At 60.5% G+C, this 53,427-nt stretch carries 43 protein-coding genes (1 of these 43 only partly in view); 28 read left to right on the plus strand and 15 right to left on the minus strand.

The window, feature by feature from the left end; genetic code table 11:
* The 6 genes from HX855_RS22775 to gcl form a co-directional block, all read right to left on the minus strand.
* Window positions 1–683: the 5' portion of an urea transporter gene (locus HX855_RS22775; protein ID WP_177087577.1), read on the minus strand. The gene continues 193 nt to the left of window position 1, outside the view; only the first 683 of its 876 coding nucleotides appear in the window; it begins with the start codon at window positions 681–683; its stop codon lies beyond the left edge, outside the window.
* A 121-nt stretch (window positions 684–804) separates the two neighbouring features.
* A complete protein-coding gene (pyk, locus tag HX855_RS22780) occupies window positions 805–2,220 on the minus strand; it encodes a pyruvate kinase (RefSeq protein WP_177087576.1) in 1,416 nt (471 codons plus the stop codon).
* On the minus strand, window positions 2,210–3,505 hold the full coding sequence (locus HX855_RS22785; protein ID WP_177087575.1) for a glycerate kinase: 1,296 nt from the start codon (window positions 3,503–3,505) through the stop codon (window positions 2,210–2,212). The genes pyk and HX855_RS22785 overlap by 11 nt, the downstream gene beginning before the upstream one ends.
* A 188-nt stretch (window positions 3,506–3,693) precedes the next feature.
* Window positions 3,694–4,584, minus strand: coding sequence for a 2-hydroxy-3-oxopropionate reductase (locus HX855_RS22790; RefSeq protein ID WP_177087574.1), 891 nt, complete (start codon window positions 4,582–4,584; stop codon window positions 3,694–3,696).
* 129 nt (window positions 4,585–4,713) lie between these two features.
* Window positions 4,714–5,496, minus strand: a complete 783-nt coding sequence (gene hyi / locus HX855_RS22795; protein ID WP_177087573.1) for a hydroxypyruvate isomerase — start codon at window positions 5,494–5,496, stop codon at window positions 4,714–4,716.
* Between the two features lie 10 nt (window positions 5,497–5,506).
* Window positions 5,507–7,282: a glyoxylate carboligase gene (gene gcl, locus HX855_RS22800; protein WP_177087572.1), complete on the minus strand. Its 1,776-nt coding sequence runs from the start codon at window positions 7,280–7,282 to the stop codon at window positions 5,507–5,509.
* A gap of 267 nt (window positions 7,283–7,549) precedes the next feature.
* Between gcl and HX855_RS22805 the strand changes: the two genes are divergently transcribed.
* On the plus strand, window positions 7,550–7,990 hold the full coding sequence (locus HX855_RS22805; protein WP_177087571.1) for a heme-binding protein: 441 nt from the start codon (window positions 7,550–7,552) through the stop codon (window positions 7,988–7,990).
* A gap of 115 nt (window positions 7,991–8,105) precedes the next feature.
* On the opposite strand, the gene HX855_RS22810 is transcribed toward HX855_RS22805, so the two are convergent.
* Both HX855_RS22810 and HX855_RS22815 read right to left on the minus strand, forming a co-directional pair.
* The gene (locus HX855_RS22810; protein ID WP_177087570.1) at window positions 8,106–8,564 is read right to left on the minus strand and encodes a transposase; all 459 of its coding nucleotides are present in this window, start codon (window positions 8,562–8,564) and stop codon (window positions 8,106–8,108) included.
* 194 nt (window positions 8,565–8,758) lie between these two features.
* Window positions 8,759–9,364: a TetR/AcrR family transcriptional regulator gene (locus HX855_RS22815; protein ID WP_177087569.1), complete on the minus strand. Its 606-nt coding sequence runs from the start codon at window positions 9,362–9,364 to the stop codon at window positions 8,759–8,761.
* A 240-nt stretch (window positions 9,365–9,604) separates the two neighbouring features.
* Here HX855_RS22815 and HX855_RS22820 point away from each other — a divergent pair, with 240 nt between their 5' ends.
* The 6 genes from HX855_RS22820 (at window position 9,605) to HX855_RS22845 (ending at window position 21,518) form a co-directional block, all read left to right on the plus strand.
* Complete coding sequence (locus HX855_RS22820; protein WP_177087568.1) at window positions 9,605–10,732, plus strand: efflux RND transporter periplasmic adaptor subunit; 1,128 nt, start codon at window positions 9,605–9,607, stop codon at window positions 10,730–10,732.
* Between the two features lie 13 nt (window positions 10,733–10,745).
* On the plus strand, window positions 10,746–13,808 hold the full coding sequence (locus HX855_RS22825; protein WP_177087567.1) for an efflux RND transporter permease subunit: 3,063 nt from the start codon (window positions 10,746–10,748) through the stop codon (window positions 13,806–13,808).
* A gap of 5 nt (window positions 13,809–13,813) precedes the next feature.
* Window positions 13,814–16,939, plus strand: coding sequence for an efflux RND transporter permease subunit (locus HX855_RS22830; RefSeq protein WP_177087670.1), 3,126 nt, complete (start codon window positions 13,814–13,816; stop codon window positions 16,937–16,939).
* Window positions 16,936–18,357, plus strand: coding sequence for an efflux transporter outer membrane subunit (locus HX855_RS22835; protein WP_177087566.1), 1,422 nt, complete (start codon window positions 16,936–16,938; stop codon window positions 18,355–18,357). The genes HX855_RS22830 and HX855_RS22835 overlap by 4 nt, the downstream gene beginning before the upstream one ends.
* A 95-nt stretch (window positions 18,358–18,452) precedes the next feature.
* Window positions 18,453–19,436, plus strand: a complete 984-nt coding sequence (locus HX855_RS22840; RefSeq protein WP_177087565.1) for a GlxA family transcriptional regulator — start codon at window positions 18,453–18,455, stop codon at window positions 19,434–19,436.
* A 72-nt stretch (window positions 19,437–19,508) separates the two neighbouring features.
* On the plus strand, window positions 19,509–21,518 hold the full coding sequence (locus HX855_RS22845; RefSeq protein WP_177087564.1) for an FUSC family protein: 2,010 nt from the start codon (window positions 19,509–19,511) through the stop codon (window positions 21,516–21,518).
* Between the two features lie 30 nt (window positions 21,519–21,548).
* Here HX855_RS22845 and HX855_RS22850 read toward each other — a convergent pair whose 3' ends face one another.
* Both HX855_RS22850 and HX855_RS22855 read right to left on the minus strand, forming a co-directional pair.
* Window positions 21,549–22,337, minus strand: a complete 789-nt coding sequence (locus HX855_RS22850; protein ID WP_003210582.1) for a VacJ family lipoprotein — start codon at window positions 22,335–22,337, stop codon at window positions 21,549–21,551.
* Window positions 22,330–23,628: a serine/threonine protein kinase gene (locus HX855_RS22855; protein ID WP_177087563.1), complete on the minus strand. Its 1,299-nt coding sequence runs from the start codon at window positions 23,626–23,628 to the stop codon at window positions 22,330–22,332. Before HX855_RS22855 ends, HX855_RS22850 begins: the two co-directional genes overlap by 8 nt.
* On the opposite strand from HX855_RS22855, the gene HX855_RS33450 reads away from it, so the two are divergent.
* Together HX855_RS33450 and HX855_RS22860 are read left to right on the plus strand one after the other, a co-directional pair.
* On the plus strand, window positions 23,627–23,749 hold the full coding sequence (locus HX855_RS33450) for a hypothetical protein (RefSeq protein ID WP_256353041.1): 123 nt from the start codon (window positions 23,627–23,629) through the stop codon (window positions 23,747–23,749). The genes HX855_RS22855 and HX855_RS33450 overlap by 2 nt on opposite strands.
* A 116-nt stretch (window positions 23,750–23,865) precedes the next feature.
* Window positions 23,866–24,234 carry a hypothetical protein gene (locus HX855_RS22860; RefSeq protein WP_177087561.1) on the plus strand — a complete coding sequence of 123 codons (369 nt, stop codon included), beginning with the start codon at window positions 23,866–23,868 and terminating at the stop codon, window positions 24,232–24,234.
* A gap of 98 nt (window positions 24,235–24,332) precedes the next feature.
* Here the strand turns inward: HX855_RS22860 and HX855_RS22865 are convergent, their stop codons facing one another.
* Window positions 24,333–25,886, minus strand: a complete 1,554-nt coding sequence (locus HX855_RS22865) for a glycosyl hydrolase family 17 protein (protein WP_177087559.1) — start codon at window positions 25,884–25,886, stop codon at window positions 24,333–24,335.
* Between the two features lie 330 nt (window positions 25,887–26,216).
* Here HX855_RS22865 and HX855_RS22870 point away from each other — a divergent pair, with 330 nt between their 5' ends.
* The 3 genes from HX855_RS22870 to HX855_RS22880 all read left to right on the plus strand — a co-directional run bounded on the left by HX855_RS22870 (window position 26,217) and on the right by HX855_RS22880 (window position 29,275).
* The gene (locus HX855_RS22870; RefSeq protein ID WP_088426805.1) at window positions 26,217–27,068 is read left to right on the plus strand and encodes a glycine betaine ABC transporter substrate-binding protein; all 852 of its coding nucleotides are present in this window, start codon (window positions 26,217–26,219) and stop codon (window positions 27,066–27,068) included.
* A gap of 240 nt (window positions 27,069–27,308) precedes the next feature.
* Window positions 27,309–27,620: a DUF485 domain-containing protein gene (locus HX855_RS22875; RefSeq protein ID WP_088426806.1), complete on the plus strand. Its 312-nt coding sequence runs from the start codon at window positions 27,309–27,311 to the stop codon at window positions 27,618–27,620.
* A complete protein-coding gene (locus HX855_RS22880; protein ID WP_177087557.1) occupies window positions 27,617–29,275 on the plus strand; it encodes a cation acetate symporter in 1,659 nt (552 codons plus the stop codon). Before HX855_RS22875 ends, HX855_RS22880 begins: the two co-directional genes overlap by 4 nt.
* 361 nt (window positions 29,276–29,636) lie before the next feature.
* On the opposite strand, the gene gltA is transcribed toward HX855_RS22880, so the two are convergent.
* Complete coding sequence (gene gltA / locus HX855_RS22885; protein ID WP_003210575.1) at window positions 29,637–30,926, minus strand: citrate synthase; 1,290 nt, start codon at window positions 30,924–30,926, stop codon at window positions 29,637–29,639.
* Window positions 30,927–31,289: 363 nt separating this feature from the next.
* On the opposite strand from gltA, the gene sdhC reads away from it, so the two are divergent.
* The 10 genes from sdhC (at window position 31,290) to brnQ (ending at window position 44,445) form a co-directional block, all read left to right on the plus strand.
* A complete protein-coding gene (gene sdhC, locus HX855_RS22890) occupies window positions 31,290–31,664 on the plus strand; it encodes a succinate dehydrogenase, cytochrome b556 subunit (protein ID WP_008433998.1) in 375 nt (124 codons plus the stop codon).
* The gene (gene sdhD / locus HX855_RS22895) at window positions 31,658–32,026 is read left to right on the plus strand and encodes a succinate dehydrogenase, hydrophobic membrane anchor protein (protein ID WP_003210573.1); all 369 of its coding nucleotides are present in this window, start codon (window positions 31,658–31,660) and stop codon (window positions 32,024–32,026) included. The genes sdhC and sdhD overlap by 7 nt, the downstream gene beginning before the upstream one ends.
* A 3-nt stretch (window positions 32,027–32,029) precedes the next feature.
* Window positions 32,030–33,805 (plus strand): succinate dehydrogenase flavoprotein subunit, encoded by a 1,776-nt coding sequence (gene sdhA / locus HX855_RS22900; RefSeq protein ID WP_076015223.1) that lies wholly within the window; start codon window positions 32,030–32,032, stop codon window positions 33,803–33,805.
* A gap of 11 nt (window positions 33,806–33,816) precedes the next feature.
* Window positions 33,817–34,521, plus strand: coding sequence for a succinate dehydrogenase iron-sulfur subunit (locus tag HX855_RS22905; protein ID WP_088426819.1), 705 nt, complete (start codon window positions 33,817–33,819; stop codon window positions 34,519–34,521).
* A gap of 262 nt (window positions 34,522–34,783) precedes the next feature.
* Window positions 34,784–37,615 carry a 2-oxoglutarate dehydrogenase E1 component gene (locus tag HX855_RS22910; RefSeq protein WP_177087555.1) on the plus strand — a complete coding sequence of 944 codons (2,832 nt, stop codon included), beginning with the start codon at window positions 34,784–34,786 and terminating at the stop codon, window positions 37,613–37,615.
* 44 nt (window positions 37,616–37,659) lie between these two features.
* Entirely contained in the window at window positions 37,660–38,886 is a 1,227-nt protein-coding gene (odhB, locus tag HX855_RS22915; RefSeq protein WP_177087553.1) for a 2-oxoglutarate dehydrogenase complex dihydrolipoyllysine-residue succinyltransferase, read from the plus strand.
* 95 nt (window positions 38,887–38,981) lie between these two features.
* Entirely contained in the window at window positions 38,982–40,418 is a 1,437-nt protein-coding gene (lpdA, locus tag HX855_RS22920; RefSeq protein WP_177087551.1) for a dihydrolipoyl dehydrogenase, read from the plus strand.
* Window positions 40,419–40,632: 214 nt separating this feature from the next.
* Window positions 40,633–41,799 carry an ADP-forming succinate--CoA ligase subunit beta gene (gene sucC / locus HX855_RS22925; RefSeq protein ID WP_003210567.1) on the plus strand — a complete coding sequence of 389 codons (1,167 nt, stop codon included), beginning with the start codon at window positions 40,633–40,635 and terminating at the stop codon, window positions 41,797–41,799.
* On the plus strand, window positions 41,799–42,680 hold the full coding sequence (sucD, locus tag HX855_RS22930) for a succinate--CoA ligase subunit alpha (RefSeq protein ID WP_010166265.1): 882 nt from the start codon (window positions 41,799–41,801) through the stop codon (window positions 42,678–42,680). Before sucC ends, sucD begins: the two co-directional genes overlap by 1 nt.
* Window positions 42,681–43,131: 451 nt before the next feature.
* Window positions 43,132–44,445: a branched-chain amino acid transport system II carrier protein gene (gene brnQ, locus HX855_RS22935; RefSeq protein WP_177087549.1), complete on the plus strand. Its 1,314-nt coding sequence runs from the start codon at window positions 43,132–43,134 to the stop codon at window positions 44,443–44,445.
* A 248-nt stretch (window positions 44,446–44,693) separates the two neighbouring features.
* On the opposite strand, the gene HX855_RS22940 is transcribed toward brnQ, so the two are convergent.
* Window positions 44,694–44,936, minus strand: coding sequence for a hypothetical protein (locus HX855_RS22940; RefSeq protein WP_010166269.1), 243 nt, complete (start codon window positions 44,934–44,936; stop codon window positions 44,694–44,696).
* A gap of 159 nt (window positions 44,937–45,095) precedes the next feature.
* On the opposite strand from HX855_RS22940, the gene HX855_RS22945 reads away from it, so the two are divergent.
* The 4 genes from HX855_RS22945 to HX855_RS22960 all read left to right on the plus strand — a co-directional run bounded on the left by HX855_RS22945 (window position 45,096) and on the right by HX855_RS22960 (window position 48,900).
* The gene (locus HX855_RS22945) at window positions 45,096–45,572 is read left to right on the plus strand and encodes a PaaI family thioesterase (RefSeq protein WP_177087548.1); all 477 of its coding nucleotides are present in this window, start codon (window positions 45,096–45,098) and stop codon (window positions 45,570–45,572) included.
* Window positions 45,569–46,021 (plus strand): PaaI family thioesterase, encoded by a 453-nt coding sequence (locus tag HX855_RS22950; protein WP_177087546.1) that lies wholly within the window; start codon window positions 45,569–45,571, stop codon window positions 46,019–46,021. The genes HX855_RS22945 and HX855_RS22950 overlap by 4 nt, the downstream gene beginning before the upstream one ends.
* An 89-nt stretch (window positions 46,022–46,110) precedes the next feature.
* Window positions 46,111–48,015, plus strand: coding sequence for a molecular chaperone HtpG (gene htpG / locus HX855_RS22955; protein WP_177087544.1), 1,905 nt, complete (start codon window positions 46,111–46,113; stop codon window positions 48,013–48,015).
* A gap of 156 nt (window positions 48,016–48,171) precedes the next feature.
* Window positions 48,172–48,900 (plus strand): dienelactone hydrolase family protein, encoded by a 729-nt coding sequence (locus HX855_RS22960; RefSeq protein ID WP_177087542.1) that lies wholly within the window; start codon window positions 48,172–48,174, stop codon window positions 48,898–48,900.
* A 133-nt stretch (window positions 48,901–49,033) separates the two neighbouring features.
* Here HX855_RS22960 and HX855_RS22965 read toward each other — a convergent pair whose 3' ends face one another.
* Window positions 49,034–49,906: a pirin family protein gene (locus HX855_RS22965; protein WP_177087540.1), complete on the minus strand. Its 873-nt coding sequence runs from the start codon at window positions 49,904–49,906 to the stop codon at window positions 49,034–49,036.
* 65 nt (window positions 49,907–49,971) lie between these two features.
* A complete protein-coding gene (locus tag HX855_RS22970; protein WP_177087538.1) occupies window positions 49,972–50,388 on the minus strand; it encodes an OsmC family protein in 417 nt (138 codons plus the stop codon).
* Between the two features lie 140 nt (window positions 50,389–50,528).
* Here HX855_RS22970 and HX855_RS22975 point away from each other — a divergent pair, with 140 nt between their 5' ends.
* Window positions 50,529–51,533: an amidohydrolase family protein gene (locus tag HX855_RS22975; RefSeq protein WP_177087536.1), complete on the plus strand. Its 1,005-nt coding sequence runs from the start codon at window positions 50,529–50,531 to the stop codon at window positions 51,531–51,533.
* A 148-nt stretch (window positions 51,534–51,681) separates the two neighbouring features.
* Window positions 51,682–53,307: a methyl-accepting chemotaxis protein gene (locus HX855_RS22980; protein ID WP_177087534.1), complete on the plus strand. Its 1,626-nt coding sequence runs from the start codon at window positions 51,682–51,684 to the stop codon at window positions 53,305–53,307.
* The last annotated feature ends 120 nt before the right edge of the window (window positions 53,308–53,427 follow it).

Below are 53,427 nucleotides of genomic sequence, written 5' to 3' on the forward strand. Positions count from 1 at the left end.
GCCAGGGCGGCCAGTGCCGGGTTATAGCTGTGCAGGCCGAGCAGGGCGCGGGTGGGTTCGTCCATCAACAGGGCGATCAGCACGCCGAGGCTCGCGCCGGTCAACGCCCACCACGCGGCGCGGGGGCTGGCGAGCAGCAGGCCGAAGGCGATCAACAGGCCGGCCAGGGCGTGGTCCAGCAGGATGACTTGGGCCAGGCCTTTAAACGGCGCGCAGAGGAGGGCCCAGGCCCCGGGTTCGCTGGCGGCCACTGCGGCGGGCGCGGTGGTGCCGAGCAGCAGCCAGCCGAACGCCACAAAGGGGGCGGTGTAGGCGGGCAGGTCGTCGGGGTTGGCGGCGCGTTTGAGCCACTGGCGGGTGAGGATTGCACTGAGGCCGCCGCAGGCGAGGATCAACGGTGGCAACAGCGCCGACCAGGTGAAATGCTGGCTGATCAGCAAACCGAGCAGCACGCCGTTGTAGCTATAGAGGCCGGCCTGGCGCTCGGCCTTGGGGTAGCCGCGGCGTTGGGCGGTCAGTAAACCGGCGACACCGCCCAGCAGTGCGCCGCCGAGCAGCGCCGGGGCGCCGACAAGGATCGCCAGCAGGCAGAGCAGGCCGCACAGCGGGTGGCGCTGGAGGAAAATCTGGCTGAAGCCGTTGAGCAGGGCTTCGGCCCAGTCGGGGCAGGGTTGGTTGGGCATGGTGGGTGAGTCTGAGGGACCGAGTTGCCCCCATCGCAGGCAAGCCAGCTCCCACATTTGAACGGGTTCACAAATCAAAATGTGGGAGCCGGGCTTGCCCGCGATGAGGCCCTTACAGGCGCTAGATCAACGTCTCTATCCGTAGTGAGTTAGTAGACCCCGGCTGCCCAAACGGCACCCCCGCGGTAATCACCAAGGTATCCCCGCGCTGCGCCATCCCTTGTGCCTGGGCAATCTCCAGCGCCGTTGAGCACACCTCATCCACCTGCCGCAGCCGGTCATTCACCACCGAGTGCACGCCCCACGCCACGCTCAAGCGCCGCGCCGTGGACAGGTTCGGCGTGAGGTTGAGGATCGGTACCGTCGGCCGTTCCCGCGCGGCCCGCAGGCTGGAGGTGCCCGACTCGCTGTAGTTCACCAGCACCGCCACCGGCAGGATGCTGCTGATACGGCGAATGGCGCAACTGATGGCGTCCGACACCGTGGCATCCGCCTTGGGCCGGCTGACGTCCAGTTGAGCCTGGTAATCCGGGCCGTTTTCCACCTGGCGAATGATCTTGCTCATCATCAGCACGGCTTCCAGCGGGTATTCGCCGGAAGCGGTTTCCGCCGACAGCATCACCGCGTCCGCACCTTCTGCCACCGCATTGGCCACATCAGTGACTTCGGCGCGGGTAGGCGCCGGGGAGAAGCGCATCGACTCAAGCATCTGCGTGGCCACCACCACCGGTTTGCCCAGCTGGCGGCACAGACCAATGATGTCCTTCTGGATTTGCGGCACGCTTTCCGCTGGCACTTCCACCCCCAGGTCCCCTCTGGCGACCATGATCGCCTCGCTCAGCTCGGCGATTTCCTGCAGGCGCTTCACCGCCGACGGCTTCTCGATCTTGGCCATCAGGAACGCTTTGTCGCCGATCAGCTCGCGGGCTTCGCGAATGTCTTCCGGGCGCTGCACAAACGACAGCGCCACCCAGTCCACACCCAGCTCCAGGCCAAAGCTCAGGTCGCGGCGGTCCTTGGCGGTCAGCGGGCTGAGTTCCAGCAGGGCCTGGGGCACGTTCACGCCTTTGCGGTCCGACAGTTCGCCGCCATTGAGCACGGTGGTGTCGATGGCGTCGGCGTGCTGGGTGATCACCCGCAGGCGCAGCTTGCCGTCGTCCAGCAACAGGTCCATGCCGGGCTTCAAGGCCGCGATGATTTCCGGGTGCGGCAGGTTGACCCGTCGCTGGTCACCGGGCGTCGGGTCCAGGTCCAGGCGCAGTGCCTGGCCACGAACCAGTTGGACCTTGCCCTCGGCAAAGCACCCGACCCGAAGCTTCGGCCCTTGCAGGTCCATGAGGATGCCGAGGGGGTAATTCAGCTGGCGCTCCACCTGACGAATCCACTGGTAGCGCTTGGCATGGTCGGCGTGATCGCCGTGGCTGAAGTTCAGGCGGAAGATGTTCACCCCGGCTTCCACCAGCTCGCGGATGTCGTCGATGCTGTCGGTGGCCGGGCCGAGCGTGGCGAGGATTTTGACCTTCTTGTCAGGCGTCATGTTCAGGGGACTCTCTTTCAGGGCTTTCAAGAATCAGAATGGCGCGAAAATCGTTGACGTTGGTGCGGGTCGGTTCGGTGATGATCAGGCCGTCGAGGGCCGCGAAGTAGCCGTAGCCATTGTTGTTGTCCAGCTCGTCGCTGGCGCTCAGGCCCAGGGCCTCGGCGCGGGCGTAGCTGGTGGGCGTCATGATCGCGCCGGCGTTGTCTTCGGAGCCGTCGATGCCGTCGGTGTCACCCGCCAGGGCGTAGACGCCGGGCAGGCCCTTGAGGCTGTCGGTGAGGCTCAGGAGGAACTCGGCATTGCGTCCGCCACGGCCATTACCGCGCACGGTCACGGTGGTTTCCCCGCCGGAGATGATCACGCAGGGCGCCGCCAGCGGCTGGCCATGCTGGATGATTTGCCGGGCAATGCCCGCGTGCACCTTGGCCACGTCCCGCGCTTCGCCTTCCAGGTCGCCGAGGATCAGCGGGCTGAAACCGGCCTGGCGGACTTTTACCGCCACCGCTTCGAGGGATTGCTGTGGGCGGGCAATAAGCTGGAAATGGCTGCGGGCGAGCACCGGGTCGCCGGGTTTGACCGTTTCCGACGCCGGGCTTTGCAGCCAGGTACGGACCGACGCCGGGATTTCAATCTGGTAGCGCTTGAGGATCGCCAGGGCCTGTTGCGACGTGCTCGGATCGCCGACGGTAGGGCCCGACGCGATGACGGTGGCCTGGTCCCCCGGCACATCGGAAATGGCGTAGGTGTAGACCGTGGCCGGCCAGCTGGCCTTGGCCAGGCGGCCACCCTTGATCGCCGAAAGGTGCTTGCGCACGCAGTTCATCTCGCCAATGGTGGCGCCGGATTTGAGCAGGGCTTTGTTGATGGTTTGCTTGTCCGCCAGGGTGATGCCGGCGGCCGGCAGGGCGAGCAGTGCAGAGCCACCGCCAGACAGCAAAAAGATCACGCGGTCGTCTTCGCCCAGGTTGCTGATCAGCTCCAGCACACGCTTGGCCACCGCTTGGCCGGCGGCATCCGGGACCGGGTGTGCGGCTTCGACCACTTCAATTTTCTTGCAGGGCGCGCCATGGCCGTAGCGGGTGACCACCAGGCCCGAGACTTCGCCTTGCCAGCAGTTTTCCACCACCAGCGCCATGGCGGCCGCGGCTTTACCGGCGCCGATCACGATGACGCGGCCGCTGCGGTCGGCAGGCAGATAGGGTTCGAGGACTTGCCGGGGGTGGGCAGCGTCGATGGCTGTGGCAAACAGCTCGCGAAGCAGGTGTTGCGGATCGACCGACATAAGCGGGCTCCCGGGGATTCTTGTTATTAGGGGTGACTCAAATTCGATGTGAAATGCGGTCAAACATGTGGGAGCTGGCTTGCCTGCGATGGCGGTGTGTCAGGCGATGAGTCGGTGTCTGAACGACCGCTATCGCAGGCAAGCCAGCTCCCACACTTGATTGCATTCCAAGGTAGGAGCGCTGTTGTTTACTTATCGCGAATCGAAAAATTCGCCATATGTTCCAGGCCCTTGATCAGCGCCGAGTGGTCCCAGTTGCCGCCACCGATGGCCGTGCAGGTGCTGAACACCTGTTGGGTGCCGGCGGTGTTCGGCAGGTTGATCCCCAGCTCCTTGGCGCCGGCCAGGGCCAGGTTCAAGTCCTTCTGGTGCAGGCTGATGCGGAAGCCCGGATCGAAGGTGCCCTTGATCATTCGCTCGCCATGCACTTCGAGGATTTTCGAGGAAGCAAAACCGCCCATCAGCGCTTCACGCACCTTGGCCGGGTCGGCACCGTTTTTCGAGGCGAAGAGCAGCGCTTCGGCCACCGCCTGAATGTTCAGGGCAACGATGATCTGGTTAGCCACCTTGGCGGTCTGGCCATCGCCATTGCCGCCCACCAGGGTGATGTTCTTGCCCATGGCCTGGAACAGCGGCAGGGCGCGTTCGAAGGTGTGCGGGTCGCCGCCGATCATGATGCTCAGGGTGCCGGCCTTGGCACCGACTTCACCACCGGACACGGGGGCGTCGAGGTAGCGCGCGCCGGTCTCGTTGATCTTCGCGGCAAAGGCCTTGGTGGCGGTGGGCGAGATCGAGCTCATGTCGATCACCACTTTGTTCGGCCCCAGGCCGGCGGCCACACCGTCGGCGCGGAACAGCACATCGTCGACCTGCGGGGTGTCGGGCACCATGACGATGATGAATTCGGCTTCCTGGGCCACCTGCTGCGGGTTGGCCAGGGCCACCGCACCTGCGTTGATCAGTTCCGCCGGGGCCTTGCCGTGGTGCTCGGACAGGAACAGTTGGTGCCCGGCCTTTTGCAGGTTGGCGGCCATGGGTTGGCCCATGATGCCGGTGCCGATAAATCCGATTTTAGCCATGACGAAAATCCTCTTATTGTTTTTGTGGGAGCCGGGCTTGCCCGCGATGGCATCACCGCGGTGCAACTGAGAAACCGAGTTGCCTGCATCGCGGGCAAGCCCGGCTCCCACAGGGTTCTGTGTTGTGGGTTAGATGGCGTTGTGGGTTTTCAACCAACCCAAACCCGCTTCGGTGGTGGTCAACGGCTTGTACTCACAGCCGACCCAACCCTGATACCCAATGCGGTCCAGATGTTCGAACAGGAAGCGGTAGTTGATCTCACCGGTGCCCGGCTCGTTGCGCCCCGGGTTGTCGGCCAGCTGGATGTGGTTGATCTCACCCAGGTGTGCAGCCATGGTGCGGGCCAGGTCGCCTTCCATGATTTGCATGTGATAGATGTCGTATTGCAGGAACAGGTTGGCACTGCCCACCTGCTCGCGGATCGACAGGGCCTGCGCCGTGTTGTTCAGGTAGAAACCCGGAATGTCACGGGTGTTGATGGCTTCCATCACCAACTTGATGCCCACCGCTTGCAGCTTGTCGGCGGCGTACTTGAGGTTGGCGACGAAGGTTTTTTCCAGGGTGGCATCGTCCACACCGGCAGGACGAATCCCCGCCAGGCAGTTGATCTGGGTATTGCCCAGCACTTGGGCGTAGGCGATGGCCAGGTTGACCCCGGCGCGGAACTCTTCGACCCGGTCCGGGTGGCACGCCAGGCCGCGTTCGCCCTTGGCCCAGTCCCCGGCCGGCAGGTTGAACAGCACTTGGGTCAGGCCGTGGGCATCGAGTTGCGCCTTGATTTCAGCCGAGCTGAATTCATAGGGGAACAGGTATTCCACACCACTGAACCCCGCGTCGGCGGCGACTTTGAAACGGGCAAGAAAGTCCTGTTCGGTAAACAGCATGGACAGGTTGGCGGCAAAACGCGGCATGGGGTTCTCCTTAATCGAGCAGTGAAATGGCAGTTGGCGCGTCGTTGCCCACCAGTGCCAGATCTTCGAATTCATTGACGGCGTTGATCTCGGTGCCCATGGAAATATTGGTCACCCGCTCCAGAATAATCTCAACGATCACCGGAACCTTGAATTCTTCGATCATCTCTTGAGCCTTGCGCAGTGCCGGCTGGATCTGACCCGGCTCGAACACCCGCAGGGCCTTGCAACCCAGGCCTTCGGCAACGGCCACGTGGTCGACGCCATACCCGTTGAGTTCCGGCGCGTTGAGGTTGTCGAAGGACAGCTGCACGCAGTAGTCCATTTCAAACCCACGCTGGGCCTGGCGAATCAGCCCCAGGTAGGAGTTGTTCACCACCACGTGGATGTACGGCAGCTTGAACTGTGCGCCCACGGCCAGCTCTTCGATCATGAACTGGAAATCATAGTCGCCGGACAACGCCACCACTTTGCGGGTCGGGTCGGCCTTGACCACACCCAGCGCTGCCGGGATGGTCCAGCCGAGCGGGCCGGCCTGGCCGCAGTTGATCCAGTGGCGCGGTTTGTAGACGTGCAGGAACTGCGCACCGGCAATCTGCGACAGGCCGATGGTGCTGACGTAGCAGGTGTCTTTGCCGAACACCTGGTTCATCTCTTCATACACCCGTTGCGGCTTGACCGGCACGTTGTCGAAGTGGGTCTTGCGGTGCAGGGTGGCCTTGCGCTGCTGGCAATCGTGGAGCCAGGCGCTGCGGTCCTTGAGCTTGCCGGCGGCTTTCCACTCGCGGGCCACTTCAATGAACAGGGTCAGGGCGGAACCGGCGTCGGACACGATGCCCAGGTCTGGCGTGAACACGCGGCCGATTTGGGTGGGCTCGATGTCCACGTGAATGAATTTGCGGCCCTCGGTGTACACCTCGACCGAACCGGTGTGGCGGTTGGCCCAGCGGTTACCGATGCCCAGCACCATGTCCGATTTGAGCATCGTCGCGTTGCCGTAGCGATGGGAGGTTTGCAGGCCGACCATGCCCACCATTTGCGGGTGATCGTCCGGGATCGTGCCCCAGCCCATCAAGGTCGGGATCACCGGGATGCCGGTCAGCTCGGCGAACTCCACCAGCAGTTCGCTGGCGTCGGCGTTGATCACGCCGCCACCGCTCACCAGCAACGGGCGTTCGGCCTGGTCCAGCAGGGCCAGGGCTTTTTCCACCTGGATGCGGGTGGCCAGTGGCTTGGCCAGAGGCAGCGGCTGGTAGGCGTCGATGTCAAATTCGATCTCGGCCATTTGTACGTCGAACGGCAGGTCGATCAACGCCGGGCCTGGGCGGCCGGAGCGCATTTCATAGAAGGCTTTCTGGAAAGCGTACGGCACCTGGCCGGGCTCCATCACCATGGTTGCCCACTTGGTCACCGGCTTGACGATGCTGGTGATGTCGACGGCCTGGAAATCTTCCTTGTGCATCCGTGCACGTGGCGCCTGGCCGGTGATGCACAGGATCGGGATCGAGTCGGCCCAGGCGCTGTACAGGCCGGTGACCATGTCGGTGCCCGCCGGGCCCGAGGTGCCGATGCACACGCCGATGTTGCCGGCCTTGGTGCGGGTATAGCCCTCGGCCATGTGCGAGGCGCCTTCAACATGGCGAGCAAGGACGTGATCGATGCCACCGACCTTCTGCAAGGCCGAATACAGCGGGTTGATCGCGGCGCCCGGGATACCGAAGGCGGTGTCGACCCCTTCACGGCGCATCACCAGGACAGCGGCTTCGATTGCTCTCATTTTGCTCATGATTTTGGTGCCTCTTGCGTTTTGTAATTGTATACAAGTGGTGTTGGTCCGAAGTGTATTCACGGCGAGCGGGGCAGGTCAATCCATTTTCTTGGCTGGCCTTTACGTTCGTCGGAAGGCTTCTGGACAGGAATATTTCGACGTGTGGTGCGTATGTTTCGAAATATTGTATACAAAAAATAAATCTATTGTGTTCTATTTGTTGGATTCGGCTTCTGATCAAACAGAGCCCCACGGCTTTCCCATAACAAGATAAGGACGGCACCCATGAGCGCTTTAACCTTGAAAGTCGCAGTCAACCTGGCCAGCCACGCCATCGCGGCAGGCCGCACGATTTCGGCAGCGCCCCTGACCATTGCGGTACTCGACAGCGGCGGGCATTTGATTACCTTGCAGCGCGAAGATGGCGCGAGCCTGCTGCGCCCGCAGATCGCCATTGGCAAAGCCTGGGGCGCGATAGCCCTGGGCAAGGGCTCGCGCTTGCTGGCGCTGGACGCGCAGCAACGGCCGGCGTTTATTGCGGCGTTGAATAGCCTGGGGCAGGGCAGCGTGGTGCCGGCACCGGGCGGCGTGTTGATTCGGAATCAGGAGGGTGTGGTGCTGGGCGCGATCGGGATCAGCGGGGATACGTCGGATATTGACGAGCAGTGCGGGATCAGTGCGATCGAGGGGTTGGGGTTGTTGGCGGATGCCGGGGTGTCTGCATGATTTAAGGTGACTGATCGATAGCTATCGCGGGCAAGCCCGCTCCCACAGTTGAATGTATTCACAAATCAAAATGTGGGAGCGGGCTTGCCCGCGATGGCGGCGACCCGGTCTACAGTCAAAGCCAGATCGCATCCCACAGAGGGTAGTCGCCATATTTCTTCACTAGACCCGCTCTCAGGGGATTGGCCACGATGTACCGGGCTATGCCCTCAAGGCTCTCTTCACGCCGCACGGCATGGTCATGGAAGCCCGGTTGCCAAAGGCGCCCTTGACGCCCGGCAACAGCATTTATGATTCGAGTACTTTTGGATTTGACCTGGCGCATCAGGTCAGCCAGAGAACCGTTTTCCAGTGAAATCAACCAGTGGAAATGATCAGGCATTACCACCCAGGCCAATGAGGTTGCCAGACGTTGGTTCTGGGCAATTCTGAACTGCTGTACCACTAGTCTTCCCAGCTTGAAGTCGCTGAAAATCGGCTCGCGATGAAGTGTGTTGCTGGTCAGAAGATAAATTTGGTTGGTTTCGTTATAACGCCCTGTGCGCAGACGACTTGATGCGGGTAGATCAGGCATTCCGTTGCCCCTTTGCAGAAGTGAGTTCTGAAAGGCTAGATGGGAATGTTTGAGGAGGTGTTCCAGCTTTTGGCAGGATGTGTCTGGGCGATAGCTATCGCGGGCAAGCCCGCTCCCACAGGGGATCTCCGTCCTTCATACATTTTGTGCCTGGCGCAAATCCAGTGTGGGAGCTGGCTTGCCTGCGATGCTCTTCAGTCCGGCTCACACCCTTTAAGCACCAACCGAATAATCGTCTGCGCCGCCGCCTCATAATCCGCTTCATCCAGCTTGGCCTTGCCGGTCACCGCGGAAATCTGCCAGTCAAAATCCGCATACGTCTGCGTCGCCGCCCAGATACTGAACATCAGGTGATGCGGGTCAATCGGCGCAATCAGCCCTCGGTCCACCCAGCTCTGGATGCAGTCGATGTTGTGCTTGGCCTGGGCATTGAGCTGTTCCACCTGCTCAGAGCTCAGGTGCGGGGCGCCGTGCATGATTTCGCTGGCGAACACCTTTGAGGCAAACGGCAAATCCCGGGAGATGCTGATTTTCGAGCGGATGTACCCGCTCAGCACAGCCGAAGGATCGCCCTCCGGATTGAACGGCGTGGAAGCCGCCAGGATCGGCTCGATAATGCTTTCGAGCACCTCGCGGTAGAGGTTGTCCTTGGACTTGAAGTAGTAGTAGACGTTGGGCTTGGGCAGCCCGGCCTTGGCGGCGATGTCGCTGGTTTTGGTCGCGGCGAAGCCCTTGTCGGCAAACTCCTCACTGGCAGCCCGCAGGATCAGTTCTTTGTTGCGCTCGCGAATGGTGCTCATAGACCAGGAGGTTCCTTGCCAAGACAGGCGGTCGGGCATGGTAGCACCGGCTTTGCGCAGGGCTCAAGAATCCCGCCGAAGCCCTTGCACAACGGGGCGCCCAGCTGACTTTGTCTGTCTTGATGCTGAACGCATTCACGGTCGTACAGGCACAGCGCGAGCGCGCTGCTAGAGTTCAGGCAGCGAGCGGCCATTTAGCCTGGCCGCCCCTTCCTGATTTCGGCGTTCGAGAGAGAAACCGTGGAGAAAAGCAGACGACGTACGTTCGCCTGGGCAGTTGGCACGTTGTTACTGGTAGCGTTGTTGATTGCCCTGGGTTTGCACTTCTTTGCAGGTGGGCACAAAGGCAGGCCACCCGCTACCGGCGAACCGGTGGCCGTGGTGCCGGTGGTGTTGCAGGACGTGCCGGTGTATATCGATGCCCTTGGCACTGTCACCCCGACCCGCAGTGTGACCGTGGTCAGCCAGGTCGATGGCATCCTCAGCAGCGTGGCGTTCAAGGAAGGCCAGCACGTCACCCAGGGCCAGGTGATCGCCCGGATCGATGACCGTGCCCTCAAAGCCCAACTGGCGGTGGCCAAGGGCACCCTGGCCCACGACCAGGCCGTGTTGAGCAATGCCCAGCGCGACTTGGTGCGCTACCGCGAACTGGTCAAGGCCGGTTCCACCAGCCAGCAAACCGTCGACACTCAGGCGTCTCTGGTCCAGCAACAGCTGGGTACCGTGGCCGCCGACCAGGGCAATGTGCAGAACCTTGAAGTGCAGGTCGGCTACTGCACCATCACCTCGCCGGTCGACGGTGTGGTGGGCCTGCGCCTGGTCGACCCGGGCAACTACGTCACCACCACCAGCACCACCGGGATCGTGGTGATCACCCAGATGAACCCGGCCACGGTGGTGTTCGCCGTGCCCGAGGATGACCTGGGCGCGATCAACCAGGCCCTGGGCCGTGGCGCGGTGACGGTGCTGGCCTACGACCGCAATAAAAAGGCCTTGCTCGCCACCGGCAGCCTGTTGGCCCTGGATAACCAGGTGGACACCACCACCGGCACCATTAAGGTCAAGGCGCAGTTCGATGATTCGGGCAATGCGCTGTTTCCCAACCAGTTCGTCAATGCGCGCCTGAAAGCCGACACCCTGGCCCAGGTCGCCGTGGTGCCCACCCGGGCGATCCAGCATGGCAGCAAGGGGGATTTCGTGTTTGTGGTCAATGGCAGCAAGGCCAGCCTGCGCAACATCAAGACTGGCCCGTCCATGGGCGATGTGTCGGCGGTGCTCGAAAACGGCGTCAAGCCGGGCGAGCAAGTGATCACCGAGGGCGCCGACAAACTGGATGACGGTTCGGCCGTGAAGGTCGTCGCCCAGTGAGGAGCTGCCGAGCATGAACATTTCGCGGCCCTTTATCGAACGTCCCGTCGCTACCACCTTGATCATGGTGGCGGTGCTGTTGCTCGGCCTGCTGGGTTATCACTTGTTGTCGGTGTCGGCACTGCCCGAGGTGGATTACCCGACCATCCAGGTCTTTACCCAATACCCCGGCGCCAGCCCGGACGTGGTCAGCTCATCCATCACTGCGCCCCTGGAGCGCCAGCTCGGCGAGATGCCAGGGCTTAAATCCATGAACTCCACCAGCTCTGACGGCGCCTCGGTGGTGACCCTGCAATTTGACCTGTCGCTGTCCCTGGACGTCGCCGAGCAGGAAGTGCAGGCCGCGATCAACGCCGCCGGCACCTTTCTGCCGGCCAACCTGCCGTACCCGCCGGTGTACAGCAAGGTCAACCCGGCGGATGCGCCGGTGCTGACCCTGTCCCTGACCTCCGACGTGCTGCCGCTGACCAAGGTCGAAGACCTGGCCGACACGCGGCTGGCGCAGAAGATTTCGCAGATCACCGGCGTCGGCCTGGTGACCATCAGCGGCGGCCAGCGCCCGGCGGTACGGGTCGAGGCGAACACCTCGGCGCTCAATAGCCTGGGCCTGTCCATCGATGACCTGCGCACCTCCCTCGGCACGGCCAACGTCAACCAGGCCAAGGGCAATATCGACGGCAAGTTCCAGGCGTATTCCATCGGCGCCAACGACCAACTGCAATCGGCCGAGGAATACCGCGACCTGGTGATCGCCTATAAAAACGGCGCACCGATTCGCCTGTCGCAAATCGCCACTTCCACCCAAGGCCCGGAGAACCCGCGCCAGGCCGCGTGGACCAACAGCACGCCGTCGATTGTGCTGAACATCCAGCGCCAGCCCGGCGCCAACGTAATTCAAGTGGTCGACCGCGTGCAGCAATTGCTGCCCAAGCTGCGGGCCAGTTTGCCGGGCACCTTGAAGGTCGATGTGCTGACCGACCGCACCCAAACCATCCGCGCCTCGGTCACCGATGTGCAGTACGAACTGGCCATGGCCATCGGGCTGGTGGTGATCGTGATTTTCGCGTTCCTGCGCAACGTGCCGGCCACGATCATTCCCGCCGTCACCATTCCCCTGACGCTGGTGGGCACCTTGGCGGTGGCCTATGCGCTGGGCTTCTCCCTGAACAACCTGACGCTGATGGCGCTGACCATCGCCATCGGGTTTGTGGTGGATGACGCCATCGTGATGATCGAAAACATCACGCGCTACATCGAGGCGGGCGACTCGCCGCTGGAGGCGGCGCTCAAGGGTTCGGAGCAGATTGGATTCACGATTATTTCCCTGTCGATCGCGCTGATCGCAGTGATGATCCCGCTGCTGTTCATGGGCGATGTGGTGGGGCGGCTGTTCCGCGAGTTCGCTATGACCGTGGCCGTGACCATCGTGATCTCGGCGTTCATCTCCCTGACCCTGACGCCAATGATGTGCGCGCGGATGCTCAAGAATAAGCACGAAGAACGCCGTGCGGACTTCTTCGACCGCATCAACACCCATTACGTGCGCGGCCTGGACTGGGTGTTGGCGCACCGCACGCTCACGCTGATTTCGGTGGTGCTCACCGCCGCGCTGACCCTGGTGACCCTGGTGATCATGCCCAAGGGCTTTTTCCCGGACCAGGACACCGGCCTGATCCAGGGCATTTCCCAGGCGGCGCCGACGGTTTCCTTCCAGCAGATGCAGACCGAACAACAGCGCCTCGCCGCCCGGATCCTCAAGGACCCGGCGGTGCAAAGCCTGTCGTCCTTCGTCGGCATCGACCAGACCAACCCGACCATCAACCAGGGCAACCTGCTGATCAACCTCAAGCCGCGGGGCGAGCGGGACAGCGCCACCGAGGTGATCCGCCGGCTTTCCGACGCCAACGCCGACGACGCGGGCATCCGTCTGTACCTGCACTCGGTGCAGGACCTGACCCTCGACGCCACGGTGTCCACCACCAGTTACCGTTTGGGGCTGCAAGCTACCGACCCGGACGAGCTGGAGCAGTGGACCACCAAGTTGCTGGCGGCGATCAAGCAAGACCCGATGTTCACCGACGTGCAAAGCCAGGCGATGCAGTTCGGCAACCAGATCCAGCTGACCTTTGACCGCGCCACCGCCTCGCGCCTGGGCATCACGCCCCAGGCCATCGACGACGTGCTGTACGACGCCTTCGGCCAGCGCCAGGTCTCGACGATTTACACCCAGCTCAACCAGTACCACGTGGTGATCGCCACCGATCATCCGCCGCGCAACTTGCCGGATTTGCTCACGGGGTTGTACGTGGACATCCCCGGTGGCGGGGTGGCGCCGCTGTCGAGCATGGCAACGATGCAGGTGGTGCGTACGCCCGTGACCATCAACCGTTTGGGCCAGTTTCCATATGCCGACGTGTCGTTCAACCTCGCCCCCGGCCAGACCCTTGGCGCGGCGGTGACGCGGCTCAAGGACATCGAGGCCAAGGTCGGTTTGCCGTTGTCGGTGCAGGCCAACCTCGAAGGCGCGGCGGCCACGTTCGAGCAGTCGCTGTCCAACCAGGTGTTTCTGGTGGTGGCGGCGATTGTGGTGGTGTACCTGATGCTGGGGATTCTGTACGAGAGCTTCGTGCACCCGGTGACGATCCTTTCGACCCTGCTGTCGGCGGCCCTCGGGGCGTTGCTGGCGCTGCTGGTGACCGGTACGCAGTTCGACATTATCGGTTTGATCGGCATTGTGCTGCTGATTGGGATCGTGATGAAAAACGGCATCATGATGGTCGACTTTGCCCTGGAGCTATTACGCGAGGGCGGCCTGAGCCCGGTGGCTGCAATCCGCCAGGCGGCGGAGTTGCGGTTCCGGCCGATCCTGATGACCAGCATGGCGTCGCTGTTCGGCGCGGTGCCGCTGGCGCTGGGCACGGGCATCGGTTCGGAGCTGCGTCATCCGCTGGGCATCGCGATCATCGGCGGGCTGTTGCTCAGCCAACTGCTGACGCTGTTTTCCACACCGGTGATCTTCCTGGCCATGCACGGCCTGGGGCAGCGTTTCAGCCGGCGCCCGGCTGAAGTGGTCTGATGGCGATGAACCTCAGCGCGCCGTTTGTTCGCCGCCCGATTGCAACCACCTTGATGGCGGCCGGCCTCGCGCTGTTTGGCGCGCTGGCCTTTATGCTGCTGCCGGTGGCGCCACTGCCGGAGGTGGATTTCCCGACCATCAGCGTCAGTGCCTCGTTGCCCGGCGCTGATCCCACCACGGTCGCCAGTTCGGTGGCCACGCCCCTGGAGCGGCAGTTCGGGCAGATCGCCGGGGTCACGCAGATGACCTCCTCCAGCAGCCTCGGCTCGGCGCGGATCATCCTGCAGTTCGACCTGAACCGCGACATCGACGGCGCCGCCCGGGACGTGCAAGCGGCGATCAACGCGGCCCGCAGCAACCTGCCCAGCGACCTGTCCGGCAACCCGACGTACCGCAAGGTCAACCCGGCGGATTCGCCGATCCTGATCATCAGCCTGACCTCCGACAGCGCCACGCCGGGGCAGATGTATGACGTGGCCTCGACCCTGCTGGAGCAGAAGTTGTTGCAGACCACCGGCGTCGGTGACGTGACCGTGGGCGGCGGCGCGTTGCCGGCGGTGCGGGTGGAATTGAACCCCGACCGGCTCAACCAGTACGGCGTCAGCCTGGAGCAGGTGCGCCAGGTCATTAATGCGTCCAACGTGAATTTGCCCAAGGGCAACGTGGCCATCGGTGACCGCAACTACGGCATCGCCGCCAACGACCAGTTGCTCGATGAAAAAGACTACGGGCCGCTGGTGGTCAAGGCCCACAACGGCGACCTGATCCATATCTCCGACCTCGGCTACGTGCGCGAAGACGTGCAGGACCTGCGCAACTTCGGCTTGTCCAACGGCAAGCCGGCGGTGTTGCTGGTGGTGTTCAAGCAGCCGGGCGCCAACGTGATCGAAACGGTGGACGCGGTGAAAGCCTCGCTGCCGTTCCTGCAAAGCTCGATTCCGGCGACGATCAAACTCAACCTGCTAATGGACCGCACCACCACCATTCGTGCCTCGTTGCACGATGTGGAGATCACGTTGCTGGTGTCGATCCTGTTGGTGACCCTGGTGACGTTCGGCTTCTTCCGCGACTGGCGCAGCACCCTGGTGCCGGCGATCGTGGTGCCGCTGTCGTTGCTGGGCACCTTTGGTGCGATGTACTTCCTCGGCTACAGCCTGAACAACCTGTCACTGATGGCGCTGACCATTTCCACCGGCTTTGTGGTGGACGACGCGATCGTGGTGGTGGAAAACATCATGCGTCACCTGGAGCGCGGCAAGACCCGGGTGGAGGCCGCGCTGGAAGGCGCCCGTGAAGTCGGCTTTACCGTGCTGACCATCAGCGTGTCGCTGGTGGCGGTGTTTATTCCGCTGCTGCTGATGGGCGGGATTGTCGGGCGGCTGTTCCGCGAGTTTTCGGTGTCGTTGTCGGTGGCCATCGTGATCTCGATGCTGATCTCGCTCACCGTCACGCCGATGCTTGCCAGCGTGCTGCTGCGCGCGCCCAAGGACATCCACGAGGGCAACGAACACCCCGATTCACGCTTTCACCGCTTCTACGATCGCACCCTCGGTTGGGTCATCGACCACACGGTGCTGATGGGTTTTGTCACGGTGTTGGTGATCGTGCTCGCCGGTGTGCTGTATGTGCTGGTGCCCAAGGGCTTCTTTCCCCAGGAAGACACCGGGCGCTTGCAGGGCAGCATCCTGGCGAACCAGAGCATTTCCTACGGGGCGATGCAGAAGGACTTCACCGAGATCAACCGCAAGGTGATGAAAAACCCCAACATCGAAACCGTCGCCGGGTTTGTCGGCGGTGGCGGAGGCGGCGGCGGGGCGGTCAACAGTGCGCAGATGTTTGTACTGCTCAAGCCCCTGGGCGAGCGCAAGGACAACGCCACTGACATCATCGGGCAAATCCGTCGCAGCCTTGGCGACTTGCCGGGCACCAAACTGTATTTGCAGTCGGCCCAGGACATCACCGTGGGTGGCCGGCAAAGTGGCGCGCAGTACCAATTCACCCTGACCGCCGATGACCAGGAGTCCCTGGACGAATGGGTGCCCAAGGTGGTGGCGGTGCTGCGCAAACTGCCGCAACTCACTGACCTCAATACCGACCAGCAGGACAACAGCCTGCTGGCCAATGTGCAGATCAACCGGGACACGGCGGCGCGCCTCGGGGTGAGTCTCTCGGCGGTGGACCAGACCCTGTACGACGCCTTTGGCCAGCGCCAGGTCGCCACCCTGTATCGCGCGGCCAACCAGTACCACGTGGTGATGGAAATCGCCCCGGAATACTGGACCGACCCTTCGGCGCTCAAAGGCATTTATGTGCCGGCGGGCACCCAGGCCGCGACCACCAAAGGCACCACGGCGGCACCCAAGCTGACCACCGAACAAACCCTGGTGCCGCTGTCGGCGCTGGCGGATAACACGGTGGCGCGCACGGCGATTTCCATCAGCCATCAAGGCACCTTCCCGGCGGTCACGGTCTCGTTCAACCTGGCGCCCGGCACGTCCATTGGCCAGGCGACGGCGATGGTGGATGACGCGGTGAAGCAGCTGCGCATGCCCGCCAGTGTGGTCGGCCAGTTCGCCGGTACGGCCCAGGTGTTTCAGTCGTCGGTGGCCAGCGAGCCCCTGCTGATCGTCGCCGCGCTGCTGTGTGTGTATATCGTGCTGGGGATCCTCTACGAAAACCTGACGCACCCGCTGACCATCCTCTCCACCTTGCCCTCGGCCGGTGTCGGCGCGTTGATTGCCTTGCTGCTGACCGGCACCGAGCTGTCGATCATTGCGCTGGTGGGGGTGATTCTGTTGATTGGTATCGTGAAGAAAAACGCGATCATGATGATCGACTTCGCAATCACCGAACGGCGGGAGTTCGGCCTCACGGCCAAGGAAGCGATTCGCCGGGCGTGCCTGATCCGCTTCCGGCCGATCATGATGACTACTCTGGCGGCGATCCTTGGCGCGCTGCCGCTGGTGCTGGGCACCGGCTACGGCTCGGAACTGCGCCGGCCGTTGGGGATTTCGATTATTGGTGGCCTGCTGTTCAGCCAGGTGCTGACGCTGTACACCACCCCGGTGATCTACCTGTGGCTCGACCGGGCGTCACAGCGCCTGGGTCGGCGTAAGGAAGCAAGGTTATGAACGTGAAATACAGCGTGCTTTGCATCAGCCTGCTGCTCGGCGGCTGCATGGTCGGGCCGGATTACCAGAAGCCCGCCATGGAGCTGCCGCAGACCTTCAAGGAAGGCGCCCAGTGGCAGCGCGCGGCGGCCAACCCCCAAGGGGCGATGGACAGCCAGTGGTGGCTGGCCTATCAGGACCCGGTGCTGAACGACCTGGTGGCGCGCTCGGCCAAGGCCAACCAGTCGATCATCGCGGCAGAGGCGGCTTACCGTTTGGCCCAGGCGCAGGTGGCGTCGAGCCGAGCGGGGTTGTGGCCGACGGTGGGCGTGGGATTGTCCGGTTCGCGGGGCGTGGGCGGCAGCGGCAGCGGCAGCAGTACGTCCAGTTCTACTTCGGGCGGTGTTGAAAACAGCGTCAGCGCGACCTTGACCGCCAGTTGGGAGCCGGACCTGTGGGGCCTGGTGCGGCGCGGAATAGAGTCCAGCCAGGCCACGGCCCAGCAATCCGATGCGTTGCTGGCCGGGGTGCGCTTGTCCATCAGCTCCAGCGTGGCGAGTAACTACCTTGCGCTGCGGCAGATGGACATCGACGTGCGCCTGTTGCAACAACAGCAGAAGATCAACCAGCAACTGCTGGACATGATCCAGGTGCAGTTCACCCAGGGCGTTGCCACCAACGACCAGTTGCTGGTGGCCCAGGACCAGTTGACCACCTCGATTGCCGACCTGCAGACCTCACTGCGGGACCGCGAGCAGTACGAACACGCGCTGGCGGTGCTGGTGGGGGTGGCGCCGAGCGAGTTTGCCGTGGCCGCGCGGGATGACTACACCTTTGTGCTGCCGCGTCCCCCGCTGACCTTGCCTTCGACCCTGTTGCAGCGGCGTCCCGACGTGGTGGCGGCGGAGCGCTCGGCAGCGGCGGCCAACGCGAAAATCGGCGTGGCCGAGGCCGCGTTCTTCCCGACCCTGGACCTCACCGCCGAAGCCGGCTATCGCGGCAGCGCGTTGGGCGGTTTGTTCTCGTTGCCCAACCGCATCTGGACGTTAGGCCCGGCGCTGGCGGAAACCCTGTTTGACGGTGGCGCCCGTGAAGCAGCGGTCAAGCAGGCCGAAGCCAGCTACGACCAGATTGCCGCGACCTACCGTGGCACCGTGCTCAGTGCCTTGCAGAACGTTGAAGACAACCTGTCGGCGATCAACCACCTGCAAACCCAGGCTGATGCCTTCCAGCAGGTGTACCAGCGCAACCGGCAACTGTTCGGCAGCCAGGAAGCGCAACTGCGCGCCGGCACCGTCAGCCAGCAGAATGTGCTGACCCAGCAACTGGTGTTGCTGCAAGCCGAGCAGAACCTGCGCGACACCCAGGGCCAACTCAGCCAGGGCAGTGTGGCGTTGATCCAGAGTCTTGGCGGTGGCTGGCACGTCGACGGCCGCTGACTGGCTCGCCTACCCGGTGCGCCCCGCGTTATTCTCGGTGCACTTTGAATCTGGGGAAGCGGGTATTGATCGAGCGACGGCAATTCAGCGGGGGCATGAAAGGCAAGAACCTCCGTTACCTGAATGAAAATCCCGGCGAGGCCGGTCAAACGGTGCGGGTGGGATTTGTGTTGCTCGAACATTTCTCATTGCCGGCGTTTACCCAGGCGCTGGATACGCTGATCACCGCCAACCTGCTGCGGCCGGCGTCGTTTTCCACGTCGACCTTCGGTTTGCAGGAGGGCGAGGTGATCAGCGACCTGGGGCTGGTGATCCGGCCCGATGCGCGGCTTGAGCCTTCAGCGCTTAAAGCGCTGGACCTGCTGGTGATTTGCGGTGGCTACCGCACTGAGCTGAAGGCCACCGACGAATTCATCCACCTGCTGAACAGTGCCTCGGAGCAGGGCGTAAGCCTGGCCGGGTTGTGGAACGGTGCGTGGTTCCTGGGGCGTGCCGGTTTGCTCGGCGGCTACCGGTGCGCCGTGCACCCGGAACATCGCCCGGCCCTGGCCGAGTTCTGCAAGGCGACCCAGGTCAGCAGCGAGCCGTATGTGATTGATCGCGACCGGCTGACGGCGTCCAGCCCGTCCGGGGCGTTTCATATGGCGCTGGACTGGATCAAGGGGTTGTACGGCAAGGCGGTGGTGGAGGGCATCGAGGACATCCTGGCGTTTGAGGAGTCGCGCTACCGGCGAGTAAAACCGACGGAAAACATCTGCTTGAGTGCGCCGTTGCGCGAGGTGGTCAACCTGATGGACGCCAACCTCGAAGAGCCGCTGGAGATGGAGCAACTGGCCGTCTATGCCGGCCGCTCCCGGCGCCAACTGGAGCGCTTGTTCAAGGAGCAACTGGGTACCACGCCCCAGCGTTATTACCTGGAACTGCGCATCACCGAGGCCCGCCGGCTGCTGCAACACACCGAGCTGTCCCAGGTGGACGTGCTGGTGGCCTGCGGGTTTGTCTCGCCGAGCCATTTCAGCAAGTGCTACAGCGCGTACTTTGGGTACAGGCCGTCCAAAGAGAAGCGTCTGGTCAAGTAAACAGGACATTGGCATTTTTGGCGGATATAGATACGATGCTAATCATTAGCTTGCTATCTATATGCGGTTTTCATGAAATCCTTCACCTTTCAGCTCCCTGATTTCTGGCAAGCGACGTTGACCCCGTCGCGCAGCGATCTGCTGTTTGCGTTGCGCAATATGATCGCCGGTGGAGTGGCGCTGTACATGGCCTTCTGTTTCGACTTGCAGCAGCCGCAATGGGCCTTGACCACGGTGTTTATTGTTGGCCAGTCCACCAGCGGGATGGTCCTGGCCAAAGGCGCGTATCGGCTGGTGGGCACGTTTGTCGGTGCCATGGTCTCCATTGCGATGATCGGTGTGTTGGGCCAGGCACCACTGTTGTTCCTGCTGTGCATGGCGCTATGGCTGGCGTTCTGTACCACGGGCGCGTCCTTGCTGCGTAATCACGCGTCCTACGGTTTTGTGCTGGCGGGCTACACCACGGCGATTATTGCGTTGCCCGCCACGGCGGCGCCGCTGGGGGTGTTCGATGAGGCGGTGGCGCGTTGTCAGGAGATCAGCCTGGGCATCGTCTGTGCCTCCATCGCCAGCACGATTTTATGGCCGCGCCGGGTCGAGCAGGTGCTGGCGGTTCAAGCGCGCGCCGCCTGGCAGGCCGGGATGCGCGCCACGGGTTCGGAGCTATTGGGCAGCGATCAGCGTAAAGGCTTGCTTGACGCGTTGAGCCGCCTGGTGGCGGTGGACAGCCAGCGCGACCACGCCTGGTTTGAAGGGCCCAAGGGCCGGCGCCGCTCCCAGGCCTTGCGGGTGCTCAGCCGTGACCTGCTTAGCCTGCTGCGGGCGGCACGGAGCGTGGCGCGCCAGCGGCTGATGCTCGATGAGACGGCCGCGGTGGTGCCATTGATTGAAGCGGTGGCTGGCGCACTGCAGCAAGAGCGCCTCGATGATCTGCCCGGGCTCTCGCAACGGCTTGGCCTGGCGTTGCAGGACCCACGCCTTGGCCAGGAGGCGCACTTTTGCCTGATGCAACTGGCGCAGGTGCTGCGCTTGATTGAGCAGGGGGCATTGACGCTGGTCGCGGTCGAAGAGGGCAGGGTGCCGCCTGGCGCACCGGGGGCGATGTCCTGGCACCGGGATATTGAACAGGGCGTGCTCGGCGGGTTGCGCAGTGCGCTGGCGTTTCTGGCGGTTGCGGCCTTCTGGATCTTTACGGCGTGGCCTTCGGGCTTGGGTGCAGTGTCCATTTGTGGCGTGGTGTTGAGCTTGTTTGCGGCGCGGGAAAACCCGTCGGCGTCCAGTTTGAATTTCCTCAAGGGCATCGCACTGTCTATCCCGGTGGCGGGGGTTGTGCGCTTTGCGTTGCTGCCGGGGTTTGAGGGGTTTCCCCTGTTATGCCTGGCGCTGGGTGTGCCGCTGTTTCTGGCTTCGTTGTGCATGAGCCGCCTCAAACTCGCGGCTACGGCCTCGGCGTTCTGCATTTTTTTCGTCAACAACGTCGGGCCCAGCAATGTGATGACCTATGACTTTGCCGCGTTCCTCAACAAGGCGATCGCCACGTTGGTGGGGGTGGGCATTGCCGTGGTGGTGTTTCGGCTGATCCAGCTCAATCCGGGTGAGCATCACTATCGGCGGATGCTCAAGGCTTCCTTGTTCGACCTGGCACAGCTGACCTCGCGCCCCCTGGAGCAGGCTGAAAGCTGGTTTGGCGGGCGGATGGCGGACCGCCTGATACGGCTGTCGCGCTACAGCGAAACCTTGCCTCCCGATCGCCGGGCCCACTGGGACAATGGCTTGCTGGGGCTGGACCTGGGGGATGAGTTGCTGGAGTTGCGCGCGTGCCTGGCGGGCAGCCGGGGGGCGTTGGCGATTGAACGCGATCGTTATTTGCGGGCGTTGGAGGCGGCACTGGAGGAGGGTGGGCCGAGCGTGGCGAATGAGTCGCTGATGGACGCGGCCAGCGTTGCGATGCTTGAAGCGCTTGAGCAGCACTCGGGGTTGGCGGAGCAGGATCGGGAGATGGCCAGGGCGGCGGTGTTGCAGTTGCGGTTTACGTGGCACAAGTGGTGCCAGCGCGGACGTGATGTGACGGCCGGCTCGTAGGCGCTGGCAAGCCAGCGCCTACGAGGAGGGTTACTCGGCGATCTGCAACTTGCGCGCTTCGGTATACACGTAGCGCACTTTTTCATACTCGAACGGCGAGTTCATCTGACCGTAGCGGAAGCTGGTCTGGTAGCGCTTGTCGACAGCGCGCAGGGCCCAGATTTCCGGGTGGTTTTCGCTGACCTTGGACACGTTCAGGAAGTTGATCTCGGTCTCGGCGCCGTAGTCCACCAACAGGCCGGTGGTGTCCCGCAGGTTCGATGGACCAAACAGCGGCAGCACCAGGTAGGCACCCCCCGGTACACCGTAGAAGCCCAGGGTCTGGCCGAAGTCTTCGCTCTGGCGCGGCAGGCCCATGGCGGTGGCCGGGTCCCACAGGCCGGCGATGCCGATGGTGGTGTTGAGCAACAGGCGCCCGGTGGTTTCCAGGGAGCGGTGGCCCTTGAGCTGCAGCAGGCTGTTCAACAGGTTGGGCACATCCCCCAGGTTGTTGAAGAAGTTGCTGACACCGGTGCGCAGGAAGCTGGGGGTGACGTAGCGGTAACCGTCCACCACCGGCAGGAACACCCACTGGTCGAAGCGATAGTTGAAGTGGTAGACCCGGCGGTTCCACGACTCCAGCGGGTCGTAGACGTTCAGGGCATTGACCGACGAGCGTTCGAACTCACGCTGGTCCAGGCCGGGGTTGAACTTGAGATGGCTCAGGGGCTCCTTGAAGCCGTCGGAGTCCACCACGGTCGGCGTGTGGGCCTTGCTGTTGTCGGCATTGGCCACGCCCGCGCACATCAGGGCGGCGAGCAGCAGAAGATATTTAGCCACGGAAGAACTCCAGCATGGCGTCGGCGTTGACGCGGTAGTTGAGGTTGCCGCAATGGCCGCCCAGGGGGTAGACGGTCAAGCGATCGCCGAAGGTTTTACGCAGGAAGCCAAGGTCGCCCGGGCCCAGGATCACATCGTCGGCATTGTGCATGACGGCGATTTTCGGGCTGTCGTGCAGGTAGTCCTTGAGGGCGTACAGGCTGACCTGATCCACCAGTTGCAACAGGCTGCCGCCGTCGGAGCGGGCGCGCCACATCGGGATCACCTGCTCGGTGAGGTAGCAGTCAAAGTCGCATTGCAGCGCACGCTTGAGGAACGGCGTGAGGCTGGTGCCTTCGCTGATCGGGTACTTGGGTGGCGTGATCAGGCCACGGCGGTTGATCAGGTCCGAGGTGAAGGCAATATCGGCTGCGGAAAAGCGGAACGAGGTGCCGATCAGCATCGCCATCTGTTCGTTGGTCAGGTGTTCCTTGGAGTTCTGGAAATCGTAGAGCAGGGCGTCGTTAAGGTCGATGTAGCCCTTTTGCTGGAAGTAGCGGGTCAGTTTGTTCAACACCAGCTCATAGAAGGTGGTGCTGTTGTTGATGCCCTTGACCTCGGTTTGCACCAGCTTGTCGAGGTTGGTGATCGAGGTGTAGAGGTTGACCGGCGGGTTCAGCAGCAGGACTTTCTTGAAGTTGAAGCTGCGACGGGTTTCATCCAGCTTGCTGACAAAGGCGGCGTCGAGGGCGCCCAGGCTGTAGCCGGTGAGGTAGTAGTCGGTCACGGGCAGCGTCGGGTTTTGCGCGCGTACGGCCTGCATCACGCGGTACATGTCCTCGGCGTCTTCCTGGCTGATGCCGGGGGTGGCGAAGCGCGAGGCGGCGGTGATGAAGTCGAAGCTGGTCGGGGACGACAGCTGGACGACGTGGTAACCGGCCTTGTAGTACAGTTTTTTCAGGTATTCGTTGATGGTGCTGTCAAAGCGTGCGCCGGTGCCGGCGATCAGGAAGATCAGCGGTGCGGCGCGGTCTTGCTTGGCGATGCGGTAGGTGAGTTTCTTCACGGCCCAGAAGTTGTCGGGCAGGCTGAACTGGCGTTCCGGGCGCATCGTCAGGGTGTAGTCGGACTGATTGATCTCATCGTCCGATGGCAGTTCCGGCCGCAGGTTGGGCGGCGTGGTCGCGATGGTCGCTTCAAACGGGTTGGTCAAAGGGTAGCCATAGCTGGCCTGGTCAATATCGACCGCCAGTGCTGACGCACTCAGAAAAAGGCTGCCCAACAGGGCCGCACAGCGCAAGGAACGGAGCATGACTAAATCCCTAAGAGGAAAACGTGCTGAAGTGGAGTTCGCAGGCTATGACCACCGCGTTGCTGCCGAAGTGCCAGCCATCGGCACGAAAAGTCGGAAAAAAACGTGGGAATCGGGGTAATAGTAGCCAGACGATACACTTTGGCACGCCTTGACGAACACTTATCTGTTTCCAAGCCTTGCCAACGGCCGCCGGGAGATTAAGCTGGGCGCCGTTTTCGCCTATCGGAGTGCCCCATGTCCCGCCGTTTTCCGCTGATTCTGTTGCTTATTGCCCTGCCGCTTTGGCTGGCCGCCAGTTATGGCGCGCGTTACGGATTCATGGAGGACGGTCGCTGGGTTGGCATTTGTGCTGATGAAGCCAGCCGTTGGGAATGCCAGGTGCGTTCCAACCTGGGGCTGATGATTCACTTCAAGGTGATGGGCTGGGCGGCGTTGGTGACGGCGGTGCTGGGGTTTTTCGTGCCGGGCCGTGCAGGGTGGGCGTTGGCGGTGTTGGCGCTGGTGTTCGGGTTTCCGGCATTGGCGTTGTACAACACGACCTTTGCGGTGTTTGCGGTGGTGATTGCGGGGTTGCGGTTGGTCCGTAAGCCTCGCGTCGCCTGACAGGGCCTCTTCGCGAGCAAGCCCGCTCCCACATTTGACCGAGTACATCCCTTGGAATGCGGTCGAATGTGGGAGCGGGCTTGCTCGCGAAAGCGGTCTTAAGCCTTGCGCACCCGCAAGCAACGCCACAAGGCTACAACCATGAGCAGGCTCACCACCGCCCAACCCCACGCCTGCTGGTTCATCAATCCCTCACGGTACAGCTGTGGCGCAATACCGGCACCGATGATGAACGCCAGCAATGCAATCTCCCGACGCAGCCCGCCAACCGGACGCACCAGGTACACCAGCGCCGGCAGCACCAGCGCGGCACTCGGGAAGCTGCGATAACGCGGGTCAAACACCAGCGCCAGCATCATCACCGCACCGGCAAACCCGGCGATTGCCACCAGCCAGCTGGCGCGTTGCTCGATCCAGTTGAATGCTCGTTCGCGCCAGCCTTCCCGTGCACTCAGGGCCAGGGCGGCGTGGGTCAGTACGGCGAGGTTCAAGGCCACCAGCAGTCCCGCCCATACCCACTCATCCGTAAAGCGCGCCGTTACCCGGTTCAATTCACCCCAGGTGCCAATCGAGCAGGCAGCCACTGCGCCCAGCAACGGCAACAACAACGCGGCACGGGTGGTGCGCACGCGGCCGCCCAGCAGCAGCGTCCCCAGCAGGATAACTGCGCCAACCCCCAGCCACAGCGGCCAGTACGGCACATTGGTCACCGGGCCGGCCAGCACGTCCTTGTCCTGGCGGTCTGCATCAAACAAACCCCAGTAACCGCCTACAGCACCTTCGCTGGCGCGTTTCCACGGCTGGTCAAAGGCTTCGATCAGGTTGTAGTGCCAGCCATTGGCTTCGGCCATGGCCACGAACCCGCGCATGAACTTGGCTTCGTTGACCCGGCTCGGCACCGCCGTTTCCCGCTGGCGGCCTTCGCTCGGCCAACCGGTTTCACCGATCATCACATCCTTGGGGGCGAACTTTTTGCCGAACGTCTGGCGAACATCGCCCACATGCTTGAGCGCCTGGTCGATGCCCGACGGGTCATCTTCCCAGTAAGGCAGCAAGTGGATGGTCAGGAAATCCACCGCCGGAGCGATTTCCGGGTGTTGCAGCCAGAACTCCCACACATCGGCATAGGTGACCGGCTGCTTGATATGGTCTTTGACGTGATGGATCAACTTGACCAACTGCGCAGCGGTGACTTCCTTGCGCAGCAGGGTTTCGTTACCCACGATCACCGACGTGATGACGTCGGGGTTGGCGTTGGCCGAGGCGATCAGTGCCTCGACTTCCTTGGCCGTGGCCACCGGATCGCTGCTGACCCACGCGCCGCTCATCAGCTTCAGGCCGTGTTTGCGCGCCAATTCCGGCAAGGCTTCAAGGCCGGTCTGGGAGTAGGTGCGGATGCACTCGAAACGGGTGGACAGCAACGCCAGGTCGGCGTCCATGCGCTCGGGGCGCAGGGTGAACGGCTGGTCGAATGGGGATTGGTCTTTGTCGAAGGGCGTGTAGGACGCGCATTGCAGTTTGTGGCTGGCACTGGCCACGTCTGGCAGCACCACCGGCTGGCCGAGACCATACCAATAGCCGCCGAGGGCCAACACGCCGAGGAACAGGGCAAATAAATAAGGCAGGAGCGGGAAGCGGGCAGTCGCGGGCATGGTCAGGCCGTCTGGGGGCAAAGGCGCGCATCTTACCCGGATTTGTGCCGTCCCAGTGGGGCAGCATAATTTTGACATGCAAAGTTCGGGCGGGATTGTCGGTGAATGTCCTACAAATCGTCCTGCTGGCGATGTGATGTCGTTTCTTGCTTACCTGAGGTCGCAGTCAGAGCAGGTCGCTTATGGCAGCAGGTTGATTATCGAAGTGTCAGCCCTCCACTGATGAGGCACCCAGGTGATCGATGCGCGTGAAGGGGGCGCGGTGCACCACATAACAACAGGTTGACGTCGCTCGGCATCCGCCGGGCGCAGCACTTTCGGGGAAGCACTATGAAGATGCGACGACTCTTGGGCGCAGCTGCCACTTTGGTAGTTGCGATGAGCTCCACACTGGCCAGCGCCGACAGCAAAACCCTGAGCATCGGCTATGTGGATGGCTGGTCGGACAGTGTTGCCACCACCTTTGTTGCGGCAGAAGTGATCAAGCAAAAGCTCGGTTATGACGTGAAACTGCAAGCGGTCGCGACCGGGATCATGTGGCAAGGCGTGGCCACCGGCAAACTCGACGCCATGCTCTCCGCCTGGCTGCCGGTGACCCACGGTGAATACTGGACCAAGAACAAGGACAAGGTGGTCGACTACGGCCCCAACTTCAAGGACGCCAAGATCGGCCTGATCGTGCCTGAGTACGTGAAAGCCAAATCCATCGAAGACCTCAAGACCGACACCACCTTCAAGAACAAGATCGTCGGCATCGACGCCGGTTCAGGCGTGATGCTCAAGACCGACGAAGCGATCAAGGCCTATGGCCTGGACTACAAGCTGCAAGCCAGTTCCGGCGCGGCAATGATCGCCGAACTGACCCGTGCTGAAGACAAACAGGAATCCATTGCGGTCACCGGTTGGGTGCCACACTGGATGTTCGCCAAGTGGAAACTGCGTTTCCTGGACGACCCAAAAGGAATTTATGGTGCTGCTGAAACCGTCAACAGCATCGGCAGCAAAGGCCTGGAAAAGAAAGCCCCGGAAGTCGTGGCGTTCCTGAAGAAATTCCAGTGGGCCTCCAAGGATGAAATCGGCGAAGTCATGCTGGCGATTCAAGAGGGCGCCAAGCCTGAAGCCGCCGCCAAGGATTGGGTGGCCAAGCACCCTGAGCGTGTCGCGGAGTGGACCGCTAAGTAATACCCAAAAACTGTAGGAGCGAGCTTGCTCGCGAAGAAGGCAAGGGCACCGCGATCATCCAGAATGAACGCGTTATCGTTGACTCTTTTCGCGAGCAAGCTCGCTCCTACAATTGTTTCTGCACCCTCGCAATCCCTCGCTACACTCCTTCTACTACTAAGGTCGTCTGGAACCTGTTCCTCAGCCGCATACAGTGGATATGTTCCAATAATAAAAAGCTGTGCTGCGAGGATAAAAACAATGAACGACAGCATTTACCTCTCGATTCAAAACAGCCCGCGTTTCAAGGAGCTGGTCAGTAAACGAGAAAAGTTCGCCTGGATTCTCTCGGCGATCATGCTTGGGCTTTACTCCGCTTTCATTCTTCTGATTGCCTATGGGCCGCAAATACTGGGGGCCAAGATCAGCCCCGGTTCGTCCATCACCTGGGGGATCCCGATTGGGGTCGGGCTGATTGTTTCGGCCTTTGTCCTAACCGCAATCTATGTACGACGCGCCAACGGCGAATTTGACGACCTGAACAATGCGATTCTCAAGGAGGCTGCGCAATGATCCGTCGTCTATTGGCTGTACTCGGTGCCTCGGTCTTTGCACCTGCCGTTTGGGCGGCGGAAGCATTGACCGGTGAAGTGCATAAACAACCGCTGAATATCGCAGCGATCCTGATGTTCGTCGTCTTCGTCGGCGCGACATTGTGCATCACCTACTGGGCGTCCAAGCGCAACAAGTCGGCGGCCGACTACTACGCAGCCGGCGGCAAGATCACCGGGTTCCAGAACGGCTTGGCGATTGCCGGTGACTACATGTCGGCCGCCTCCTTCCTGGGGATTTCCGCGCTGGTGTTCACCTCCGGCTACGATGGCCTGATCTACTCGATCGGCTTCCTGGTGGGCTGGCCGATCATTCTGTTCCTGATCGCCGAGCGCCTGCGTAACCTGGGTAAATATACGTTTGCCGACGTGGCGTCTTACCGCCTCGGGCAAACCCAGATCCGCAGTCTGTCAGCGTGTGGCTCTTTGGTGGTGGTGGCGTTCTACCTGATCGCGCAGATGGTAGGCGCGGGCAAGTTGATCCAGCTGCTGTTCGGCCTTGATTACCATGTTGCGGTGATCCTGGTGGGCATCCTGATGTGCCTCTATGTGTTGTTTGGCGGCATGCTGGCGACCACGTGGGTACAGATCATCAAGGCAGTGCTGCTGCTGTCCGGTGCCTCGTTCATGGCGCTGATGGTGATGAAGCACGTCAACTTCGACTTCAACATGCTGTTTGCCGAGGCGATCAAGGTTCACCCTAAAGGTGAGGCGATCATGAGCCCGGGCGGCCTGGTGAAAGACCCGATTTCGGCGTTCTCCCTCGGCCTGGCACTGATGTTCGGTACCGCTGGCCTGCCGCACATCCTGATGCGCTTCTTTACGGTGAGTGACGCCAAGGAAGCTCGCAAGAGCGTGCTGTATGCCACTGGCTTCATCGGCTACTTCTATATCCTGACGTTCATTATCGGCTTCGGCGCGATCCTGTTGGTCAGCACCAACCCGGCGTTCAAGGATGCGGCAGGTGCCTTGCTCGGCGGTAACAACATGGCAGCGGTGCATTTGGCCGATGCGGTGGGTGGCAGTATCTTCCTGGGCTTCATCTCGGCCGTGGCGTTTGCCACCATCCTGGCAGTGGTTGCCGGTTTGACCCTGGCGGGTGCTTCGGCGGTGTCCCATGACCTGTACGCCAGCGTGATCAAGAAAGGCAAGGCCAACGAGAAGGATGAGATTCGCGTATCGAAGATCACCACCATCGCGCTGGGCGTGCTGGCCATTGGTCTGGGGATCCTGTTTGAAAGCCAGAACATTGCGTTCATGGTGGGCCTGGCGTTCTCCATTGCGGCGAGCTGTAACTTCCCGGTGCTGTTGCTTTCCATGTACTGGAAAAACCTCACCACCCGCGGCGCAATGATTGGTGGCTGGTTGGGCCTGGTCAGTGCCGTTGGCCTGATGATCCTCGGCCCGACCATCTGGGTGTCGATCCTGCACCATGAGAAGGCTATCTTCCCTTACGAATACCCGGCGCTGTTCTCGATGATCATTGCGTTCGTCGGCATCTGGTTCTTCTCCATCACCGACAAGTCGGCGGCGGCAGAGAAGGAGCGTGCGCTGTACTTCCCGCAGTTTGTGCGTTCGCAGACTGGCCTGGGGGCGAGTGGGGCAGTTAACCACTAAGGTTGTAACCGTTACAAAAAAAGCCCCGATCGTGAGATCGGGGCTTTTTTTTGCCTTTATTGGGTATGGATACGACAAAACTGTTTCTCAAATCCTGCACAAATAAAAACGGCCTCCCTATCAAAGGAGGCCGTTTTGGGTGTAGCCAAGTAGCGGATGATCGTTCCCGCGCTCTGCGTGGGAATGCCGCCTTGGACGCTCCGCGTCCTGCTCGCAGCGCATGGCTCAGGTGCGCAATGGTGGCGCAGAGCGTCACAGGGTGCATTTCCATGCGGCGCGCAGGAACGATCAGCACAAACAAATACGGCCTCCAGAAGGAGGCCGTATTCGGTGCAGCTAAGCGGTTATCACAACACAACGCTTATTTGCGGTCTTCCAGCTTGGTAATGTCACGCGACTCGTAGCCGGTGTACAGCTGGCGCGGGCGGCCAATCTTGTACGGGCTGGAGAGCATTTCTTTCCAGTGGGAGATCCAGCCCACGGTCCGCGCCAGGGCGAAGATCACGGTAAACATGCTGGTTGGAATGCCGATCGCCTTGAGGATGATCCCCGAGTAGAAGTCGACGTTCGGGTACAGCGAGCGTTCGATGAAGTACGGGTCGGTCAGGGCGATCTCTTCCAGGCGCATGGCCAGTTCGAGTTGCGGATCGTTCTTGATGCCCAGTTCCTTCAACACTTCGTCGCAGGTCTTCTTCATCACGGTGGCGCGCGGGTCGCGGTTCTTGTAGACCCGGTGACCGAAGCCCATCAACTTGAACGGATCGTTCTTGTCCTTGGCCTTGGCGATGAACTTGTCGATGTTCGAGACATCGCCGATTTCATCGAGCATGGTCAATACGGCTTCGTTCGCACCGCCGTGGGCAGGGCCCCACAGTGCGGCGATACCGGCGGCGATACAGGCGAACGGGTTGGCACCCGAAGAGCCCGCCAGGCGCACGGTAGACGTCGAGGCGTTCTGTTCGTGGTCGGCGTGAAGGATAAAGATCTTGTCCATCGCGGCGGCCAGCACCGGGCTGATCGGTTTGATCTCGCACGGGGTGTTGAACATCATGTGCAGGAAGTTTTCCGCGTACGTCAGGTCGTTGCGCGGGTACATCATGGGCTGGCCCATGGAGTACTTGTAAACCATTGCGGCCAGGGTCGGCATCTTGGCAACCAGGCGGATCGCGGAAATTTCGCGATGCTGCGGGTTATTGATGTCCAGGGAGTCGTGATAGAAGGCCGACAGGGCGCCGACTACGCCGCACATGACGGCCATCGGGTGGGCGTCGCGACGGAAGCCGTTGAAGAAGGTCTTCAACTGCTCGTGAACCATGGTGTGGTTCTTCACGGTGCTGACAAACTGGGCCTTTTGCTCAGCTGTTGGCAATTCGCCATTAAGCAGCAGGTAGCAGGTTTCCAGGTAGTCCGACTGTTCAGCAAGCTGTTCGATCGGGTAGCCGCGGTGCAGCAAGATACCGTTATCACCGTCGATATAGGTGATCTTCGACTCGCATGAGGCGGTCGACATGAAGCCTGGGTCGAATGTAAAACGGCCCGTGGCCGTCAGGCCCCGTACGTCGATAACATCGGGACCAACGGTGCCGGTTAAAATGGGCAGCTCGACGGGGGCTGCGCCCTCGATGATCAACTGCGCTTTTTTGTCAGCCATGTGGCCTCCTATTTATGCTTCAAATCATCAGACAGACCCCCCACGCAGGGCCCGCACCACTATATTGATATAAATCCAGATGTCAATTTGCCTAAAGTCTTGCGCCAGAAGGCTTTAACCGTACTTTTTCCTCGAAATTACCTGCCATTTACGCCTTTTATGCCGCCAGCGCAATGCGCTATTAGGGTGAGGAGTGCGCGTTGTCATTAGTTGCCTAACTGTCTATACTCGGCCTCCGACCGCCAGGGGCTTTTGGGCCCGTTTTGATGGGGGTCGCACTCCCTGGGTGGTGGTTACCTGACCAGTGCACTCCCCAACAACTTTGCCCTGATTGTTAGGGGCTCTTCAGTGTGAAAAAAAGCCGTGAATAGCCAACGACCTGTAAACCTAGACCTAAGGACCATCAAACTCCCCATCACCGGCGTAACGTCATTCCTGCACCGTGTATCCGGCATCATCCTGTTTCTTGGCCTGGGCATCATGCTTTATGCATTGAGCAAATCCCTGGGTTCGGAAGAAGGGTACGCCGAGGTGAAGGCATGCTTGACCAGTCCGCTGGCCAAATTCGTCGCCTGGGGCCTCCTGTCCGCTCTGCTTTATCACCTTGTGGCCGGTATTCGCCACTTGATCATGGACATGGGTATCGGTGAGACGCTGGAAGGCGGCAAGCTGGGCTCGAAAATCGTCATCGCCATTTCCGTGGTGCTGATCGTTCTGGCGGGAGTTTGGATATGGTAACCAGCGTTACGAACCTGTCGCGTTCGGGCCTCTATGACTGGATGGCGCAACGTGTGTCTGCGGTTGTTCTCGCGGCTTATTTCATTTTCCTGATCGGGTACCTCGCTGCGAACCCTGGCATTGGCTACGCCCAATGGCACGGCCTGTTCGCTCACAACGGGATGCGCATTTTCAGTCTGCTGGCCCTTGTAGCCCTGGGCGCTCACGCCTGGGTTGGCATGTGGACCATCGCGACCGACTACCTGACGCCAATGGCGCTGGGCAAGTCCGCGACAGCAGTACGGTTTCTCTTCCAGGCAGTATGCGGCGTCGCGATGTTCGCTTACTTCGTCTGGGGTGTGCAGATTCTTTGGGGTATCTGATTCATGGCTAACACAGTTAATACGCTTTCATTCGACGCCATTATCATTGGCGGCGGCGGTGCCGGCATGCGCGCTGCGCTGCAACTGGCCCAGGGCGGTCACAAGACTGCCGTGATCACCAAGGTGTTCCCGACCCGTTCCCACACCGTTTCGGCCCAGGGTGGCATTACCTGCGCCATCGCCTCTGCCGATCCAAACGATGACTGGCGCTGGCACATGTACGATACCGTCAAGGGTTCCGACTATATCGGTGACCAGGACGCTATCGAATACATGTGCTCCGTAGGCCCGGAAGCGGTCTTCGAGCTGGAACACATGGGTCTGCCGTTCTCCCGTACCGAACAGGGCCGCATTTACCAGCGTCCGTTCGGCGGTCAGTCGAAAGATTTCGGTAAGGGTGGCCAGGCCGCCCGTACCTGCGCCGCAGCCGACCGTACCGGTCACGCGCTGTTGCACACCCTGTACCAAGCCAACCTGAAGGCCGGCACCGTATTCCTCAACGAATACTACGGTGTTGACCTGGTGAAGAACGAAGACGGTGCCTTTGTAGGCATGATCGTTATCTGCATCGAAACCGGCGAAACCTCTTACGTGCGGGCTAACGCCACCGTATTGGCGACCGGCGGTGCGGGCCGTATCTACTCTTCTACTACCAACGCCCTGATCAACACCGGTGACGGTATCGGCATGGCCCTGCGTGCAGGCGTCCCGGTACAGGACATCGAAATGTGGCAGTTCCACCCGACCGGCATCGCCGGCGCCGGTGTACTGGTTACAGAAGGTTGCCGTGGTGAAGGTGGTTACCTGATCAACAAGAACGGCGAGCGTTTCATGGAGCGTTATGCTCCGAACGCCAAAGACCTTGCCGGTCGTGACGTTGTAGCCCGCTCCATGGTTAAAGAGATCATTGCCGGTAACGGCTGTGGTCCTGATGGCGACCACGTGATGCTGAAGCTCGATCACCTCGGTGAAGAAGTGCTGCACAGCCGTCTGCCCGGCATCATGGAACTGTCCAAGACCTTTGCTCACGTTGACCCGGCTGTTGCGCCGATCCCGGTTGTTCCGACTTGCCACTATATGATGGGCGGCGTTGCCACCAACATTCATGGCCAGGCGATCACCCAGGACGCCGACGGCGTCGACCAGATCATTCCTGGCCTGTTCGCGGTAGGTGAAGTGGCGTGCGTATCGGTTCACGGTGCCAACCGTCTGGGCGGCAACTCGCTGCTCGACCTGGTGGTATTCGGTCGTGCCGCCGGCCTGTTCCTGGAGCAGACCTTGAAGGAAGGCGTTGATTACGCCCGTCCTCGCCAGTCCGACATCGACGCTGCCTTGGCACGTCTGGATGGTCTGAACTCGCGTACCGACGGCGAAGACGTCGCTTCCCTGCGTAAAGAACTGCAAAGCTGCATGCAGAACTACTTCGGTGTGTTCCGTACCGGCGAATACATGCAGAAAGGTATCGCCCAGCTGGCTGACCTGCGCAAGCGCATTGCCAACGTCAAGATCAACGATAAGAGCCAGGCGTTCAACACCGCTCGTATCGAAGCCCTTGAGCTGCAAAACCTGCTGGAAGTGGCTGAAGCAACTGCCATCGCCGCAGAAGTTCGCAAAGAGTCTCGCGGCGCTCACGCCCGTGAAGACTTCGAAGAGCGCGACGACGTTAACTGGCTGTGCCACACCCTGTACTTCCCGGGTGACAAGCGCGTCGCCAAGCGTGCGGTGAACTTCTCGCCAAAAACAGTCCCTACGTTTGAACCCATGATTCGGACTTATTAAGGGTGGCCGATATGTTGAAAGTCAGTGTTTATCGCTACAACCCTGATCAGGACGCCGCGCCGTTCATGCAGGAATTCCAGGTCAATACCGGTGGCAAAGACCTGATGGTGCTGGACGTACTGGCCCTGGTTAAAGAGCAGGACGAAGGTTTCTCCTATCGTCGCTCTTGCCGTGAAGGTGTCTGCGGTTCCGACGGCATGAACATCAACGGCAAAAACGGCCTGGCGTGCATCACGCCGCTGTCTGCTGTGGTTAAAGGCAACAAGCTGATCGTTCGTCCATTGCCAGGTTTGCCGGTTATCCGTGACCTGGTCGTCGATATGAGCATCTTCTACAAGCAATACGAAAAGGTTAAGCCATTCCTGCTGAACGACACTCCGGCTCCGGCCATCGAGCGTCTTCAGAGCCCGGAAGAGCGCGAGAAGCTGGACGGTCTGTACGAGTGCATCCTGTGCGCTTGCTGCTCGACTTCCTGCCCGTCCTTCTGGTGGAACCCGGACAAGTTCCTGGGTCCAGCTGCACTGCTGCAAGCGTACCGCTTCCTGGCAGACAGCCGTGACACCAAGACAGCCGAGCGTCTGGCTTCGCTGGATGACCCGTTCAGCGTATTCCGCTGCCGCGGGATCATGAACTGCGTCAACGTATGCCCTAAAGGCCTGAACCCGACTAAGGCCATTGGTCACGTACGTAGCATGCTGCTGCAAAGCGGCGTGTAACTGACGTTGCAGTAAAAGCAGGACCGTTGTGCCCGTAGATGCTACGGCGCAGGCTTCAACCGGCGCCGTAGTTTTAACTTGAGCAGCGACTTACAAAGCCGCGGCTCTTATTTTGAAGAAATGAGACAAGCAGGGGCATTCGGGTTGGTACCCGAACTATCAGCGTGATCCTAAGTGGCTTGTTTTGGTCGCTGCACTTGGCCTTTTGCAAGCAAACTCGGTGTTTTCGCCGGTGGTGTCCCCAAATCGAGGGTGACCAAGCATGCAAGAAAGCGTGATGCAGCGCATGTGGAACAGCGGCTATCTTTCAGGTGGTAACGCTGCCTATGTGGAAGAGCTTTATGAGCTCTACCTGCACGACCCTAACGCTGTGCCAGAAGAATGGCGCACCAAATTTCAGACGTTGTCTTCAGACGGCAACGCTGCCACCGATGTATCGCATGCAACAATTCGCGATCAGTTCGTGCTGCTGGCAAAGAACCAGCGCCGCGCCCAGCCGGTTTCCGCCGGAAGCGTGAGCAGTGAGCACGAGAAGAAGCAAGTTGAAGTACTGCGACTGATCCAGGCCTACCGTATGCGTGGCCACCAGGCAGCCCAGCTTGACCCGCTGGGGCTGTGGCAGCGTCCTGCACCTGCAGACCTGTCGATCAATCATTACGGCTTGACCAATGCCGATCTTGATACGACCTTCCGTGCCGGCGACCTGTTCATCGGCAAAGAGGAAGCGAGCCTACGCGAAATTCACGAAGCGTTGCAGCAGACATATTGCCGCACCATCGGTGCCGAATTTACGCACATCACTGATTCCGAGCAGCGCCACTGGTTCCAGCACCGCCTTGAAGGCGTGCGTGGTCGTCCAGTGTTGTCCGCCGATGTGCGCAGCCACCTGCTGGAGCGCGTGACCGCTGCTGAAGGCCTGGAAAAATACCTGGGTACCAAATACCCGGGCACCAAGCGTTTCGGCCTGGAAGGCGGCGAAAGCCTGATTCCGATGCTCGACGAGCTGATCCAGCGTTCCGGTTCCTACGGCACCAAGGAAATCGTGATCGGCATGGCCCACCGTGGTCGTTTGAACGTGCTGGTCAACACCTTCGGCAAGAACCCGCGCGAGCTGTTCGACGAGTTCGAAGGCAAGAAGAAGGTCGAGCTGGGTTCCGGTGACGTTAAATACCACCAGGGCTTCTCGTCCAATGTGATGACCACCGGCGGTGAAGTTCACCTGGCCATGGCGTTCAACCCATCCCACCTGGAGATCGTTTCTCCAGTGGTCGAGGGGTCGGTACGTGCGCGCCAGGATCGTCGTAACGATTCCACCGGTGAGAAGGTCCTGCCGATTTCCATCCACGGTGACGCGGCATTCGCAGGTCAAGGCGTGGTCCTGGAAACGTTCCAGATGTCGCAGACTCGCGGCTTCAAGACCGGCGGTACGGTTCACATCGTCATCAACAACCAGGTGGGCTTCACCATCAGCAACCCGCTGGACGCACGCTCTACCGAGTACGCGACCGACGTTGCCAAGATGATCCAGGCACCGATCCTCCATGTGAATGGTGATGATCCGGAAGCCGTGTTGTTCGTGACCCAGCTGGCCATTGATTACCGCATGCAGTTCAAGCGTGACGTGGTCATCGACCTGGTCTGCTACCGTCGTCGCGGTCACAACGAAGCGGATGAGCCTAGCGGCACCCAACCGTTGATGTACCAGCAAATCACCAAGCAGCGCACCACCCGTGAGCTGTACGCCGAAAGCCTGACCAAGGCCGGTGTGGTGGACGATGCACGTGTTCAGGCAAAGATCGATGAATACCGCAACGCGCTGGATAACGGCCTGCACGTCGTAAAAAGCCTGGTTAAAGAGCCGAACAAAGAGCTGTTCGTTGACTGGCGTCCGTACCTGGGCCATGCCTGGACGGCGCGTCACGACACCTCGTTCGATCTGAAAACCCTGCAGGAACTGTCTGCCAAACTGCTGGAAATTCCGGACGGTTTTGTCGTACAGCGCCAGGTTGCGAAGATCTACGAAGACCGTCAGAAGATGCAAGCCGGCGGCCTGCCGATCAACTGGGGTTACGCTGAAACCATGGCGTACGCGACCCTGGCGTTCGAAGGTCACCCGATTCGCATGACCGGCCAGGACATCGGCCGCGGTACGTTCTCGCACCGTCACGCGGTGTTGCACAACCAGAAAGACGCGGGCACCTACATCCCGTTGCAGAACCTGTACGAAGGCCAGCCACGTTTCGACCTGTACGATTCGTTCCTGTCCGAAGAGGCCGTGCTGGCGTTCGAATACGGTTACTCGACCACCACGCCTCAGGCGCTGGTGATCTGGGAAGCCCAGTTCGGCGACTTTGCCAACGGTGCCCAGGTGGTTATCGACCAGTTCATCACCAGCGGCGAGCACAAGTGGGGCCGTCTGTGCGGTCTGACCATGCTGCTGCCACACGGTTATGAAGGTCAGGGTCCGGAGCACTCCTCGGCCCGTCTGGAGCGTTACCTGCAGCTGTGCGCCGAGCACAACATCCAGGTGTGCGTGCCGACTACCCCGGCCCAGATCTACCACTTGCTGCGTCGCCAGGTGATCCGTCCCCTGCGCAAGCCGCTGGTAGTGCTGACGCCGAAATCGCTGTTGCGTCATAAATTGGCCATCTCGACCCTGGAAGATCTGGCCGACGGTTCGTTCCAGACCGTTATTCCAGAAATCGACACGCTGGACGCAGCCAAGGTCACCCGCCTGGTGCTGTGCAGCGGCAAGGTCTACTACGACTTGCTGGAAAAACGCCGTGCCGAAGGCCGCGAAGACATCGCCATCGTGCGGATCGAGCAGCTTTACCCGTTCCCGGAAGACGACCTGATGGAGGCCATCGCGCCTTACACCAACCTCACCCACGTGGTGTGGTGTCAGGAAGAACCGATGAACCAGGGCGCGTGGTACAGCAGCCAGCATCATCTGCGTCGCAGTATCGGCAACCACAAACAGGCCCTGGGCCTGGAGTACGCCGGTCGTGATGCTTCTGCTGCACCTGCGTGTGGTTATGCGTCGATGCACGCCGAGCAGCAGGAAAAACTGCTGCAAGATGCTTTCACTGTTTAACGCCTTCGCGCTGACTGAAACCGAATTTTAAGGACCCACAGATAATGGCTATCGAAATCAAAGCCCCGTCATTCCCGGAATCGGTTGCCGATGGCACCGTTGCCACCTGGCACAAGAAACCAGGCGACGCTGTAAAGCGTGACGACCTGATCGTCGACATCGAAACCGACAAGGTCGTGCTCGAAGTGTTGGCTGAAGCGGACGGCGTGCTGGGCGCAATCGTTGCTGAAGAGGGCGCTACCGTTCTGTCGAACCAACTGCTGGGCTCGATCGAAGAGGGCGGTGCTGCTGCTCCTGCTCCTGCCGCTGCTGCTGCACCGGCGGCTGCCGCTGCTCCAGCTGCTGCACCGGCTGCGGGCGGCGAAGATCCAATCGCTGCACCGGCTGCCCGTCAGCTGGCTGACGAAAACGGCATCAACCTGGCGTCCATCAAAGGCACCGGCAAAGACGGTCGTGTGACCAAGGAAGACGTGGTTGCCGCGGTTGAAGCCAAGAAAAACGCTCCAGCGACCGCACCTGCCAAGGCTGCTGCCCCGGCTGCCGCTGCGCCTGTGTTCGCCGCTGGCGACCGCACCGAGAAGCGCGTACCGATGACCCGCGTGCGTGCCACCGTGGCCAAGCGCCTGGTTGAAGCACAGTCGAACATGGCGATGCTGACCACGTTCAACGAAGTCGACATGACTGAAGTCATGGCCCTGCGTTCGAAGTACAAGGACCTGTTCGAGAAGTCCCACAACGGCGTACGCCTGGGCTTCATGTCGTTCTTCGTGAAAGCGGCCACCGAAGCGCTGAAACGCTTCCCGGCCGTCAACGCTTCCATCGACGGCAGCGACATCGTTTACCACGGCTACGCTGACGTCGGCGTTGCCGTGTCCAGCGACCGTGGCCTGGTAGTACCGGTTCTGCGTAACGCCGAGCTGATGAGCCTGGCTGAAATCGAAGGCGGCATCGCCAACTTCGGCAAGAAGGCCCGTGACGGCAAACTGACCATCGACGAGATGACCGGTGGTACCTTCACCATCACTAACGGTGGTACTTTCGGTTCGATGATGTCGACCCCGATCGTCAACCCGCCACAAGCCGCGATCCTGGGCATGCACAACATTCTGCAGCGTCCTATGGCGATCAACGGCCAAGTGGTTATCCGCCCGATGATGTACCTGGCGCTGTCGTACGATCACCGCCTGATCGATGGTAAAGAAGCCGTGACTTTCCTGGTGACCATCAAGAACCTGCTGGAAGACCCGGCTCGTCTGCTGCTGGATATCTGATAAAGCGGCGGTGAACCGCACCACCCGGTCTGCCGCAAGGCAGGCCGAAGTGCGGCTCACGGCTTGAAGCTTTTAGCTAAAGAGGATTTTTTTTCATGTCGCAGAAATTTGACGTTGTAGTGATTGGTGCTGGCCCTGGCGGCTATGTTGCCGCCATCAAGGCCGCGCAACTGGGCCTCTCGACTGCTTGCATCGAAAAATACACCGACAAGGAAGGCAAACTGGCGTTGGGCGGTACTTGCCTGAACGTTGGCTGCATTCCTTCCAAGGCGCTGCTGGACAGCTCCTGGAAATTCCACGAAGCGCAAAGCGGTTTTGCCATCCACGGCATCAACCACGCTGGCGTGACCATGGACGTGCCAGCAATGGTCGGCCGCAAGGCCAACATCGTTAAAGGCCTGACTTCCGGCGTTGCTACCCTGTTCAAGGCCAACGGCGTTACTTCCCTGCAAGGCCACGGCAAACTGCTGGCCGGCAAGAAAATTGAAATCACCAAGCCTGACGGTTCGGTAGAAGTCATCGAAGCCGAGAACGTGATCCTGGCTCCAGGTTCGCGTCCAATCGACATTCCACCGGCTCCTGTTGACCAGAACGTGATCGTTGATTCGACCGGCGCCCTGGAATTCCAATCGGTTCCAAAACGCCTGGGCGTGATCGGCGCTGGCGTGATCGGCCTGGAACTGGGTTCGGTATGGTCCCGCCTGGGTTCTGAAGTGACCGTGCTGGAAGCCCTGGACACGTTCCTGCTGGCTGCCGACACCGCCGTGTCCAAAGAAGCGCTGAAAACCCTGACCAAACAAGGTCTGGATATCAAGCTGGGCGCTCGTGTTACCGGTTCCAAGGTCAATGGCGACGAAGTCGTCGTGACCTACACCGACAAGGATGGCGAACAGACCATCACGTTCGACAAGCTGATCGTAGCCGTTGGTCGCCGCCCAGTGACCGCTGATCTGCTGGCTTCCGACAGCGGCGTGAACATCGACGAGCGTGGTTTCATCCACGTTGACGATCACTGCGCTACCACCGTGCCAGGCGTCTACGCCATTGGCGACGTGGTTCGCGGCATGATGCTGGCGCATAAGGCTTCCGAAGAAGGCATCATGGTTGTCGAGCGCATCAAGGGTCACAAGACCCAGATGAACTACGACCTGATCCCGTCTGTTATCTACACCCACCCGGAAATTGCATGGGTCGGCAAGAACGAACAGCAGTTGAAAGCTGAAGGCGTTGAAGTTAACGTCGGCAGCTTCCCGTTTGCCGCTTCTGGCCGTGCCATGGCAGCCAACGACACCGGTGGTTTTGTCAAAGTCATCGCTGATGCCAAGACTGACCGCGTATTGGGCGTCCACGTGATTGGCCCAGGCGCTGCAGAACTGGTTCAGCAAGGCGCAATCGGTATGGAATTCGGCACCAGCGCCGAAGACATCGGCATGATGGTTTTCTCCCATCCGACCCTGTCTGAAGCGCTGCATGAAGCCGCGTTGGCAGTGAATGGCGGTGCCATCCACATCGCCAACAAGAAGAAGCGCTAAGCGAGATAATAAGAAACCACGGCGGTTGCCCGTCGTGAGCCTTGTGCGCAAGACTCACCGCGGAATATCCGCTGGACGCAGTCTTGCGCAGTTTCACCACCCAGGGTTCAGGCCTTTGGTGGTTTGACTGTGCAAGCAGCAGTCACAGGTGGCGCGGCACTCAATAAAGAGCGCAGCGCCGAATGCGCAGTACCTAACGAAGACGGTAATAAGCATGAATCTTCACGAGTATCAGGGTAAGCAGCTGTTCGCTGAATACGGCCTGCCAGTATCCAAGGGTTACGCAGTAGACACCCCGGAAGCAGCAGCAGAAGCTTGCGACAAAATCGGCGGCACCGAGTGGGTTGTCAAAGCCCAGGTTCACGCTGGTGGTCGCGGTAAAGCGGGCGGCGTTAAGCTGGTTCGCAGCAAAGAAGACGCCAAAGCCTTCGCTCAGCAGTGGCTGGGCAAGCGTCTGGTGACTTACCAGACTGATGCCAATGGCCAGCCAGTCACCAAGATCCTGGTTGAATCGTGCACTGATATCGCTAAAGAGCTGTACCTGGGCGCTGTCGTTGACCGTTCGAGCCGTCGCATCGTGTTCATGGCCTCCACCGAAGGTGGCGTGGACATTGAGAAGATCGCTGAAGAAACCCCAGAAAAAATTCTGAAGGCCACTATCGATCCACTGGTTGGCGCTCAGCCATTCCAGGGTCGCGAGCTGGCATTCCAGTTGGGTCTGGAAGGCAAGCAAGTTGCCCAGTTCGCCAAGATCTTCGTAGGTCTGGCCAAACTGTTCCAGGACCACGATCTGGCCCTGCTGGAAGTGAACCCGCTGGTGATCAAGGCTGACGGCGATCTGCATTGCCTCGATGCCAAGATCAACATCGACGCCAACGCCATGTACCGTCAGCCTAAGCTGAAGACTTTCCACGATCCGTCGCAAGACGATCCGCGCGAAGCGCACGCTGCCAAGTTCGAACTGAACTACGTAGCCCTGGAAGGTAACATCGGTTGCATGGTAAACGGTGCTGGCCTGGCCATGGGTACCATGGACATCGTCAACCTGCATGGCGGCAAACCAGCCAACTTCCTCGACGTAGGCGGCGGTGCCACCAAAGAACGCGTTACCGAAGCGTTCAAGATCATCCTGTCCGACTCCAACGTCGCTGCAGTACTGGTCAACATCTTCGGCGGCATCGTTCGTTGCGACATGATTGCCGAAGGCATCATCGGTGCAGTGAAAGAAGTCGGCGTTAAAATCCCGGTGGTTGTTCGCCTTGAAGGTAACAACGCTGAACTGGGCGCTAAAGTACTGGCAGAAAGCGGTTTGAACATCATCGCTGCTACCAGCCTGACCGACGCTGCTCAACAAGTTGTCAAAGCTGCGGAGGGCAAATAATGAGCGTCCTGATCAATAAAGACACCAAGGTTATTTGCCAGGGTATTACCGGTTCGCAAGGTAGTTTCCACACCCAGCAAGCCATCGAATACGGCACCAAGATGGTCGGTGGCGTTACTCCGGGCAAAGGCGGCACCGAGCACCTGGGCCTCCCAGTGTTCAACACCGTGAAAGATGCTGTAGCTGCCACTGGCGCCACCGCCAGCGTGATCTACGTTCCAGCTCCTTTCTGCAAGGACTCCATCCTGGAAGCAGCTTTCGGCGGCATCAAGCTGATCGTTTGCATCACCGAAGGCATTCCTACCCTGGACATGCTGGACGCTAAAGTTAAGTGCGACGAGCTGGGTGTTACCCTGATCGGCCCTAACTGCCCAGGCGTGATCACTCCAGGCGAATGCAAGATCGGCATCATGCCAGGTCACATTCACTTGCCAGGCAAAGTCGGTATCGTTTCCCGTTCCGGCACCCTGACCTACGAAGCTGTTAAGCAGACTACTGACGCCGGTTTCGGTCAGTCGACCTGCGTCGGCATCGGCGGTGACCCGATCCCGGGTTCGAACTTCATCGACATCCTGAAACTGTTCCAGGAAGACCCGAAGACCGAAGCGATCGTGATGATCGGTGAGATCGGCGGTTCGGCTGAAGAAGAAGCGGCTGCCTACATCAAGGCACACGTGACCAAGCCGGTTGTTTCCTACATCGCTGGTGTGACTGCCCCTGCTGGCAAGCGCATGGGCCATGCTGGCGCAATCATCTCTGGCGGCAAGGGTACTGCAGACGAGAAGTTTGCTGCCCTGGAAGACGCAGGCGTTAAAACCGTGCGTTCGCTGGCAGACATCGGCAAGGCTTTGTCCGAGCTGACCGGTTGGGCTGTCAAGTAAGCCTCGCGCTTAGCTTGTAACTCTGCTGGCAAAGGCCACCTTCGGGTGGCCTTTGTGCATTCTGGAGGTTGGTGGAGATCAAAATGTGGGAGCGGGCTTGCTGTGGTGAGGGGGCTTGTCCCCCGTCGGGTTCACCACCGATTGATGGGGCTGCTTCGCAGCCCAACGCGGGGCAAGCCCGCTCGCCACAGCAAGCCCGCTCCCACATTCGATTGCATTTCAAAATTTAGATATAAAAACGTGACATAAAAATGTCGCTTATCGGACAGTTCGCCCCGCAACAGTGCGTTTGACCCGCAAATTCGTTAGGCTACCCGCCTCTTTATGCGTGTGCATCCCAAAAGGAAGCCTCGCGCCAGACCGGTCGGTCCCCATCAGGACCGGCAGTATTTCCCTCATCCATAGGGAAGCCCTCTCTAAATTCCGATTCAGTAGTGTGGTATTTCCTCAAATGAAAGTGTTGAAAAGCCAGGATATCCTGGCGTTGGGCTTTATGACTTTTGCCCTGTTCGTGGGCGCCGGCAACATCATCTTCCCGCCTATCGTCGGTTTGCAGTCCGGGCCTCATGTCTGGATGGCGGCGTTGGGCTTCCTGATCACCGCGGTGGGTTTGCCGGTGATCACGGTTGTCGCGCTGGCCAAGGTCGGTGGTGGCATGGACGCGTTGAGCAGCCCGATCGGCAAGATCGCCGGTGGTGTGCTGGCAGCGGCGGCCTACCTGGCAGTCGGCCCGTTGTTCGCCACCCCGCGTACCGCGACGGTGTCCTTTGAAGTGGGCCTGGCACCGCTCACCGGTGAAAGCCCGCTGGCGCTGTTCCTTTACAGTTCGGTGTACTTCCTGTTGGTGTTCTTCATCTCCCTGTACCCAGGACGCTTGCTGGATACGGTCGGTCGCTTCCTGGCACCGTTGAAGATCATCGCCCTGGCCGTATTGGGCATCGCCGCCTTTGCCTTGCCGGCCGGTGATGTGGGTGTCGCCACCCCGGAATACGTGGCTGCACCGTTCTCCCAGGGCTTTATCAATGGTTACCTGACCATGGATACCCTTGGCGCCCTGGTGTTCGGCATTGTGATTGTCAACGCAATCCGTTCCCGTGGCGTCGAGTCGCCGAAGCTGATCACCCGCTACGCGATCATCGCCGGGCTGATTGCCGGTGTGGGCCTGGCGCTGGTTTACATCAGCCTGTTCCGCCTGGGCTCGGGCAGCCATGAGGTGGCCGCCGGTGCCGCCAACGGTGCCGCCGTGCTGCACGCCTACGTCCAGCATACCTTCGGCTCCCTGGGCAGCGGCTTCCTCGCCGTGCTGATCTCCCTGGCGTGCCTGGTGACTGCGGTAGGCCTGACGTGCGCCTGCGCCGAGTACTTCAGCCGTGTGCTGCCATTGTCCTACAAGACCCTGGTGGTGATCCTGGCAGTGTTCTCGCTGTTTGTGTCCAACCTGGGCCTGACCAAGCTGATTGCGTTCTCGATCCCGGTACTGACGGCGATCTACCCGCCGTGCATCGTGCTGGTGGCCCTGAGCTTCTGTAAGGACTTCTGGCAGGAGCAGGGCCGGATCGTTGGCCCGGTGATGCTGGTGTCGTTCATCTTCGGCTGCATTGACGCGCTGAAGGGCGCTGGCCTGGCGGACTGGATGCCATCGCAACTGGCTCACCTGCCGTTGAGCGAGCAAGGCCTGGCGTGGCTGGTGCCTTCGGTGATGACCCTGGTCGTTGCCGTGGTGGTTGACCGCCTGCTGGGCAAGCGCAGCGAAGCCATCGCTTAACGCCTCTGGCACTACGCTGTGACCAAAATGCCCCGTATCAAACGATTCGGGGCATTTTTTTGTCTGCTCATCGGGCGGCTTCGAGGTATTCGTCTTCTTTCTATTTTGCACATATAGGTAGGCGGCACTTGTTCCAACCTTTCGAACTTTGCTGCTCTGATAAAAGCAGCGGACAAAGTAAAGCCCGCACTTGGCGGGCTTTCTTTTGCAACATGGCTTTTCAAGCCACGGCGTTCAAGTCGTCAGACTCAAGAACCGGTTGCAGGTGCTGCTTCTTTTGCGGCTGCGTTGTTCGATTCCTGCTGGGCTTTGGCAGCTTCAGCGTTTTCTTTTGCAGCGTCGTTCACTTTATCCTGAGCTTCGCTCATTTTTTCTTGAGCCTGCTCAGCATGTTGGTTGGCGTCCTGAGCTTTGTCCTCGGATTTTTTATCGCAGGCAGCGAGGCCGAGGGCAGCGGCCAACATCAAGGAAATAGCTAAAGTCTTGCGCATGGGGTGTTTCTCCTTATTGAAGATATCTACTGGCCTTTCGAGCCTATGCCCAACGCTTAGTTCCTTAAATCTCACAGATATATAAGGCATTTTCCCCAGGGAACTTTCACCCCAGTTGTCTACTCCGCCGGATTCACACTAATAAGAGTCTTTAACGAAATGACCGAAAATCCTCTTTTATCCCGCGCCACGCGCTTTGTTTCAGCCTTGCGCCACTGCCAGGTGCTGGGTATCCAGGTTCACAGCGCCAGTGAAGAGGGCATGACCCTGGTGCTGCCCTACGGTCCGCATATTGTGGGTGATCCGCAAACCGGGGTGATCCACGGCGGCGCGCTGACGTCCTTGATGGACACCGCCTGCGGTATGGCCACCTTGTGTGTGCTGCCGGAGTTCGAGGTTTGCCCGACCCTGGACCTGCGTGTGGACTACATGCACCCGGCCGAGCCCCACAAGCCGGTATTCGGTTTCGCCCAGTGCTACCGGGTGACCACCGACGTGATCTTCACCCGTGGCTTTGCCTATCAGGACGACCCGCAGCAGCCGATCGCTCATGTGGTGGGCACGTTCATGCGCAAGGGCAAGCGCCTCAAGGGCAGCCAGGGCCTGGGTAATACGATCAAGGGAGAACAGGCATGACCCATCAGTTCAAGACCCGTCTGCAGCAAGCCCACGAGCGCGGTAACTATGAGGCGCTGCTGAACCTGATTCCCTACGCCAAGCTGATCGGCATCGAATGCACGCGCCTGGGGGATGAATTGCTGTTCCGCATGCCGGCCAACAAGGACAACATTGGTAACCCGATATTGCCGGCGATCCACGGCGGGGTCATTGCGGGCTTTATGGAGCTGTCTGCCGCCTTGCATCTGCTGGTATTCACCGGCGCCCCGGGCGTGCCGAAAATCATCGATTTCTCCCTGGATTACCTGCGGGCCGGGCAGTTTCGCGACACTTACGCCAAATGTCAGGTGTGGCGCCAGGGGCGACGGGTGGCCAATGTGGCGATTACCGCGTGGCAAAGCACCCAGGCCGAACCGATTGCCACCGCCCGTGCGCATTTCAAGATTGAGGAACCGGCCCGCCCTTGAAATCCTGGTCTTAGCCCCCAACTTTGATGACAACCCGCCGCCAACCCTCAAGGGCGCGGCCACTGCCATCCAATTGGAGTTTGATGACCATGAGTGTGGAAACTCAAAAGGAAACCCTGGGCTTCCAGACCGAGGTGAAGCAACTGCTGCACCTCATGATCCATTCGCTGTATTCCAACAAGGAAATTTTCCTTCGCGAATTGATCTCGAACGCCTCTGACGCTGTCGACAAATTACGCTTCGAAGCGCTGTCCAAGCCTGAGTTGCTGGAAGGCGGCGCCGAACTGAAAATCCGTGTGAGCTTCGACAAAGACGCGAAAACCGTCACCCTCGAAGACAACGGTATCGGTATGAGCCGCGACGATGCGATCACCCACCTGGGGACCATCGCCAAATCCGGCACCGCTGATTTCATGAAGAACCTGTCGGGCGACCAGAAGAAAGATTCGCACCTGATCGGCCAGTTCGGCGTGGGCTTCTACTCGGCCTTCATCGTTGCCGACCAGGTTGAAGTATTCAGCCGCCGCGCCGGCCTTGCCGCCAGCGAAGGCGTGCACTGGTCGTCCAAAGGCGAGGGCGAATTTGAAATCGCCACCGTCGACAAGGCTGACCGCGGTACGCGCATCGTCCTGCACCTGAAATCCGGTGAAGACGAATTCGCCGATGGCTGGCGCCTGCGCAATATCATCAAGAAGTACTCCGACCACATCGCCCTGCCGATCGAGTTGCCGAAAGAACAAGCGGCGGCCGAAGGCGAAGAGGCTCCTGCCCAGGAATGGGAAGTCGTCAACCGCGCCAGTGCCCTGTGGACCCGTCCTCGTACCGAAGTCAAAGACGAGGAATACCAGGAGTTCTACAAGCACATCGCCCACGACTACGAAAACCCGCTGAGCTGGAGCCACAACAAGGTCGAAGGCAAGCTGGAATACAGCTCGCTGCTCTACGTACCGGCCCGTGCTCCGTTCGACCTGTATCAGCGTGAAGCGCCGAAAGGCCTGAAGCTGTACGTGCAGCGCGTGTTCGTCATGGACCAGGCGGAATCGTTCCTGCCGTTGTACCTGCGCTTTATCAAGGGCGTGGTCGACTCCAACGACCTGTCGCTGAACGTGTCACGGGAAATCCTGCAGAAAGACCCGATCATCGACTCCATGAAGTCGGCGCTGACCAAGCGCGTCCTCGACATGCTGGAAAAGCTGGCGAAGAACGAGCCTGAGCAATACAAGGGCTTCTGGAAAAACTTCGGCCAGGTCATGAAAGAAGGCCCGGCAGAAGATTTCGCCAACAAGGAAAAAATTGCCGGTCTGCTGCGTTTCGCGTCCACCCACGGTGACGACGGCGAGCAGAACGTGTCCTTGGCCGAATACCTGGCTCGCGCCAAGGAAGGTCAGGACAAGATCTACTACCTGACCGGCGAAACCTACGCCCAGGTCAAGAACAGCCCGCACCTGGAAGTCTTCCGCAAGAAAGGCATCGAAGTGCTGCTGCTGACCGACCGCATCGACGAGTGGCTGATGAGCTACCTCAGCGACTTCGACGGCAAGAGCTTTGTTGACGTCGCTCGCGGCGACCTGGACCTGGGCAACCTGGATTCGGAAGAAGACAAGAAAGCCGCTGAAGAAGTGGCCAAGTCCAAAGAAGGCCTGGTCGAACGAATCAAGACCGCCCTGGGCGATGCTGTCAGCGAAGTGCGGGTTTCCCACCGTCTGACCGATTCCCCGGCGATTCTGGCCATCGGCGAGCAGGACCTGGGCATGCAGATGCGTCAGATCCTGCAAGCCAGCGGTCAGAAGGTTCCGGATTCCAAGCCGATCTTCGAGTTCAACCCGGCTCACCCGCTGATCGAGAAACTCGATGGCGAGCAGAGCGAGGAGCGCTTTGGCGACCTGTCGCACATCCTGTTCGACCAGGCCGCCCTGGCGGCTGGCGACAGCCTGAAAGACCCGGCCGCGTATGTGCGCCGACTGAACAAGCTGTTGGTTGAACTGTCGGTTTAACACCGTTGTAGAAAAACCCGCTTCGGCGGGTTTTTTCGTTGTAGGAGCGAGGGGGACGCCTAGTTCTTGCTCGCGAAAAACTTGAGAGCGCCGCGTTTACTCAGGGCACCTTCAACAGCATTACCATTTCGACGTGATCCTTAATTGGAGTAAATGATGAGCCAAATCACCGTGCGTTCCGTGGTCTATCAGATTGATGGCCAGTCTTATGAAAGCCGCCTGGCATTTGATGCCAGTCATAAGGGCCCGCTGCCAGGGTTGTTGATGGCGCCGAACTGGATGGGTGTCAGTGCCGGCGCTGAAGAGATTGCCAAGAGCGTGGCCAGCAAGGGCTACGTGGTGCTGCTTGCCGATCTGTACGGGCAAACTGTTCGCCCGTCGAACGGCGATGAAGCGGGCGCGGCGATGATGCCGTTGAAGAATGACCGGCCGCTGCTGAACAAGCGCATGCAAGTCGCGCTTGATCACCTGAACACCCAGACTGAAGCCGCGGTGGATACCTCGAAGCTGGCAACCTTCGGTTTTTGCTTCGGTGGTTGCTGCTCCCTGGAGCTGGCGCGTACCGGTGCGCCGTTGAAAGCCGCCGTCTCGTTCCACGGTAGCCTCGACACTCCGAACCCGGCCGATGCGAAAAACATCAAGGGTTCAGTGCTGGTGTTGCATGGTGCTTCCGACCCGTTGGTGCCCAAAGAGCAACTGCCAGCGTTTGAAGACGAAATGAACGCGGCCGGTGTGGATTGGCAATTGCTGAGCTACGGCGGTGCGGTGCACTCGTTTACCGACCCCCACGCGAACGTGCCGGGCAAGATGATGTACGACGCGAAGACCGCTGCACGGGCCTTCCAGTCGATGCATAACTTGCTGGATGAAGTGTTCAAGGGCTGATAGCTCAGTTACCTGAGCTGGCCCCTTCGCGAGCAAGCCCGCTCCCACATTCGACTGCGTTCCTTCAATGGGAATGCGGTCGAATGTGGGAGCGGGCTTGCTCGCGAAGGCTATTTAACGGGCAATAAAGCGCTTAAACCTTGCCTCCAGGCAACTCAATCCGCTCACTTTCCCCCGGCACCGTCGGCCAATCCCCGGCTGCCCAACGCTGCCGAGCCTGCTCGATCAGCGCCGGATCACTCGCGACAAGATTCCAGTTAATCCGCCGTGGCCCATCCAGCGCCGCGCCACCGAACACCACCAGGTGGCAATCGGTCTCGGCAAACAGCGCACTACTCTCGCCTGCCGACAACACCACCAGGCTATGTGCCTCCAACCCCTCACCGTCCAACTGCGCCTCACCCTCCAGCACATACACCGCCCGTTCTTCATGCTCATCAGGGATCAGCAGCGTGGTGGCCGTCTGCATCCGCACTTCGGCATACAGCGTGGGCGATAACACCGGCACCGGCGATACCAGGCAAAAGCCGCTGCCAGCAATCAGGCGAATCTGCACCCCAAGGTTGTCACTCACCGGCAAGCTGGCGGCAGGGTGATGGCTGTAATGCCCAGGCCCTTGTTCGTGTGCCTTGGGGGACGCCAACCACACTTGCAGCCCGTGCAGGCTGAAACCACTGGCCTTGAGCGCTTCGGGGCTGCGTTCAACGTGGGCAATGGCGCTGCCGGCCGTCATCCAGCTGACATCCCCGGCTTTCACCACTTGGTCGGACCCCAGGCTGTCCTTATGCAGGAGTTCGCCTTCAAACAAGTAGGTCAGGGTGGAGAGGCCGATATGCGGATGCTGGCGAATGTTCATGCCGGTGCCAGGGGCGTAGCGGGTGTGCAGCATATGGTCGAAAAACACGAAAGGCCCGACGCTGCGGCATTGCCGGGAAGGCAATGGGCGCAGGATCGGTTGCCCTTCGACATCTTCGGCGCGCGGGCGGATCACGGTCACTGTGGTCATGGTGCGTCCCAGTCTGAGCGGGTTAGAGGCTAGGTGAGCATAACCCGCTCGACGGGACGTTGCCGCTACTGGCTGAAGGCGCCTTCCGAGAGCTTGGTCTCGATGGTGACTTCGGCCGTGGTCATCAGCTTGTGCACCGGGCAGCGATCCGCCACGCGGTGCAGCTCATCGCGCTGTTCGTCGGTGAGTACGCCCTTGAGGGTCAGTTTGACATTGAGCGTGTATTTGCCTTTTTGCTCTTCGGTGCTGTCATGGGTGACTTCCACGGTGACACCGGTGAGGGGAATGTCTTTTTTCTGGGCGTAGAGCTTGACGGTCAGGGCCTTGCACGACGCCAGGGCGGCATCGAAGTAATCGTGGGGAGAGGGCGCCGAGTCGTCGCCACCCAGGCTCTTGGGCAGGTCGGTAAACAGCTCATGGTTATTGATGTTGACGCTGTGGCGGAAGTTTTCGGCGTTCAGCGTGTTCACGGTAACAGGCATGGCAAACCTCACAGGGTGGCAGGAAGAAGGTCATGCAGTTATAGAGCATGCTGGCACTCTGGTGTTCCCTGTTGTTTATCGCTGAACCCGCAAGTGGGGCTTGAGGTCTACCTTCATTAGCCCTTGTTTGAGAGGCCGCTGTGCGCCGGACCTGCCTGAGTATTGCCCTGTTGCTGGCCACCGCAAGCCTCGCGGTGCACGCCCGCGACTATGCCTACAGCGATGCACACCTGCACTACGTCGACTTCTTCCAGGAGTCGGCAGGCATGGACAAATTGCTCAAGGCTATGGCCGATAATCGTATCGAGCACGTGATGATTTCCGGCATCCCCGTGGCCAAGAAATGGCATGAAGACGAACCCAAGCGCCCGCGCTATTACGCCGGTGACGACGCCGATGCCTATTGGTACAGCGCCACTGACGTATTTGTCGCCGACGCGGTGAATAAACTGACCCCGGAGCAACGCCAGCGCTTTCACCCATTCCTCAGCGGTTTCAACCCCAACGACAAAAACGCGGCGTCCCACATCCAGCGCATGCTCGACCTCAATCCGGGGCTGTGGCAGGGCATCGGCGAAGTCTTCACCCGTCACGATGACCTGACTGCGCTGACCTCCGGCGACACCCCAAGGGCCAATAACGAGGCGATGACCCGCATCTATCACCTGGCGGCAGAGAACGACTTGCCGGTGTTGGTGCACTCCAACATCACTTCCAAGCGTGAGAAAAATCCGTTGTACCTGGCGGAGATGGAAGAGCCGCTGCGCAACCACCCCCATACCCGGTTTATCTGGGCCCACGCGGGCAGCAGCATGGAAATCCACCGCCACCAGACGCAGATGGATTTCTTGCTGCCAACCCTGGCGCGCATGCTGGAGGCTTATCCCAACCTGTACGTGGACCTGTCCTGGAGCGTGCTCACGCCTTACTTGCTGGATGAGGCGGGAACGCCGCGGCCTGAGTGGGTAAAGCTGGTAGAGCGCTTCCCGGACCGTTTCATGCTTGGTTCAGACGTTGTAGGGCGCTTCAACAAGCTCGGTCAGGAAATGCGTAGCTTCGATCCGTTCCTCGATGCGTTGCCTGAGGACGTGGCCAGAAAGGTGGCCCGGGACAACTTCCTGGCGATTTTGCCCAAGCCCCGGTGATGGGAGGCGCTGAATCGCTACAGCCGGAGCAGGGCGATCACGGGGTGTTTTGATATCGCGTTTTCGTCTTACGCAAAAGCACCGACTCGCCGATACCTTTCAAGAGCCCGTTGCAGGTGGATGCAGCGCTTTTGGAAGGATTCCGAGCATGAATATCAGAAGTCTTAACATTGCCCCACGCGCCGGCCTGGGGTTTGGGTTGCTGGCGCTGATGGTGTTTGCCCTGGGCGGTTTCGCCTTGTTGCAGATGGCCAATATGCGCCATCAATCGGACCAGGTGGAAAACAACTGGCTGCCCAGCGTGATGGCGGTCGGCGAGATGAATCAGGACCTGCTGCGGGTACGGGCCCTGACGTTGCGCTTGTTGCTAAACCGCGACCCACAGGCGATCACGCAGAATGAACAGAAAATCACCGAACTCAAAAGCGGCTTGCACAAGGCCCAGGCCCTGTATGAAGGCTTGATTGTGCTGCCCGAAGAACGCGCGCTGTTCGATCGTTTCAAGGCCGAGGAGGGGCGCTATCTGCAACGCCAGGAGGAGGTGATGGCGTTTTCCCAGGCCAATCAGCTGGAAGACGCGATCAAGGTGGTCAACGGCGAGATGAACCAGTTGGCCGATGCGTTGGCCGGTACCCTGCGTGAGCTGGTGACCCTCAACAAGGTCAGCGCCAATCAGGCGGCGAGCCTGGCGCAAAGCGTATTCAGCCAATCGCGCAGTTGGGTGGCCGGCATGATTGTGGTCACGGCGTTGGTCACCATTGGCCTGGCGTTGCTGCTGACCCGGAGTATCGTGCTGCCGTTGTCCCAGTCGCTGAAAGTCGCCCAGGGTGTGGCCAGCGGTGACCTGACCGGCGTGATTACGGTGAGTGGCAAGGATGAACCGGCGCGTCTGCAGCAGGCGTTGAAAAGCATGCAGGAGAGCCTGCGGGAAACCATTCGGCGCATTTCCGATTCGTCCAGTCAACTGGCGTCGGCTTCCGAAGAACTCAGTTGCGTGACCGAAGACGCCACCCGTGGTCTGCATCAGCAAAGCCAGGAAATCGAACAGGCGGCCACCGCGGTGAATCAGATGACGGCGGCGGTGGAGGAGGTGGCGAGCAATGCGGTGGCCACTTCGCAGGCGTCCCAGGAGTCGGACCGTATTGCCCAGCATGGCCGGGAGCAGGTGCATCAGACGGTGTTGTCGATTGAGTCCCTGGCTGACGATGTGACGGCTAATGCGATGCAGGTGGGGGACCTGGCGCAGAAGGTGTATGGCATCAGCAAGGTGCTGGATGTGATTCGCTCGATTGCCGAGCAGACCAATTTGCTGGCGTTGAATGCGGCCATTGAAGCTGCGCGGGCCGGGGATGCGGGGCGTGGGTTTGCGGTGGTGGCGGATGAGGTGCGGGCGCTGGCCCATCGTACGCAGCAGTCGACCCAGGAGATTGAGCAGATGATCAGTGGGATTCAGCAGGGGACTGATCAGGCGGTCAGTTCGATGCAGCAGAGCAACACCCGGGCGCGGTCGACGCTGGATATTGCCAAGTCGGCGGGTACGGCGCTGGAGGCGATTGCTTCGGCGTTTACCTTGATCAACGAGCGCAACCTGGTGATTGCCAGTGCCTCGGAAGAGCAGGCGGCGGTGGCGCGGGAGGTGGATCGTAATTTGATGAATATTCGCGATTTGGCGCAGCAGACGTCGGCGGGGGCGAATCAGACGAGTGCGGCGAGCCAGGAGTTGTCGCGGTTGGCGGTGGACCTTAACACCATGGTCGCTAGGTTTTCGGTTTAGGGGGTGGGGTTGTTGGAACGTGTACATATCCGTTGCTGCGGTAACGGCGGCTTAGGGTTCCGCTCTTACAGCGGGTCACTTTTGGCAAACGCCCCAAAAGTAACCAAAAGGTCTTTGCCC

The organism is Pseudomonas sp. IPO3778 (assembly GCF_013386825.1).
GTDB lineage: Bacteria > Pseudomonadota > Gammaproteobacteria > Pseudomonadales > Pseudomonadaceae > Aquipseudomonas.

What these genes read in the sequence shown, in the direction of transcription:
- HX855_RS22970 (WP_177087538.1), bottom strand. Translation starts at nt 50,388, where the DNA reads ATGCCTGTTACCGTGAACACGCTGAACGCCGAAAACTTCCGCCACAGC.
- HX855_RS22950 (WP_177087546.1), top strand. Translation starts at nt 45,569, where the DNA reads ATGACCCATCAGTTCAAGACCCGTCTGCAGCAAGCCCACGAGCGCGGT.
- sdhD (WP_003210573.1), top strand. Translation starts at nt 31,658, where the DNA reads ATGGTAACCAGCGTTACGAACCTGTCGCGTTCGGGCCTCTATGACTGG.
- HX855_RS22905 (WP_088426819.1), top strand. Translation starts at nt 33,817, where the DNA reads ATGTTGAAAGTCAGTGTTTATCGCTACAACCCTGATCAGGACGCCGCG.
- pyk (WP_177087576.1), bottom strand. Translation starts at nt 2,220, where the DNA reads ATGACGCCTGACAAGAAGGTCAAAATCCTCGCCACGCTCGGCCCGGCC.
- HX855_RS22855 (WP_177087563.1), bottom strand. Translation starts at nt 23,628, where the DNA reads ATGCTCCGTTCCTTGCGCTGTGCGGCCCTGTTGGGCAGCCTTTTTCTG.
- htpG (WP_177087544.1), top strand. Translation starts at nt 46,111, where the DNA reads ATGAGTGTGGAAACTCAAAAGGAAACCCTGGGCTTCCAGACCGAGGTG.
- HX855_RS22825 (WP_177087567.1), top strand. Translation starts at nt 10,746, where the DNA reads ATGAACATTTCGCGGCCCTTTATCGAACGTCCCGTCGCTACCACCTTG.
- HX855_RS22965 (WP_177087540.1), bottom strand. Translation starts at nt 49,906, where the DNA reads ATGACCACAGTGACCGTGATCCGCCCGCGCGCCGAAGATGTCGAAGGG.
- gcl (WP_177087572.1), bottom strand. Translation starts at nt 7,282, where the DNA reads ATGAGCAAAATGAGAGCAATCGAAGCCGCTGTCCTGGTGATGCGCCGT.
- HX855_RS22980 (WP_177087534.1), top strand. Translation starts at nt 51,682, where the DNA reads ATGAATATCAGAAGTCTTAACATTGCCCCACGCGCCGGCCTGGGGTTT.
- HX855_RS22805 (WP_177087571.1), top strand. Translation starts at nt 7,550, where the DNA reads ATGAGCGCTTTAACCTTGAAAGTCGCAGTCAACCTGGCCAGCCACGCC.
- HX855_RS22845 (WP_177087564.1), top strand. Translation starts at nt 19,509, where the DNA reads ATGAAATCCTTCACCTTTCAGCTCCCTGATTTCTGGCAAGCGACGTTG.
- HX855_RS22835 (WP_177087566.1), top strand. Translation starts at nt 16,936, where the DNA reads ATGAACGTGAAATACAGCGTGCTTTGCATCAGCCTGCTGCTCGGCGGC.
- HX855_RS22945 (WP_177087548.1), top strand. Translation starts at nt 45,096, where the DNA reads ATGACCGAAAATCCTCTTTTATCCCGCGCCACGCGCTTTGTTTCAGCC.
- brnQ (WP_177087549.1), top strand. Translation starts at nt 43,132, where the DNA reads ATGAAAGTGTTGAAAAGCCAGGATATCCTGGCGTTGGGCTTTATGACT.
- HX855_RS22815 (WP_177087569.1), bottom strand. Translation starts at nt 9,364, where the DNA reads ATGAGCACCATTCGCGAGCGCAACAAAGAACTGATCCTGCGGGCTGCC.
- lpdA (WP_177087551.1), top strand. Translation starts at nt 38,982, where the DNA reads ATGTCGCAGAAATTTGACGTTGTAGTGATTGGTGCTGGCCCTGGCGGC.
- HX855_RS22940 (WP_010166269.1), bottom strand. Translation starts at nt 44,936, where the DNA reads ATGCGCAAGACTTTAGCTATTTCCTTGATGTTGGCCGCTGCCCTCGGC.
- HX855_RS22810 (WP_177087570.1), bottom strand. Translation starts at nt 8,564, where the DNA reads ATGCCTGATCTACCCGCATCAAGTCGTCTGCGCACAGGGCGTTATAAC.
- gltA (WP_003210575.1), bottom strand. Translation starts at nt 30,926, where the DNA reads ATGGCTGACAAAAAAGCGCAGTTGATCATCGAGGGCGCAGCCCCCGTC.
- HX855_RS33450 (WP_256353041.1), top strand. Translation starts at nt 23,627, where the DNA reads ATGACTAAATCCCTAAGAGGAAAACGTGCTGAAGTGGAGTTCGCAGGC.
- odhB (WP_177087553.1), top strand. Translation starts at nt 37,660, where the DNA reads ATGGCTATCGAAATCAAAGCCCCGTCATTCCCGGAATCGGTTGCCGAT.
- HX855_RS22875 (WP_088426806.1), top strand. Translation starts at nt 27,309, where the DNA reads ATGAACGACAGCATTTACCTCTCGATTCAAAACAGCCCGCGTTTCAAG.
- HX855_RS22865 (WP_177087559.1), bottom strand. Translation starts at nt 25,886, where the DNA reads ATGCCCGCGACTGCCCGCTTCCCGCTCCTGCCTTATTTATTTGCCCTG.
- HX855_RS22880 (WP_177087557.1), top strand. Translation starts at nt 27,617, where the DNA reads ATGATCCGTCGTCTATTGGCTGTACTCGGTGCCTCGGTCTTTGCACCT.
- HX855_RS22910 (WP_177087555.1), top strand. Translation starts at nt 34,784, where the DNA reads ATGCAAGAAAGCGTGATGCAGCGCATGTGGAACAGCGGCTATCTTTCA.
- sdhA (WP_076015223.1), top strand. Translation starts at nt 32,030, where the DNA reads ATGGCTAACACAGTTAATACGCTTTCATTCGACGCCATTATCATTGGC.
- HX855_RS22790 (WP_177087574.1), bottom strand. Translation starts at nt 4,584, where the DNA reads ATGGCTAAAATCGGATTTATCGGCACCGGCATCATGGGCCAACCCATG.
- HX855_RS22830 (WP_177087670.1), top strand. Translation starts at nt 13,814, where the DNA reads ATGAACCTCAGCGCGCCGTTTGTTCGCCGCCCGATTGCAACCACCTTG.
- HX855_RS22960 (WP_177087542.1), top strand. Translation starts at nt 48,172, where the DNA reads ATGAGCCAAATCACCGTGCGTTCCGTGGTCTATCAGATTGATGGCCAG.
- sucC (WP_003210567.1), top strand. Translation starts at nt 40,633, where the DNA reads ATGAATCTTCACGAGTATCAGGGTAAGCAGCTGTTCGCTGAATACGGC.
- hyi (WP_177087573.1), bottom strand. Translation starts at nt 5,496, where the DNA reads ATGCCGCGTTTTGCCGCCAACCTGTCCATGCTGTTTACCGAACAGGAC.
- HX855_RS22840 (WP_177087565.1), top strand. Translation starts at nt 18,453, where the DNA reads ATGAAAGGCAAGAACCTCCGTTACCTGAATGAAAATCCCGGCGAGGCC.
- HX855_RS22860 (WP_177087561.1), top strand. Translation starts at nt 23,866, where the DNA reads ATGTCCCGCCGTTTTCCGCTGATTCTGTTGCTTATTGCCCTGCCGCTT.
- HX855_RS22785 (WP_177087575.1), bottom strand. Translation starts at nt 3,505, where the DNA reads ATGTCGGTCGATCCGCAACACCTGCTTCGCGAGCTGTTTGCCACAGCC.
- sucD (WP_010166265.1), top strand. Translation starts at nt 41,799, where the DNA reads ATGAGCGTCCTGATCAATAAAGACACCAAGGTTATTTGCCAGGGTATT.
- HX855_RS22870 (WP_088426805.1), top strand. Translation starts at nt 26,217, where the DNA reads ATGAAGATGCGACGACTCTTGGGCGCAGCTGCCACTTTGGTAGTTGCG.